Genomic DNA, 56350 nt, shown 5'->3' on the forward strand with positions numbered 1-56350 from the left:
AGGCCGTGCCGTTCGGTACCCCGGTCAGTGGCCCGTATGTGGCCAACACCGACGTCAACGACGTCAGCTGGGATGTCAGCGGCGTCTACAAGCTGACCGACAACGTGAATGCCTACGCCCGCGTGGCCAAGGGCTTCCGCGCGCCGTCGATCCAGGGCCGCCTGGCCTTCGCGCCCGGCCTGTCGCAGGCCGATTCGGAGAAGGTGATCTCGTATGAAGCCGGTATCAAGGCCGACCTGTTCGAGCGGCGCGCGCGCCTGGGCCTGAGCGTGTTCCGCTACAACGTTGACGGCCAGCAGCTGATCGCCGTGGGCGGCACCAACAACACCGCCACCCTGCTCAACGCCGACAAGACCATCGGCCAGGGCGTCGAGCTGGACCTGGAGGCCTACCTGGCCGACAACGTCCTGCTGACCTTCGGCAGCAGCTACAACGACACCGAGATCAAGGACAAGAACCTGGCGGTGGCGGTCTGTGGTGGTGGCTGCACTGTTACCGACCCGATCACCATGATCGGCGGCAAGCCCTATGCGCTGGTGAACGGCAATCCGCTGCCGCAGGCGCCGAAGTGGATCCACAACGCGACCCTGCGCGTGGGCTTCCCGCTCAGCGATGGCAGTGAGCTGTATGCCTACACCGACTGGGCCTACCGCAGCGCGGTGAACTTCTTCATCTACGAGTCGCCGGAGTTCCGCGGCCGTAGTTCGCTGGAAGGCGGCCTGCGCTTGGGCTACAACTGGGATTACGGCCAGTACGACGTGGCTGTGTTCGGCCGCAACCTGACCAACCAGACCCGCGTGGTCGGTGCGATCGACTTCAACAACCTGACCGGCTTCCTCAACGAGCCGCGTACCTGGGGCGTGGAGTTCACCGCGAAGTTCTGATGCGGTGACTGCGGTAATGCAATGAAGAAGGGCCGGCGCAATGCCGGCCCTTCTGCTGTATGGGGTCAGAGCCCTTTCCTGCGGAAAGGGATTCGACCCCGGAGCATCACTTACAGCGCGCTCTGCGGGCGCACCTTCAGCACCGCGTTCTCGGTGGCGCAGTCGCGGCTGGAATGCAGGCCGGCCTTGCGTGCGGCAGCGATCTCCTTGCGTGCCGCCAGCAGATCCTTGTTGAACGCGGCGTTGTCGTGCAGGCGGGCCACTGCGGCGGCGCCCATGAAGCGGCCTTCGAGGATGTCGCTCTGCCAGTGCACGTTGCACACCAGGCGGCTCTCGCCGTAGTTGCGGCCGCGCGCCTGGATGGCATCGGCGCGATCCGGTGCGATCTCCGACAGGATCAGAGCCCAGGCCCAGCCGATCGAGGTGTGGCCGGAGGGGTAGGAGCCGTTCTTGCGCAGGCCGTCCTCGTCCTTCGGCGAGCAGGTCGGCTCACCATTGACCATGAACGGGCGCGGGCGCTGGTAGTGATTCTTGGCAGCCCTGGTCGCCGCGCTGGCGTCGATCCGGCTGCGCTCCAGCAGTCGGTACAGCGCCGGAGTCTTCACCGCATCGACGTCGATGTCGGCGGCGCAGGAGAAGTGGTTGGCGCCTTCAGGGAAGCCGAGTTCCGCATCGACACCGGCCTGGGCGAAGCGCGGGCTGCCACGCAGCGCGCGGGCTTCACGGCTGACCTGTTCGTCCAGGGCGAGGGCGGCCGAACCGGCCACCGGCGGTGCCGGCACCAGGTCGAGGCTGGCCGGTACCGCGCTCTTGTCCAGATAGCCCACCGCCTTGGTGGTGATGTTGGCTTCGACGGCGGTCGGCTTGGCGGCGGTGGCGGCACAACCGGCCAGGGCCGCGATGACGGCAAGGCCGAGCAGCGGGCGGGCAGGGTGGGAAATCAGCGACATGGACAGGCTCCGGAAGAGAAAACAACGCGCCATGATCGCAGCCCGAATACGACACCGCAGTGGCCATCGGTCATACGGCCAGACCCGGCATGGTCATCGGAAGAATACGAAAAGCGTCATGGAGTGACGTCAGTCTCCTGAATCCGGGCGCAGCGCACGGACTTTCACGCGGCTGCGCCGCGAGCATCGGCACAACGGCACGCACCAGGAGCCGTCCAGTTCCAGTCGGGTCGGGGGGATCCGTTGACAGAGGGAGAGAAGCGATGCGCAGCACCGCAACAGGAAGTACCGTCCTGGCCCTGCTCCTCGGGCTTGCAGCAACGCCGGCGCAGGCCGCCGACGTGGTCGGCGTGGCCTTCGTGCATGGCACTGGCGCGCAGACCAACGCCACCCAGGACTACTGGCAGCCGGCGATCATCGACACCGTGCGCCAGGGCCTGCCGAACAGCAGCAACTATGTGGTCATCAACTGCGACTTCACCCAGTACATGTGGAAGCCGGAGGCCGCCGGCTGCCTGGCCAACCAGCTGACCCGCTTCATCGACAGCCGCGGCATCACCCAGCTGGTGGTGATTACCCATTCCAACGGCGGCAACGTGGTGCGCTGGATCCTGTCCAACCCAACCTACGACAGCCGCTACCCGAAGATCATCCGCACGGTGCGCAAGGTCACCGCGCTGGCACCGTCCTCGGCGGGCACGCCGCTGGCCGATGCGGTGCTCAACGGCAACACCTTCGAAACCTCGCTGGGCTGGCTGCTGGGCTACAAGAACGACGCGGTGCGCCAGCAGCAGGTGGCGAGCATGGCCACCTACAACGCGCAGAACCTGTACGGCACCGCAGGCCGTCCCGCCCTGCCCAAGCCGTTCCGCGCGGTGGTCGGCAGTGATGTGGAATCGGCGGTGTGGGACAGCAACAGCTATTGCGGCGGCTACGCCGCCAATGTCGGCCTGGAGTTCACCCAGAACTGGCTGTCGTCCTGCTCCGACGGCTTCCTGGAGTGCAGCAGCCAGAAGGCCGCCGGCACCACCTGGTTCACCGACAAGGCGCGTACCCAGGGCGCGGAACCGCTCAGCCACAACCAGAGCCGCCGCGAGTGCTTCGGCCTCGGCACCCTGCTGCGCAACGACCTGACCCAGTGAGGGAGACGACCATGACGATTCAATCCACCCTGCTGGCCGGCGCCGTCCTGGCAGTGCTGTCCCTTTCCGCAGCGCAGGCCGCGCAGCCGCTGCAGGCCGCCCGTGCAGGCGACCAGGTGCCTGCCGCCCTGGTGGCCGCGCCGCTGCCCGCCGATGAAAGCGAACACGCGCCGCTGTCCTTTGCCTGGGCGTTGGACCCGGCACAACGGCTGCAGGCGGCCACGCCGTATGCCTCGGTCAGCCGCAGCTACTGGCAGCAGGTCGATGGCGCGCAGCTGCAACGTGGCGTCGATCTACCGCTGACGGCTGCCGACGCGGTGATCCAACTGAGCCCGGCCGAAGGCGCGCGTGCAGTGCCGGCCAACACCCTGCAGCTGCGCGACCCGGCCGGCCGCAGCAGCGTGGCGCGCAGTGTCGATGCGCGCGCGCTGCAGGATGCCGGCATGCCGGTGGGTGATGGCAGCAGCATGCTGCGCACCGGCGCGACCAGTGCGGCCGGTGCTTACACCCTGCAGAGCGCGCAGGCGCAGGGCCGCTACGTGGTGCAGGTGCTGGAGCCGAACAGCCCGCTGCGGCTGGAAGTGCAGGCCAACCAGGCGCAGGTGCTGGCCGGTGGCAACGTGCAGCTGCAGGCACGCTTGCTGGAAGACGGTGCCACCACCGCGCAGATGGCCTCGCGCCGCGGCAGCCTGGGCGGTGAAGCCCTGCTGGTCGCACCCGATGGCCGCAGCTGGCCGCAGCGACTGCTGCGTACCACCGACGGCGCGCTGCGCGCGCAGGTGCGGATCCCCGCAGACGTCGGCACCGTGCAGGGGCTGTGGGAACTGCAGGTGTTCGCCCAGGCCGATGGCGTGCTGCGCGATGGCAAGGTGGCCTTCGCGGTAGCACGGCCGACCGCGCGCTTCAGTGGCCAGGCGGCACCGGACCCGGCCAGCCGCCAGGTGGCGCTGCCGCTGCAGGTGGCTGCAGCTGGCCGCTACGAGGCGCGTGGCACGCTGTATGCCACTGCCCGCGATGGCCAGCTGAAGCCGGTTGCACAGGCGCACGCGGCGGCGTGGTTCGATGGCCCGGGCGCAGGCCAGCTGGTGCTGCCGTTCGACCAGGCCGCATTGCCCGCTGGTTTTGGTGCGCCGTACGAGCTGCGCGACCTCCAGCTGCAGGACCAGAGCCGGATGGCACCGATCGAGTCGCGCGCGCTGGCGTTGAAGTTCTGAGGTTGCGTGCAGCGGGCCGGGTTCCGGCCCGCTGCACCGGTTTCTGTAGAGCCGAGCCTATGCTCGGCTGCCGTTCCCTGCGGCCAGGAGCAGCCGAGCATAGGCTCGGCTCTACAGTGGGATGGCGATTATCCCGCGTATGCGGTCAGCCGGCCTTCCTGCTCGCATACGGTGATCGCGCCGCCGAACACCGCCGACAGCGGTTCGTTGCGCAGCAGCTCGGCGCGGGTGCCATCGGCCAGCACACGGCCATCGCGCAGCAGCACCACCCGCTCGATCTCGGGAATGATCTCTTCGATGTGGTGGGTCACCAGCACCAGGGTGATGCCCTGCTGGGCCAGTACCCGCATGGTCGCCACCAGCTGTTCGCGGGCGACCAGGTCCAGCCCGGTGGAGGGTTCGTCCAGCAGCAGCGCCTGCGGCCGGTTGACCAGCGCGCGGGCGATCAGCACGCGGCGGGTCTCGCCGGCCGACAGCTCGGCGTACGCACGTTCACGCAGGGACAGCGCGCCGGTCATCGCCAGTGTCTCGCCGACGCGTGCACGCATGTCGGCGGTCACCTCGCGGAAGGCGGGCACCACGTAGCTGGCAAAGAAGCCGGACAGCACGGCCTGCTCCACGGTCAGCCCCGGCATGTCGGCCAGGTTGCTGCTGAGGTCGCCGGTGACGATGCCCAGCTGCGAGCGCAGCCGGTCCACCTGCCAGCGGTTCTGGCCCAGCACCTTCACTGCCACCGAGCCGTCGCCCTGCGCCAGCGGGTACAGCTCGCGGGTGATCAGTTTGATGAAGGTCGACTTGCCGCAGCCGTTGGGGCCGAGCAGGGCGGTGTGCTGGCCCTGTGCAATGCGCAGGCTGAGCCCGTGCAGCACCTTCACCTGGCCGCGCACCACGGTGGCGCGGTCCAGTTCGATCAACGGGGGCAGCTCCGCGATGGACGGGGCCGCAGTCATGGTGCTGGCGCGTGGATCAAGGCTCGACAACTCAGGTCCCCAACTGTGAACGGTGCCACGGATGGCGATGCGAAGCACCGCCGCAGGGATGCAGTTTGCAACGCAAGCGCCCATGATGTCTGCCATCCCCGCGTCGATCCGGAGCGCTGCCATGCCTGATGCCCTGATGTCCCTGTTGACCGGTGGTGTGCTCGGCCTGGGCGGGTGGGCGATGCTGGCGGTGCTGCTGGTCTTCACCCAGATCACCATCTTCTCGGTGACCCTGTACCTGCATCGCAGCCAGGCCCATCGCGGGGTCGACTTCCACCCGGCGCTGGCCCACGTGTTCCGCTTCTGGCTGTGGCTGACCACCTCGATGATCACCCGCGAGTGGGTGGCCATCCACCGCAAGCACCACGCCAAGGTGGAGACCGAGGACGATCCGCACAGTCCGGTCACCCGCGGCATCGGCAAGGTGTTCTGGCACGGTGTGGAGCTGTATCGCGAAGCGCGCGGCCAGCGCGCGGACATCGAGCAGTACGGGCGCGGCACCCCCGATGATGCGATCGAGCGCCGCCTGTATACCCCGCATGCCACGCTGGGGCCGGTACTGTTGTTCGCGATCAATACCGTGTTGTTTGGCCTGCCCGGCGTGGCCCTGTGGGCGATCCAGATGGCGTGGATCCCGTTCTGGGCGGCCGGCGTGGTCAATGGCCTGGGCCACTGGTGGGGGTACCGCAACTACGAATCGGCCGATACCTCCACGAACCTGACGCCGTGGGGGTTCTGGATCGGTGGCGAGGAGCTGCACAACAATCACCATGCCTTCCCCAGCTCGGCGCGCTTTGCGATGCGGCGCTGGGAATTCGACATCGGCTGGAGTGCGATCCGCCTGCTGCAGGCGCTGCGCCTGGCCAAGGTACTGCGGGTGGCGCCGGCCATGGACGTGCGCCCGAACATCGCCGTGCCCGATGCCGAAACCCTGAAGGCGCTGCTGTCGCACCGCTTCCAGGCGATGACCGATTACCAGCGCAACGTGTTCATGCCGGCCCTGCGCGAGGAAGCCGCTCACGCCGGTGCCAAGCTGCGCCGTCTGTTGCCGCGTCGTCTGCGCCGTGGCCTGGTCAATGATGGCCGCTGGTTGAAGCCGGACAGCCGCGCCCAGCTCAGCGCATGGGTGGAACAACGGCCGCGCATCCGCACGCTGGTCGAGTACCGCGGGCGATTGGCTGCGTTGCTGGAAGCCCGTGGCCACGACGCTGCCGAGCGCCTGCATCAGTTGCAGGCATGGTGCCGCGAGGCCGAGGAAAGCGGTATCGCGGCGTTGCAGGCCTACGCCGCCCGGTTGAAGGGCTACAGCCTGGTGGGCGCGTGAGGGCAGGGTACGGGCTTCTGCTGGCGGTGCTGTTGCCGGGCACGGCGCTGGCCCAGGTCACCGATACCGCCAGCTATCTGCAGCGGATGGACAGCGATGGCGACGGCCGGGTGAGTGAATCCGAGTACGTGCAGTGGATGCTGTATGCCTTCGACCGCATGGACCGCAATGGTGATGGCGTGCTGACGGCCGAGGAGCTGCCCGGTGGCAAGGGCAGGGCGATCAGCCGCGAGCGGCAGCGGCAGGTGATCGTGCAGCGCTTCCACACGCAGGATGCCAACGGTGATGGCGTCCTGGATGCCCGTGAACTGGCGGCGCCGCCACGCTGAGCGGGCGTAGAATCGGTTCATGCCTGAACTGCCCGAAGTAGAAACCACCCGCCGCGGCCTGGCGCCGCACCTGCAGGGTCGCCGCGTACACGGCGTGATCCTGCGCCGCGCCGATCTGCGCTGGCCGATTCCGCCGGAAGTGGCCGAGCTGCTGCCGGGGCAGCGCATCGAGGAGATCCGTCGCCGCGCCAAGTACCTGCTGCTGGATACCGCCATCGGCAGCGCGGTGCTGCACCTGGGCATGTCCGGCAGCCTCCGCGTGCTGCCTGGCGATACCCCGCTGCGCGCCCACGACCACGTCGACATCAGCCTGGACAACGGCCGCCTGCTGCGCTTCAACGACCCGCGCCGCTTCGGCAGCCTGCTGTGGCAGCCGGCCGGTGAGATCCATCCGCTGCTGCAGGGGCTGGGCCCGGAGCCACTGGATGATGCCTTCGACGGGGACTACCTGTTCGCCCGCAGCCGCGGCCGCAGCGCGCCGGTGAAGACCTTCCTGATGGACCAGGCGGTGGTGGTGGGCGTGGGCAACATCTACGCCGCCGAAAGCCTGTTCAGGGCTGGCATCAGTCCGCTGCGCGAAGCCGGGAAGATCTCGCGCGAGCGCTACCAGCGGCTGGCTGACGCGGTGAAGGAGATCCTCGGCTACGCCATCACCCGTGGTGGCACCACCCTGCGCGACTTCATCAGCCCCGATGGCGCGCCGGGCTACTTCGAGCAGGAACTGCTGGTGTACGGCCGCGATGGCCTGCCGTGCCCGAACTGCGGCCGCGCACTGAAGCACGCCACCATCGGCCAGCGCGCGAGCGTCTGGTGCAGCCACTGCCAGCGCTGAGCCGGGTGGCCAGCGGCAGCTGAACGGGCAGGGCGCGTCTCCGCTGCCCGTTAACGTTTGTCTGCCTATGATGGCCGACCTTCCCTCTGTGCCTGACGCGCCTGCATGCAACGACGCGACTTCATCCGCAATGCCTCCCTCGCCCTGGCTGCATTCGGCCTGCCGTCCCTGCCCGCGTGCGCGGCCAGCAAGAGCGGCCAGATGGGCCTGCGCCGCCTCGGCCAGCCGCAGCCGTTCGACTTCGCCACCCTCAAGGGCCAGGCGCGCGCGCTGGCACAGGCGCCCTACAAGAGCCACAAGCGGGTGCTGCCGGGCCGCCTGGAAGGCCTGGATTGGGACCAGTACCAGTCGATCGGTTACCGCCAGGACCATGCGCTGTGGGCCGACCAGCCGGGCAAGTTCCAGGCCAAGTTCTTCCATCTGGGCCTGTATTTCCATTCGCCGGTGCGCATGTTCGACGTGGTCGACGGCAAGGCGCAGGAGCTGGCCTATGACGGCGCAGCGTTCAACTACGGCAAGAGCGGCATCAAGGACGGCGAGCTGCCGGCCGACCTCGGTTTCGCCGGGTTCCGCCTGAACACGCGCAAGGACACCGACCGCGACTTCGCCGCCTTCCTCGGCGCCAGCTACTTCCGCGCCGTTGGCAAGGAGGGCCAGTACGGCCAGTCGGCGCGTGGCCTGGCGATCGACACCGGCATGGGCAAGCCGGAGGAATTCCCGGACTTCATCGCCTATTACCTGGAACAGCCGTCGGCCGATTCGGAGACGATCGTGGTCTACGGCCTGCTGGATTCGCCCAGCGTTGCCGGCGCCTATCGCTTCGCGATCACCAACGGCGACGTGCTGCTGATGGACATCGACAGCGCGCTCTACCCGCGCAAGGCAATCGAACGGTTGGGCATCGCCCCGTGCACCAGCATGTACCAGGTGGGCGAGAACGACCGCCGCATGGCATGGGACTGGCGCCCGGAGATCCACGACACCGACGGCCTGTCGCTGTGGACCGGTGCCGGCGAGTGGATCTGGCGGCCGCTGCTGAACCCGCGCAACCTGCGCTTCAACATGTTCGTGGACCGCAATCCGCGCGGTTTCGGCCTGCTGCAGCGCGACCGCAACTTCGACCACTACCAAGATGATGGCGTGTTCTACGAGAAGCGCCCGTGCCTGTGGGTGGAGCCGAAGGGCGAGTGGGGCGAAGGCTCGGTGCAGCTGGTGGAAATCCCCACCGTGGACGAGACCTTCGACAACATCGTGGCGTTCTGGAATCCCAAGGAAAAGCCGCAGCCGGGCCAGGAGCTGCTGGTCGGCTATCGCCTGTACTGGGGTGCCGAACCGCCGGCACGGCCGCCGCTGGCGCACTGCGTGGCCAGCCGCACCGGCCTGGGCGGCGTGGTCGGCAAGAAGCGCGAGTACTTCAGCTGGCGCTTCGCGGTGGACTTCGAAGGCGGCGAACTGGCCTCGCTGATCGACAAGGGCGAGGTCGAGGCGGTGGTGGAAGCCAGCCGTGGCCGCGTCGAGATCGTGTCGGCGCGCCCGCTGCGCGAGATCAACGGCTACCGCGCGATGTTCGACCTGGTGCCGCCGGAAGGCAGCACCGAGCAGATCGACATCCGCCTGTTCCTGCGCAGTGGCGGCAAGACCCTCACCGAGACCTGGCTGTACCAGTACACCCCGCCACCGGCCGGTGCGCCGGAGCGCACGCTGTACTGAACGGATGCGGCTCGGTGCCGGCCACACACCGGCACCGTTGTTTCAAGGCTTGCTGTCGGTGGCGTGCGACTGGGTCGGCACACCCACTTCCACCGTGCCCCGGCGGATCTTCATCCAGGTTTCGTCCTGCCAGCGCTCGTACTGCTTCGGGTCCCAGTACTTGGGGTCGTACAGACGGTCGGCCTTGATGGTGCGGGAGATTCCGCCGTCCATGTACACGATGTCGACGTTGTTGGACATCGAGCCGACGCGGCTGCCGGTCATCTCGCGGCGCCCCTTTCTGAGCACTTCGGCCATGCGTGGGCGCGCAACCTCGTCGCCATACTCGGCGCGCAGCGCGCTTACCTGCGCACGCGCCGCATCATGCTGCTCCAGCGGCAGCGTGGCCCAGTACTCGTTGCGCAGCTCGACGAACAACGGATAGCCACGTTCGGCGGCCACCTCCATCCAGGCATAGGCCATGACCGGATTGCGCGGCTGCTCTACCCCGTACCAGTACATCTCGCCGAGGTAGCCCTGGGCAGGCTTGTCCGCATAGCGCGCGGCCCGGCGGAAATGATCCATGGCCGCCTTGACGTCATTCCGATGCAGCGCGGCGACGCCCCATTGCCGGTACATAATGTCTGGGTGGCTGTCGAGGAAGCCGGCATTGATCAGTGTCGCGTCTTCTTCGGGAGAAGCGGGACGCTCCGCTGCCGGCGCGGGCAGGTGGGCAGACAGCAGGGCAAGCAAAAGCAGAGTGCGGCGCATGGCGGACTTCCTGTTCGACAGCTGGTCGGGCCAAGCCTAGGCAGCCCGTGGAAGCCTGTAAACCGCTGGAGGTCATGGCGCACCGGCGTGCCCGCTACAACGGCAGCGGGGCCTGCGCCGGATCGATCCGCCCTTCACCGCGGGTGATCTTCTTGAACTCGGCGCGGCTGACCGACACGTAGCGGTCGTTGCCGCCGATCTCCACCTGCGGGCCGTCCTGCACCGCGTGCCCATGCTCGTCCACGCGCACGGTCATCGTCGCCTTCTTGCCGCTGTGGCAGATGGTCTTGATCTCCTGCATCTCGTCGGCCCAGGCCAGCAGGTACTGGCTGCCTTCGAACAGTTCGCCGCGGAAGTCGGTGCGCAGGCCGTAGCACAGCACCGGAATGCGCAGCTGGTCGACCACCTCGCTGAGCTGCCAGACCTGGGCGCGGGTCAGGAACTGCGCCTCGTCCACCAGCACGCAGCCCATCGGCCCGTTCGTCGCCAGGTCCTGCTCGACCCAGCGTTGCAGGTCGGTGTCACGATCGAAGGCCATGCCCTCGGCGCGCAGGCCGATCCGCGAGGCGACCACGCCGGCGCCGGCACGATCGTCCAGGCGCGGGGTCAGGATCGCCACCCGCATGCCGCGCTCGCGGTAGTTGTGAGCGCTCTGCAGCAGGGTGGTGGTCTTGCCGGCGTTCATCGCCGAATAGTAGAAGTAGAGCTTGGCCATCGACGGATTGTACGCCGCAGCCCCGCTTCGCCGAAGCCGTTCAGCAACCCCACCGGCGGCCCGCTGTGGTCGTCACCCGGCCCCGCTACAATCCCCATCCCATGCACGGTCTCAATCCCCCCCAAGCCGCCGCCGTCCTGCACATCGAAGGTCCGTTGCTGGTGCTCGCCGGCGCGGGCAGCGGCAAGACGCGCGTGATCGTGGAAAAGATCGCCCACCTGATCGGCTGTGGCCGCTATCCGGCGCGCCGCATCGCGGCGATCACCTTCACCAACAAGTCGGCCAAGGAAATGCGCGAGCGTGTGGCCAAGCGCCTGCGCGAGCAGGATGCCGACGAGGTGACGATCTGCACCTTCCATGCGCTGGGCCTGAAGTTCCTGCAGATCGAACACGCCGCCGTGGGCCTGAAGCGTGGATTCTCGATCTTCGATGCCGACGATGCCGCTGCGCAGATCAAGGACCTGATGTACGGGGCCAAGCCCGACGACATCGAGGACATGAAGAACCTGGTGTCGCGCGCCAAGAACGCCGGCCTGTCGCCCGAGCAGGCGATGGCCGCCGCGCGCAGCAACCGCGAGAAGGAAGCGGCCAGTGTCTACGAGCGTTACCAGCTGCGCCTGACGGCGTTCAACGCGGTCGACTTCGATGACCTGATCCGTTTGCCGGTGCAGATCCTGGAGGAAAATCCGGAGATCGCCGTGGCCTGGCGCGAACGCATCGGCTACCTGCTGGTGGACGAATGCCAGGACACCAACGACGCGCAGTACCGGCTGCTCAAGCAGCTGGCCGGTGACAAGGGCAACTTCACCTGCGTGGGCGATGACGATCAGTCGATCTACGCCTGGCGCGGCGCCAACCCGGAAAACCTGCAGCAGATGGGGCGTGACTACCCTAAGCTGGAAATCATCAAGCTGGAGCAGAACTACCGCTGCTCCAACCGCGTGCTGCGCGCGGCCAACGCGCTGATCGCCAACAATCCGCATGAGCACCTGAAGAAGCTGTGGAGCGACCAAGCCGACGGCGAACGCATCCGCGTCTGGGAATGCCGCAACAGCGAACACGAAGCGGAAAAGGTTGCCGCCGAGATCGCCTTCGTGGCGCAGTCGCGCAACGTGCCGTGGAGTGATTTCTGCATCCTGTTCCGCGGCAACTTCCAGTCGCGCCCGCTGGAAAAGGCGATGCAGCTGCTGCGCATTCCCTACCATCTGACCGGCGGCACCATGTTCCTGGAACGCCAGGAAGTGAAGGACACGCTGGCATGGCTGCGGTTGCTGGTGAACCCGGACGACGACACCGCGTTCATGCGGGCGGTGCAGTCGCCCAAGCGCGACGTGGGTGCCGGTACGCTGGCCAGGCTGGCCGAGCTGGCGCAGGAAAAGGACATGCCGATGGCGCATGTGGCCGAGACCATCGGCGCCCTGCAGCAGTTGCCGCCGCGCGCGGCCAACAGCCTGGCGCGCTTCACCGACATCCTGCGCGACCTGCGGGCGCAGATGCGCCAGGTGACGTCCGGCGACATGATCCGCAAGGTGGCCAAGGAATCGGGCTTGCTCAGCGAGCTGCGCCAGCAGGCCAAGGAAGAGGCCAGCTACCAGCGACGGGCGAACAACATCGAGGAACTGGCGCAGTGGTTCGAGGGCGGCCCGCGCGGTGCCACCGCCGCCGACCTGGCCGGCCAGCTGGCGCTGCTGTCGCGCAGCGACAAGGACGAGGGCGGCAATCAGGTGCGCATGATGACCCTGCACGCCTCCAAGGGCCTGGAGTTCCCGTATGTGTTCATCGTTGGCTGCGAGGACGGCGTGCTGCCGCACCAGGTCAGCCTGGACGAAGGCAACCTGCAGGAAGAACGGCGCCTGCTGTACGTGGGCATCACCCGCGCCAAGATCCAGCTGTGGATGAGCTACAGCAAGCTGACGCGCAAGTTCGGCGAGCATGTGCGGCTGAAGCCGAGCCGGTTCTTCGAGGAGATTCCGGCCGAGGAGATCCAGCGCGATGGCGCGGACCCGGTGGCGGATGCGGCGCGGAAGAAGGAGCGCGCGACGGCGGGGTTGGCCGCGATCGAGGCGCTGTTCGATTGAGGATCGAAAAGCCACTAAAGTGGTATTCCAATCCGTCCGATTGACGCTTCTGGCCTTGAGCCTGCATCGGGTTAAGGCCTAGTGTGAGCGCACCCGAAGTGCGCGCCGTGTCTTTCATCGTGTCCAACGATATCCCTGCTGTTCTCACCCGTACCTTCCTCGGGCTGGGCCTGGTCCTGCTTGTTTCAGCGCTTCTGGCCTACGTTGGGGCCAGGCGCTTCCTCGATGCGGCGGTCATTGCCGATGGCAGGATCACCCATGTGGATGCCGTCAGCGTTGATCGCGGTGGTTCGCGCACTTCAGGGGTGAAGTTCCTGTACTGGGTGGACTTCACTACCAGCAGCGGGCAAGTGATGCGGTTCTTCGCAGGTCGTACCCGCCATCGTGCCTACATGACGGGCGATCATGTAGATGTGCTGTACCTGCCGGACCGCCCGGACAAGGCCCTGGTGCGTTCGCTCTCATCACCCTGGGGCCTGAGCGTCATACTGGGAGTGACCGGCGGCCCATTCTTGCTGGGGGTGGGAATTCTGCACCTGCCGCAGGCGGCGAGGGCATGGCGGCGCAGGCAGCTCCTTCGCCACGGGACACGGGTGCAAGCCAAGGTCCGGGCGATCAAGCGCGATCGCGGAGTATTTTCGGGGGGAAGGCATCCGTTCGTCATCGTCTGCGCCTGGCGCGATCCTGAAACCACTCGATGGCATGTCTTCCACAGTGCGTATCTCTGGGCCGATCCCCGTGCACAGGTGAGTGGGCGTGAACTGGATGTACATGTCATGCCGGGCAATCCGCGCTACTACCATGTCGATACCTCCTTCATCCGATCAGCGCCGGCACCTGCACGCTGATCGATCAACCCGGCCAGCACCCTGCCCACCCTCCTCAGATGTTTTTTGCTGTTTTTCTTTGCCGTGGGCCTGCTGATCCTTCTGGCCGCCGCCTGGCTGTTCGTGGACGTCCAGCGTTTCGCGCGCAAGGCCGTTTCCGTAACTGGAACGGTGGTGGCCGTCCAGGCAGAGGATGCCCGGTCGGAAATGGAGGGGATGCCCGCACGTGACATCACCCTGCATCGCCCGGTGGTGAGGTTCCAGACCGCACAGGGGCAGATGATTCAGTTCACCGCGTCCTCTGCTACCGGGGCACCACTGTACGTGGTCGGCGAACAGGTACAGGTGCTGTATCCCGGCGGCATGCCTTCCAAGGCTCGTATCCAGCACCCGGGATTGCGCTGGGGCGCACCGCTGCTGTTGGCGCTGATGGGCATGGGGTTCTGCCTGATCGCCGCATGCGTCCATCGCCTGTGCGTGCGCTACTGGCCGATCCTGTTCGGCCCGCGTGACGGGGCATGTGGCTAGGCTGAGCATCGTAGTGGCCCACTTGGCCTGAGCGTGCTGCACGGCGGGCGCTGGCGTTGCAAAATCGAGGTATTCCTTCCGGAGCCCACCCATGCAACCCATCGAAAGCGAACGCCTGCGGCTGCGCCGCCTGGAACCAGACCGGGATGCTGCGCCGATGCTGGCATTGCTCAATGATCCAGGCTTCGTGCGCTTCATCGGCGACCGCAACGTGCACAGCGAGGAACAGGCGCGGGAGTACATCGCGCTGCGCGTGCTGCACAGCTATGCGTTGAATGGCTTCGGCATGTATGCCATCGAGCGGTTGTCTGATGGTGCCTGGCTGGGCAACGCCGGGCTGGTGCGGCGGGATGGCCTGCCGGGGCCGGACATCGGCTATGCGGTGCTGTCGGAATTCGCCGGGCAGGGCTATGCCGGTGAGGCGGCGCGGGCGGTGTTCGCGCATGCGCGCGGAGCGCTGGGCCTGCACGATCTGTATGGCATCACCGATCTGGACAACGTCGTGTCCGGGAAGATCCTGCTGGGGCTGGGCATGCAGGTGCGTGGGGTGATCCAGTTGCCGGGCGTGGACAGCCCGAGCCGGTTGTATGCAACGCCCGGTGCGGCGCAGGTCTGACCCCTCATGTTGGTAGGTGCCGGCCGCTGGCCGGCACAGTAGCGGCTGAAGGTGGGTGCCGACCGTTGGTCGGCACTATTCAGATGCAGTGCCGACCAACGGTCGGCACCCACCCCCTCAACCGCGCAGTTCGGCCAGCTGTGCCTGCAGTTCGGCCACCGCCGCTTCCAGCTGGGCCACGCGCTCGGCCAGGCCCGGGTCGGCCGCATCGCTGCTGCCACCGCCGCTGCTGGCGTACTTCGCCGCCAGCGCCGCGCCGTCCACTTCGCCGCACAGCAGGTGCATGTAGCGGTCTTCGCGCTGGCCGATGGCGCGCGGCAGCACCACCAGCAGCGCGCGCTGCTGCAGGCGATCGATGGCGTGGCGGGCCTCGTCGGTGTCGGCGAAGCGGTGCAGGCGTTCGCTGCGCGTGATCAGCTCGCCCAGCGTCTGCGGCCCACGCAGCAGCAGCAGCGCCAGCAACACGGTCTGCTGCCGGGTCAGGTCCAGCGCGGCCTGCAGGCGGTGCTCATAGCGGTCCGCGCGCGAGGAGAAGTGCTGGCGGGCCAGGCCCAGCGCCTCCAGCTGGCGCAGCGCATGTTGCACGCTGCCGGCATCGACGTTCATCACCGGCTCGCGGGCGGTCTTCTGGTTGGCGGCCGATTGGGCGGCATTGACGGTCAGCGGATAGGTGTCCGGGGTGGTCGCCTCCTTCTCCACCAGGCAGCCCAGCAGGCGGGCCTGCACGGCGTCGAGCAGGGGGACGTCGGGGGTCTGGGTGGAATCGGTCATGGCGGCCTCCGGAAGGGCAACGGGTCAACCGCCAAGCATAGCCGTCCCGGGACCGCCTTTGCCGGTAAAATGCGCGGGTATATCTGATTGCCGGTGAATCCATGCGTCGTCCCGTTTCCCTGTCCCTGACCCTGCTCGCCACTGCGGCGCTGGGCCTGTCCGCCTGCAAGCGCGTGGATGCGCCTGCCGCTGAAGCCGCTGCGCCGGAGGCCCCGGCCGCCGCTGCCAAGGCCGACGGTGCGCTCGATGCCACTGCCAATGACAACCTCAATGCAGTGCTGTGGATGCAGCGCGCGCAGGAGTACAAGGCGATCACCGAGCAGACCTACCGCGCCGCCGCCGACCACCTGGACGCCGCGCTGAAGGAAGCCCACTGGGATGCGCTGGTGCCGGAAGAACGCGGCAACGAGGCCAAGGGCCTGAAGCCGGCCGTGGTGCTGGACGTGGACGAGACCGTGCTGGACAACTCGCCCTACCAGGCGCGCCTGGTGCGCGATGGCAAGGAGTACGACGAGCTGAGCTGGGACCAGTGGGTGGCCGAGAAGAAGGCCAAGGCCATTCCGGGCGTGGTCGATTTCGCCAAGGCCGCCAACGCCAAGGGCGTGACCCTGCTGTACATCTCCAACCGCGCCGTGCACCTGAAGGACGCGACCCTGGCCAACCTGCGCGAGCAGGGCCTGCCGGTGGCCGACGACAGCGTGTTCCTCGGCCTGGGCACCGTGGTCGAAGGCTGCGAGCAGGCCGGCAGCGAGAAGAACTGCCGCCGCCGCCTGGCCGGGCAGAAATACCGCGTGCTGATGCAGTTCGGCGACCAGCTGGGCGATTTCGTCGAAGTGACCGCCAACACCAACGACGGCCGTGACGCGCTGCTGCAGCAGTACCACGACTGGTTCGGCGAGCGCTGGTGGATGCTGCCGAACCCGACCTACGGCGGCTTCGAGCCGGCGCAGTTCAACAACGACTACAGCCAGTCGCGCCAGGCCCGCCACGACGCCAAGCGCGCTGCCCTGGACTACGCACCGTGAGCCGCGCGCCGCTGCCGCTGCGCGACGACGAGCGCCTGATCTTCGCGCTGGACGTGCCTGACCGCGTGCAGGCGCTTGAGTGGGTCGACCGCCTTGGCGACAGCGTGGCGTTCTACAAGATCGGCATGGAACTGCTCGCCTCCGGCGAGTACTTCCAGGTGCTGGACGAGCTGGCCCGCCGCGACAAGCGCGTGTTCGTCGACCTGAAGTTCTTCGACATCCCGGCCACCGCCGCGGCGGTGATCAAGCGCCTGTCGCAGTGGCCGGTCAGCTACGCCACCATCCATGGCTGGCACCCGGCGATGATGGAAGCCTGCGCCGCCGCCAACAGCAGCGACATGCGCCTGCTGGCGGTGACCGTGCTGACCTCGATGGGCCGCCCGGACCTGGCCCAGATGGGCATCGACCGTGAGCCGGTGGACGTGGTGGTCGAGCGCGCGCTGGCCGCGCAGGCGGCCGGCATCGATGGCGTGATCGCCTCGGGCCAGGAAGCCGGCCCGATCCGTGCCGCTACCGGCGCCGGGTTCTCGATCGTCTGCCCGGGCATCCGCCCCGGTGGCCCGGTCGGCGATGACCAGAAGCGTACCGTTGGCGTGGCCCAGGCCTTTGCCGATGGCGCCGATGCCATCGTGGTCGGTCGCCCGATCCGCCTGGCGGCCGATCCGCAGGCCGCGGCCCGGGCCATCCAGCAGGAAATCACGTCGGCGCTGGCTGCGCGCTGAGATTCCGCTGCGCAGGCTGCAGGCCCGAACGCCATCCCGACCCGCGCGGGATGGCGTTTTTGCATCCGTCCACCAGCGGTTGTGCCCGAATCGCCGCAAATCCTGCCGTAGATTTCATGGCCTCCATGCGAAGCGTCGGGGTCATCAATAAAATCAATGTCTTATACGGAACTACGTGAAGTGTTGCCTTAACTTGAGTGGCAGCGTAGGATCGCCGCCATCCGGTCCTCGGACCGGACATGTGCCACAACACTGTCCACCGGCCCCGCGCCGGCTTGAAGAGCCTGTGATCCCCGTGATCCCGGCTCTTTTTTTATTCTGATCAGTGACTTGCGCAAGCAACAGCGGAAACCGTGACGTCCCGGCTTGCCGCTGTCACGTCGCAGGCCGCAAGATGCGGACCGGTCCGGGGAGTCCGAGTGCATGAGCGTGGCAGTGCGAGGAAGGTCTGCGCGTGGATGGGGGCTGGCAGCCATGCTGCTGCTGGCGGTGGCCGCGTGCCGTGAACCGGCCAACGATCCGGCCAGGCCGGCGGCCGAACCGGTTGCGGCGGTGCAGGCGATGGCCCTGCGCCTGGCCGAAGACGATCTGGTCGGCTACGCGAAGCTGTCGGTACCGCCGAGCCAGTACCAGCGCCTGCAGCAGGCCTGGGCCGAGGGCCACAGCCAGTGGCCGCTGACCGAGCTGCCGCTGGGTGACCAGTTGCTGCCGATGCTGGCCGCACTGCGCACGCCCAATGCCAGCGCCGAACTGCAACGCAGCTTCGACCGCCAGCTGGCCGGCCAGGCCGGTGCCGTGCGCCAGGCCGCGCAGTCGATGGGCAACTTCGGTGTGCAGTACCTGCGCCATCAGAAGGGCTATACACCTGGCCAGCAGGCGCATTACATCGCCCTCGTCGAAACCCTCGCCAGCTGGGCGCAGGGCGCCCCGATCAGTGACCGCGCCCGCGCACGCAGCACCATCGCCGCGCTGGTCGGCGCAGCCGGCAAGGTCGGCTTCGACGATGAGGCCGGCATGCAGGCCGCGGGCATGGAAGGCAGCCTGCAGCAGCTGGCGCCGTTCATCCACACCCTCAAGGCCGTGCTGGGCAGCTACGGGCTGGGCGTGGACGATGCGCTGCGCAGCGTGCGCGGTGAGCTGCTCTCGGTGGAGGGTGACAATGCGCTGGTACGCCTGCACTACGACCTGGCTGGCCGCGAAATGACCCTGCAGCTGCCGCTGAGCCGTCGCGAGGGCCACTGGTACCTGACCCGCACCCTGGCCGACACCGACGCGTTGCTACGCAAGGCCGATGCGGCCCGCGCCGAGGCGGCCCCCGCCCCGGTTGAAGCCCCCGCCGAGGGTGGGGAAGCGGCAACGCCGCCGCCTAAGCCATAATGGCGCCGATGTCGAAACAGAACCCGCTGCCGTTCCCCGGCGAAGAATCCCAGTCGACGCCCGCCGATACGGTGCCGGCGTCCCCCTCGACCGGTACCGGCCCGAACCCGGTACCGCCGCCCGCGCACGCGCGTCCGGCTGGCCGCCGCCCGCTGTGGGCACGGTTGCTGGGCCGCCTGGTCGAGCCGTGGCTGTCGCTGAAGATCGAGCCGGAAGACCCGGGCCAGTACAACGATGGCCGCCCGGTCATGTACGTGCTGGAGGACTACGGCCTGTCCAACGCGCTGATCCTGGACAAGGCCTGCCGCCAGGCTGGGCTGCCGTCGCCGCTGGTGCCGCTGGCCGGTGACCCGACCGGCCGCAAGCGCGCCTACCTGGCGCTGTCGCGACGCAGCTCCAGCAATTCGCTGATCCCCGAACAGCGGGGTGCCAAGACCCATTCCGATTCGCTGGCCAAGGTGCTGCAGGCCCATCGCGTGCGCGATGACCTGGACGTGCATCTGGTGCCGGTGTCGATCTTCGTCGGCCGCGCGCCGGACAAGCAGAGCGGCTGGTTCGCGGTGCTGTTCTCGGAAAACTGGGCGCTGGTCGGCCGCTTCCGCCGCCTGCTGGCGGTGCTGCTCAACGGCCGCAGTACCATCGTCCGCTTCGCCCCGCCGATCTCGCTGCGCAGCACCGTGGACGAAGGCCTGGAGCCGGAGCGCACGGTACGCAAGTTGCAGCGCGTGCTGCGTACGCACTTCCGCCGCATCCGTGAATCGGTGATCGGTCCTGACCTGTCGACCCGGCGCCTGCTGGTGGACCAGGTGCTGGCGGCCGAACCGGTGCGCGAAGCGATCGCCTCGCAGGCCAAGCGCGACAACTCGAAGCCGGCCGACGCCTGGAAGAAGGCGCACGCCTACGCCTGGGAAATCGCCGCGGACTACTCCAGCCCGGTGGTGCGTTCGGCCAGCTTCATGCTCAGCCACGTGTGGAACCGCATCTATGCGGGCGTGCTGGTGCACCACCTGGACAAGTTCAAGGCCGCCGCACCGGGCCACGAAGTGGTCTACGTGCCCAGCCACCGCAGCCACATGGACTACCTGCTGCTGTCCTACCTGCTGTACGACCGTGGCATCGTGCCGCCGCACATCGTGGCCGGCATCAACCTGAACCTGCCGGTGGTCGGCACCCTGCTGCGCAAGGGCGGTGCGTTCTTCATCCGCCGCTCGATCCGTGGCAACGCGCTGTACTCGGCCGTGCTCAGTGAGTACGTCGCGCAGCTGGTGGCCGGTGGCTACTCGCTGGAGTACTTCGTCGAAGGCGGCCGCTCGCGTACCGGCCGCCTGCTGCAGCCCAAGGGCGGCATGATCTCGATGACGCTGCGTGCGTTCCTGCGCCAGCCGCGCAAGCCGGTGCTGTTCCAGCCCATCTACATCGGCTACGAGAAGCTGATGGAGGGCGGCAGCTACCTGGACGAACTGTCCGGCCGGCCGAAGGAAAAGGAATCGATCTGGTCGCTGCTGTGGGGTATCCCCAAGGTGCTCAAGCAGAACTACGGCCAGGTGGTGGTGAACTTCGGCGAACCGATCGCACTGAACGACGTGCTGGCCGAGAAGGCCCCGGAGTGGAAGGGCGAGGCGGTGTCCGAGGACGAGAAGCCGGCCTGGCTGTCGACCACGGTGGATACGCTGGCCGAGCGCATCCAGGTGCGCATCAACGGCGCCGCCGACGTCAACCCGATCAACCTGCTGGCGCTGGCCCTGCTGTCCACGCCGAAGCACGCGATGGGCGAGGCCGACCTGATCGCGCAGATCGAGCTGTGCAAGACGCTGCTGGTCGAGATGCCGTATTCGGACCGGGTGACGGTGACCCCGCATTCGCCGGAGCGGATCATCGCCCACGCCGAGGAAATCAACGTCCTCACCCGTATCAAGCATCCGCTGGGCGACGTGCTCAGCGTCAGCGGCGATACCGCGGTGCTGCTGAGCTACTTCCGCAACAACGTGCTGCACCTGTTCACCGCCTCGTCGTGGGTGGCCTGCTGCTTCCAGAACAACCGCCGCATGAGCCGCACCGGCCTGGTCCAGCTGGGCCGCACGGTGTACCCGTTCCTGCAGGCCGAGCTGTTCCTGCCGTGGAGCGAGGACGAGTTCGCCCAGCGCATCGACCAGACCATCGACGTGTTCGTGCGCGAGGGCCTGCTGCAGAACGTCAACGATGACGACGGTGGAATCCTGGCGCGCAACACCGGGCAGACCGACGAGGTGTTCCGCCTGCGTGCGATTGGCCATTCACTGCAGCAGGCATTCGAGCGCTACTACATCGCCATTTCGGTGCTGGTGAAGAACGGCCCGGGCGTGCTGGGTGCGGCTGAGCTGGAAAGCCTGTGCCAGCAGGCGGCGCAGCGTCTGAGCCTGCTCTATGCACCGGCCGCGCCGGAGTTCTTCGACCGCACCCTGTTCCGTGGCTTCATCCAGAAGCTGCGCGAGCTACGCCTGGTGTGGCCGGACGAGAACAGCAAGTTGCTGTTCGACGAGCGCCTGGATGCCTGGGCCAAGGACGCCAAGTTCATCCTCGGCCGCGAGCTGCGCCACACCATCGAACGGGTCAGCCCGGAAGCGGCACGCCCGGACGAGCCGGCGCCGCAGGATTGAAGGTAGCGCCGGGCATGGCATGCCCGGCGAACGGCATGCCAACCAAGGTCGGCATCTACCAGGGGCGAAGCAGTAGATCCACGCCATGCGTGGATGGGCCACCGCTCAGGCCGGTTCGTCGGGAATCTGCAGGCTTTCCAGCCTGGCGATGCAGTCTTTCAACTGCAGCTTGCGCCGCTTCAGGCGCTTGGCTTCCAGCTCGTCCTCGCCATTGGCGGCCATGCGGGTGATCTGCTCATCCAGCAGGCGATGCTCGGCGCGCAGGGCGGCGAGGTGCTCGACGATCTCGGCGGGGCTGTAGGTGTCCACAGCCTCCGAGCATACACAGCGTTGATGACTGCCGGGAGAGGGGAATCCCGACCCCCGGCCGTGGCCGCTCCGAGCCGTTAGAATGGAACCCATGAGTGCCGTGATTTCCCTTCCCGATCCCCTGCCGCGTTCCCAGCCGCGCGCCGCCCGCGATCCGCGCGTGGCCGAGCGCGAGCAGCACAAGCTGGCCAAGCGCCTGCGCCGCCAGGTCGGTGAGGCGATTGCCGACTTCGGCATGATCGAGGCCGGAGACAAGGTCATGGTCTGCCTGTCCGGCGGCAAGGACAGCTACACCCTGCTGGACGTGCTGCTGCAGCTGCAGAAGAAGGCGCCGGTGCCGTTCGAGCTGGTGGCGGTGAACCTGGACCAGAAGCAGCCGGACTTCCCCGAGCACGTGCTGCCGGAGTACCTGGCAGGGCTGGGCGTGCCGTACCACATCATCGAGCAGGACACCTATTCGGTGGTCAGCCGGGTCATTCCGGAAGGCAAGACGATGTGCTCGCTGTGCTCGCGGCTGCGTCGTGGTGCGCTGTACAACTACGCCGAAATCCATGGCTTCACCAAGATCGCGCTGGGCCACCACCGCGACGACATGGTGGCCACGTTCTTCATGAACCTGTTCCACCACGCCAAGCTGTCAGGCATGCCGCCGAAGCTGCGCAGCGATGATGGCAAGCATGTGGTGATCCGGCCGCTGGCCTACGTGCGCGAGAGTGACATCGTCGAGTACGCGCAGGCGCGCCAGTTCCCGATCATTCCCTGCAACCTGTGCGGCAGCCAGGAGAACCTGCAGCGCCGCCAGGTCGGCCTGATGCTGAAGCAATGGGAAAAGGACCACCCCGGCCGCATCGAGCAGATCGCGCGCGCCATGGGTGAAGTCCGGCCCTCGCAGCTGGCTGACACCACCCTGTTCGATTTCATGGCGCTGGGCCGTCGCGACGACGCGCCGCTGCCCGACGCCCATGCCTGGCTGGCCGGTTCCCCGGCCGACGCCGACGCAGATCCCGAGACGCCCGCCGTTTAAGGTCGGCCGCCCTTCCTCTTTGCCATCCGGAATTCCATGTTCTTTCGCAACCTGACGTTCTTCCGTTTCCCGACCACCACCGATTTTTCCGAAGTCGACACCCTGCTGCCGCACGCCCTGCTGAAGCCGGTCGGCGCGCTGGAAATGAACTCGCGCGGGTTCATCTCGCCGTTCGGCCGCGAGGAGAAGGAGCTGCTCTCCCACCGCATCGCCGAGCACCTGTGGCTGACCGTGGGCGGGGAGGACAAGATCCTGCCGGCGGCGGTGGTCAACGACCTGCTCGAGCGCAAGCTGGAGGAGATCGAGGAGAAGGAAGGCCGCCGCCCGGGTGGCCGCGAGCGCAAGCGCATGAAGGACGACCTGCTGCATGAACTGCTGCCGCGCGCCTTCGTGAAGTCCTCGCGCAACGACGCCTTCATCGACCTGCAGCACGGCTACGTGGCGGTGGATACCTCCAGCCGCAAGACCGGCGAATACTTCATGTCCGACATCCGCGGCCTGCTCGGCAGCTTCCCGGCGATGCCGCTGAACGCCGAAGTCGCGCCGCGCTCGATCCTGACCGGCTGGATCGCCGGCGAGCCGCTGCCGACCGGGCTGAGCCTGGGCGAAGAGTGCGAGATGAAGGACCCGGTGGAAGGTGGCGCGGTGGTCAAGTGCCAGCACCAGGAGCTGCGCTGCGACGAGATCGACAAGCACCTGGACGCCGGCAAGCAGGTGACCAAGCTGGCGCTGATCTTCGAGGACAACCTGTCCTTCGTGATCGGCGACGACCTGATCGTGCGCAAGCTGAAGTTCCTCGACGGTGCCCTGGACCAGCTGGAGCATGCCGACGAAGATGGCCGCCGCGCCGAGTTCGACGCCCGCTTCGCACTGCAGAGCGCCGAGATCCGCCGCCTGTTCCTGTTGCTGGAAGAAGCCTTCAAGCTCAGCAAGGCTGACTGAACAGGCAGTCCGACGGCCGCCGGTCATCCGGCGGCCCGAAGCAGCGCTATGCTGCGTGCATGAGCCGTCTGCTGCGCCGCCTGATCAGCCCGACCCCGCCCGCCACCGTACAGCGCGACACCGTTCGCCTGCGCCTGGAGGATGCCGAGATCGAGGTACTGCGCGTGCGTGATCCGCGTGCACGCCGCATCAAGCTGAGCGTGGACGAGCGCGGCGCGCGCCTGACCCTGCCGCCGCGGGCAAGCCTGGTGATGGGCGAACGCTTCCTGGAACAGCATCGCGACTGGCTGGCACTGCAGCTGCGCCAGTACCAGGGCCAGGGCCTGCCGGCACCGCTGCAGCCCGGCGAAGACGGCGTGCTGCCCCTGCGCGGCGAACTGCTGCCACTGCGCTGGCAGGAAGGCCGCTATGCGCGCCTGGAGATCGACGCGCACGGCGCCTGCGTGCAGTGGCCCACCCGTGGTGGTGACGCCACCCTGCGCCGTCTGCTGCGCGAGTTCTACGAAGCCCAGACCCGCGCCGACGTCGGTCGCTGGCTGCCGAAGTACCTGCCCACCCTGCCGCGCGCACCCAGCCGCCTGCGGCTGAAGGTGATGTCCTCGCAATGGGGCTCACTGGCCCCCGACGGCAGCATGGCACTGGACCTGGCCTTGGTGCTGGGCCGCTCGGAAGCGTTCGAATACGTGCTGGTGCATGAACTCTGCCACCTGATCCAGCCCAACCACTCGCCCGCGTTCTGGCACGAAGTGGAACAACGCTTCCCCGCCTGGCGCGAACAGCGCGACTACTTCCAGCTGGAAGGGCGACGCCTGAAGGCCATGCTTCGCCAGCTTCTGTAACTGTAGAGCCGAGCCCACACTCGGCTGCCGTTGAATGCAGCCGAGCGTGGGCTCGGCTCTACAGAAGCGCGCGCAGCGCGCGACCCGCTCCTGCTCTTCCTTCTTTCTTCCGTGGTGGGCACACCGGAAACTGTCGAAGGACGGGATGGATGGAATTGCGGGGGTGTCCGCGGCATGGATGCCGCGGCCAAGCCCCCAGGGACGGGTTTACGGCGTCCCCCGCAATTCCATCCATCCCGGCCAACCGCATGATCGTGCAGGCCCCACCCACCACGAGGGGCTCAGCCGTTGGCCGAAACCCTCACCCCGCCCGCAGCGCCGCCGCCGCCGCCCACCGCGCCGCCACCCGCGGCGCCGTAATGCACACCGCCTGATCCGTCACCGTCGTCACCGCGCGCTCCAGCAGCTGGATATCCGCCTCATGCTGGCGCGCCACATGCGGATCCTCGAAGAAAATCGCACGCTGGCAGCGCCCCTCCAGCACCCGGTCGGCAATCTGCGCATCACCGCCCATCGGGCCGCTCTGGTAGCGCGTCACCCACGGCGTATCACGTGGCCAGCCCCGGCTCCAGGCCAGTTCGTTCAAACGCTGGCCGGTGGTGCCCGTCGCCACCCGCTCACCGAACCGGGCCAGCACATCGAAGTGCTCGTCGGCGAAGGCCAGCATCGCCGGCTTCATCGCATCGTGCGCGATCAGCGCCAGCGTCTGGCCTTCGAACGCATGCAGGTCGTCGGCGCCGCCGTCTGCCGCCAGCCCGGCGTGGACGCGCTCCACTTCGACCCAGTCGCGTGCGGTGGCCACGGTCGAAATGAACGGCTTGCCGTGAATCACGCACTGGCGCTTCAGCGCCGTGGCTTCCGGAAATACCGAGGACGGATCGACCGGATCAATCAGATAGATCGCACCATCCAGTGTCCGATCCGGACCCATGCCAACGACTTCGGCGACCAGCTTCATCAGTCCACCCTCGCGACCGTAGGGATAACGGTGCAGGCCCGCGTACCCGGCCAGGAAGCCCTGTCGTTCGATCGCGTCATGGGTGCGACCGACCGCATGCAGCGACACGCCCAGCTCGCGCAGGCCGGCCTCGCTGCTGCGCAGCCAACGGAACAGCGCGGCGCGCGCGTCGTGGTGATGAAGACGGTTGGCAGCCAGGCCGATGCGCATCGAACGCTCCGCAGTTACGGGTGAAGGCGGCAGTGTATGTCGGCATTCCCCTATCTGGATGCTTTTACAACTTTCTTCATTGCCGTCGGTCCGCACGTCGATAGCGTGGCAGGCAGCGGTACCGCAGCGCGGCCGTTCCTTCCGCCCGCGAGATGAGGATGCCTACCGTGAATGTCGCCGGCTTCCCGGCAGCCATTGCTGTCATGGCCAGCCTGCTGCTGCCTGCCACGGCCTCCGCCACGGGCTGCAGGACACCGCTGCGCATCGCCTGGCCGTCCGACCGCGCACCTTTGTCGTCCAGCGAACAGGGCGAGGCCCGGGGGCTGGGCGCGGCGTACCTGAAGCTGCTGGGCGGGCAACGGCCACTGCAGCTGCTGCCCGTGCCGGCCGACAGCGTGGACCGGGACGAGCTGCCGGCCGGCACCCAGGCGCTGCTGGGATGGCCCCGCTCGCAACTGCCCGCTGGATGGGTGGTCAGTACGCCCTACCTGCAGCTGCCACAGGTGATCGTGCGCCGGGAAGACGCGTCGCCGGTGCTGGGCCTGGAAGATCTGCGTGGACGCACCGTGGCCAGCCCCAGCCGGATGCCGTTGCAGGGGCTGCTGGCCGAGCAGGCCGTGGGTGCACAGCTGCTGCCACCGGCAGCGCTGGACGATGCACTCCCGCTGCTGGGCACCGGATTGATCGATGCGGTAGTCGCCAACCTCGGCGACGTCGAGGCCGCATTGCGCCGCTACCAGGGCGATCCACTGCTGATCGCTGCGCCGGCCGGTTTCGACGATGCCCTGGTGCTGGCGACCACGCCCGCCTGCGCCGATGTCATCGTCGGCTTCGAGCAGGCGCTGTCGCAGCTGACCGATACCGAGCGCGACCAGATCCGCGCGGACTGGCTGCCGGACCGGCCGCGTAATTCCCCGTCATCGTCGCCCCTGCGCTGGCTGGTGCCGGCCTCGCTGATCCTGCTCGCCCTGGCGCTGGTACATGCCTTCGGCTACTGGCGGGTCCATCGCGAGAGCGTGCGCCGCCGAGAGGTGGAGCTGCGCCTGCAGGAGGTGACCGCGAACCTGCCGGCGGTGGTCTACCAGGCGCGTCGGTCGGCAGGCGGCCATTACAGCTTTCCGCAGATCGCCGGTGACGTGCAGGCCCTGTTCGGAATCAGCGTGGAGACCGCGCGGATCGATCATCAGCGGTTGTTGGCCGCGGTCCATCCGGATGACCGCAGCCAGGTGATGGCCTGTGTCGAGACGGCTGCATTGGCGCGTGGCCCGATCGACGTCACTTTCCGCACCCGTTCGCCACAAGGGTGGCGATGGGTGCGTTCGCATGGGCGGCCGTTGCCCTGCGACGACAGCGACGTCGAGTGGAGCGGCTATTGGATCGACGTCAGCGAGGTGCAGTCACGTACCCGCGCGCTGGCCGACGCGCGCCGCCAGGCCGAACAGGCAGCACAGGCCAAGGCGCACTTCCTGGCAACGATGAGCCACCAGATCCGCACCCCGATGAGCACGCTGCTGGACATGCTCGAACGGCTGGCGGGCAGCAGGCTGGAGGCACACCAGCAGCAGGTGCTGGCCACGGTCGATGATGCCGCGCGGATGTTGCGGCAGATCCTCGACGATGTCCTGCACAGCCAGCGTCTGCAGGGCGCACCACTGCAGCTGCTGCCCACTGACCTGGCGGCGCTGGTGCGCGCGGTGCAGCAACTGCTGATGCCGGTGGCCGCCAGCCGCGGCCTGCACCTGCAGGTGGTGCTGGATCCGGAGATGCAGCCGGGATCGCTGGCCGACGGCCTGCGCCTGCGCCAGATCCTGTTCAACCTGGCCGGCAACGCATTGAAGTTCACCCGGCACGGCCACGTGGAACTGCAGGTGCAGGTACTGCAGCAGCGTGACGGCGGCCAGCGGCTGCGCCTGCAGGTGAGCGACAGCGGCGTGGGCATCAGCGAGGAACGCCAGCAGGCGGTGTTCGCCGCCTATACCCAGGCGGAGCGCTCGACCACACGGCGCTTCGGCGGCAGTGGGCTGGGCCTGGCGATCTGCCGTGAGCTGGCGACCTCGATGGGCGCGGAGCTGCAGTTGCGCAGCTCACCCGGGAAAGGCACCACGGTCTGGCTGGATCTGGACCTGGATGCCTGCGAGGCACCCGTGGCTGCACCTTCGGCGGCGGTTGCGGACGCGTGTCCATTGCCGGCGTCGCGCGTGCTGGTGGCTGAAGACCATCCCACCAACCTGCATCTGCTGGAGCAACGCCTGTGTGCGCTCGGGTTGCAGGTCCACGCCTGTACCGACGGACGGTCGGCGCTTGAAGCATGGCAGGCGCAGCCGTTCGAGCTGGTGATTACCGACTGCCACATGCCGGGCATGGACGGCTTTGCACTGGCGCGGGCGATCCGCGCCGATGCCTGCCCGGCGCGTGCGCAGGTGCCCATCATCGCGCTCACGGCCAGCGTGATGGAAAGCACCCGCGAAGCCTGTCGTGTGGCTGGCATCGACCACTTCCTGGCCAAGCCGGTGGAGCCGCACGCGCTGCGGGCGCTGCTGGCGGTACTGCTGGTGCCGGACTCAGTGGGCCAGTAGCCGCACGATGCTGGCGGCGGCGTCGCGGCCCTCGGCCACGGCGGTCACCACCAGGTCGGCACCGCGCACTGCGTCACCACCGGCGAACAGGCGCGGATGCGCGGTCTGGAACGGCAGGCGGTCCTTGCCGCCGGCCACGATGCGGCCGTTGGACTGGCCTTCCACGCCATGCTCGGACAGCCATGCCGGCAAGGTCGGCGAGAAGCCGAAGGCGATGATCACCACGTCCGCTTCCAGCAGCGATTCGCTGCCCTCGATCGGCACCGCGTTCTGGCGGCCGTTGGCATCCGGTTCGCCCAGCCGGGTTTCCACCACGGTCACGCCGATCACTTCATCATCGGCACCGGCCTCGATTGACAGCGGCTGGCGGTTGAACAGGAAACGCACGCCCTCTTCGCGTGCATTGGCCACTTCGCGCGCGCTGCCGGGCATGTTGGCTTCGTCACGGCGGTAGGCGCAGGTGACCTTGGCCGCACCCAGCCGCACCGCGCTGCGCACGCAATCCATGCCGGTGTCGCCACCGCCGAGCACCACCACGCGCTTGCCGTTGAGATCGGGCAGGGCGATGGTGTCTTCCCAGCCGGCAATCGGCCGGCCCTTCGGATCATTACCACCGACGATGCGGCTGTTCTGCACCAGGAACGGCAGGGCCGGCAGCACGCCCTTCAGATCCTGACCATCGAGGCCGCCATCGGTGTAGCGGTAGGCGCCGGTACCGACGAACACCGCATCGTGGCTGTCCAGCAGCTGCTGCACGCTGACATCGCGGCCGATCTCCACGCCGAGGCGGAACTGCACGCCCATGCCCTCCAGCACTTCGCGACGGCGGTGGATCACGTCCTTGTCCAGCTTGAAGCTGGGAATGCCGAACTGCAGCAGGCCACCAATCTGTTCGTAGCGGTCGTAGACCACGGCGGTGATGCCAGCGCGTGCCAGGCGGTCGGCACAGGCCAGGCCGGCAGGACCCGCGCCGATCACCGCCACGCTGTGGCCGGTCGGCTGCACCGCGCCCAGATCCGGGCGCCAGCCGCTGGCCAGCGCGGTATCGACGATGTACTTCTCCACCGCGCCAATGGTCACCGCACCGAATTCCTCCAGCGTGCAGCTGCCTTCGCACAGCCGGTCCTGCGGGCACACCCGGCCGCACACTTCCGGCAGCGGGTTGGTGCTGTGGCACAGCGTGGCCGCCTCGTGAATGCGGTTTTCCTGCACCAGCTGCAGCCACTGCGGAATGGCGTTGTGCACCGGGCACTTCCAGCTGCAGTAAGGATTGCCGCAGTCCAGGCAGCGGCCGGCCTGGTACTGGGCATCTTCCTTGCCGAACTTGCCGTACAGCTCGCCCCAGTCTCCGGACGTGCGCAGTTCCACCGGGATGCGCTGCGGCATGGTGCGGGGCAGGTCGAGGAACTGGAAGGCGTGCTTGCGGCTCATGGCGGGCTCTGGAATGCGAGAGGGAACGTTGCCGGCCGGCGGCCGGCACTACCGGAAAACATCACGCGGCGCGTCGCAGGGTTTCAGTCAGCGACTCGATGCTGGCGGCCTTGGGTTTGACCAGCCAGAACTTGCCGATGTAATCGCGGAACTCGTCCAGGATCTGCTGCGCCCAGATGCTGCCGGTCAGCTCGCGGTGGCGGCCGATCAGGCGGTGCAGGTGCTGGCGGTAGTTCTCGAAGCCTTCGGCGGAGACGCGATGGATGTCGATCAGTTCGTGGTTGTAGCGATCGACGAAATCGCGGTCCACGTCCAGCACGTAGGCCAGGCCACCGGTGAAGCCGGCACCGAAGTTCAGGCCGACCTTGCCCAGCACCAGCACCACGCCGTCGGTCATGTACTCGCAGCAGTGATCACCGGCACCCTCGACCACCGCCAGCGCGCCGGAATTGCGCACCGCGAAGCGCTCGCCCGCGCGACCCGCGGCGAACAGCTCGCCACCGGTGGCGCCATACAGGCAGGTGTTGCCGATGATCGCGGTGCTGCGTGCCTCGAAGCGGGCGCCACGTGGCGGACGCACCACCAGGCGGCCACCGGCCATGCCCTTGCCGACGTAGTCGTTGGCTTCACCCTCCACTTCCAGGTGCAGGCCACCGACATTGAAGGCACCAAAACTCTGCCCGGCGCTGCCGCGGAAGCGCAGTTCCAGCGGTGCCTCGGCCATGCCCTGGTTGCCGTGCGCGCGCGCCACTGCACCGGCCAGGCGGGTGCCGATGCTGCGGTCGGTGTTGTGGATCAGGAAGCGGTGCTCGCCACCACGCTTGTGCTCGATGGCCGGCGCCAGCAGGCCATCCATCTGCGTGGCCAGGCTGTCCGGCGATTCGTACAGGCGCTGCGCGGCGCAGTGGCTGCCCTCGTAGCGGCTGTCGGCCAGCAGGCGTGACAGGTCCACGCGCACGCCGTCACGGGGTGCCGTTTCGATCTGCCGCAGCAGGTCGGTGCGGCCCACGATATCTTCCAGCGAACGCGCACCCAGGAACGACAGCCAACCGCGCACTTCCTCGGCCAACAGGCGGAAGAAGTTCTCCACGCGCTCGGGCTGGCCGGTGAAGTGGTTCTCGCGCAGGCGCTCGTCCTGGGTGGCCACGCCGGTGGCGCAGTTGTTGAGGTGGCAGATGCGCAGGTACTTGCAGCCCAGCACGATCATCGGCGCGGTGCCGAAGCCGAAGCTGTCCGCGCCCAGCAGCGCGGCCTTGACCACGTCCAGGCCGGTCTTCAGGCCGCCATCGGTCTGCAGCAGGGTACGCCCGCGCAGGTCGTTGGCCAGCAGCGCCTGGTGCGCTTCGGCCACGCCCAGCTCCCACGGTACACCTGCATAGCGGATCGAGCTGACCGGCGACGCACCGGTGCCGCCGTCATGGCCGGAGATGGTGATCAGGTCCGCACCGGCCTTGACCACGCCAGCGGCAATCGTACCCACACCGGCATGGCTGACCAGCTTTACCGACACCAGCGCGGTCGGGTTGACCTGCTTGAGGTCGTAGATCAGCTGGGCCAGGTCTTCGATCGAATAGATGTCGTGGTGCGGCGGCGGCGAGATCAGGCCGATGCCCGGCCGGGCGTAGCGCAGCCGCGCGATCAGTTCGTTGACCTTGTGGCCAGGCAGCTGGCCACCCTCGCCGGGCTTGGCGCCCTGCGCGACCTTGATCTGCAGCACCTCGGCGTTGACCAGGTATTCGGCGGTTACGCCGAAGCGGCCCGAGGCCACCTGCTTGATCTTGCTGCGCTTTGCGGTGCCATAGCGGGCGGGATCCTCACCGCCTTCGCCGGAATTGCTGCGGCCACCGAGGCGGTTCATGGCAATGGCCAGCGCCTCGTGCGCTTCCGGCGACAGTGCGCCTAGGCTGATCGCAGCAGTATCGAAGCGCGGGAACAGGGTACTGGCCGGGGCGACCTCGTCCAGCGGCACGGGCGTGGCCGCCGGAACCAGTTCCAGCAGGTCGCGCAGCGCCGATGGCGGCCGCGCATGCACGGCATCGCAGTACTGCTGCCACGCACGCGGGTCACCGCTGCGCGCCGCGCGCTGCAGGGTGGTCACCACATCCGGGTTGTACATGTGGTACTCGCCGCCGTGCACGTACTTAAGCAGGCCGCCAACATCCACGCCCTGCTGTGCGTCCCAGGCCTGCGCGCACAGCTCGCGCGCGTCGGCATCCAGGCGTGCGAAGCCGGCGCCGCCGATGCGCGAGGCGGTATCCGGGAAGCACAGGTCCACCACCTCCGGCTCCAGGCCGATGATCTCGAACAGCTGCGCGCCGCGGTAGCTGGCCACGGTACAGATGCCCATCTTCGAGATGATCTTCGACAGGCCCTTGTACACGCCCTTGCGGTAGCGGCGGCCGATCTGCGACTGCTCACCGCCCTTGCTCAGCTTGAGGATGCCGCGGCGACCGAGGTCGAACAGGGTCTGGTAGGCCAGGTATGGATACACCGCGGTGGCGCCGAAGCCGAGCAGGCAGGCCATGTGGTGCGGGTCGCGCGCGGTGCCGGTCTCGACGATCAGGTTCACGTCGCAGCGCAGGCCCAGGCGCGAGAGGTGGTGGTGGATGGCACTGGTGGCCAGCAGCGCATGCACCATCGGCCGCCCGGCCACCGGGTAGCGGTCGGACAGCAGCAGCATCACCATGCCATCGCGCGCGGCCTGTTCGGCTTCGCTGCAGATGCGCTCTATGCCCGCGCGCAGGCCCTCGTCTTCGCTGTAGGACAGGTCGAGCAGGCGATTGGCCTGCACGTACTGGTCCATCTTCAGCAGCTGGCGCAGCTTGCGCTGGCTGAGCACCGGCGAATTGAGGATGACGTGGTTCACCGTCTCCGGGCCGGCATGGAAGATGTTGGTCTCCTTGCCGAGCTGGGTGGACAGCGACATCGCGCAGTCTTCGCGCAGCGGGTCGATCGGCGGGTTGGTGACCTGCGCGAAGGCCTGGCGGAAATAGTCGTACAGCGGTCGGCTGCGCTGGCTCAGCACCGCCATTGGTGTGTCGTCGCCCATCGAGCCGGTGGCTTCCTGCTCGGTCTCGGCCAGCGGCCGCAGCACCTGCTCCACTTCCTCGCTGCTGAGCTGGTACAGCTTGTGGTAGCTGCGCAGGGTACCTTCGTCGAAGGGTTCTTCCACCAGCGAGGGGTCGATCAGTTCGGTCTGCAGGTAGGTCACGCCCTGCTGCAGCCACTGCTTGTACGGCGCGCGACCACGGTTGATGCGGTCGACCGCGTCGGAGTCGAGCAGGTCACCACGCTTGAGGTCGATGGCCACCATTTCGCCTGGGCCGAGCTTGCCCTTGCGCACCACGCGTTCGGTCGGCACTTCCCACACGCCGGCTTCGGAGGCGACCAGGAAGTGGCGGTCGGCGGTCAGCATCCAGCGCGCCGGGCGCAGGCCGTTGCGGTCGAGGGTGCACACGGCGTAGCGGCTGTCGCAGGCGACGATGCCAGCCGGGCCATCCCACGGCTCGCTGTTGAGGCCATGGAACTCGTAGAACGCAGCCAGGTCGGGGTCCTTGAATTCCAGCGACTGCGTGGCCGGCGGCACCAGGATGCGCAGCGCCTGGATCAGCTCCATGCCACCGGCGACCATCAGCTCCAGCATGTTGTCCAGGCTCTGCGAATCCGAACCGTGCATGGAGATCACTGGATCGAACTCGGCGATGTCGAAGCGCGGCGTCTTCCACACCTTGCTGCGCGCCTGCGCCCAGCGACGGTTGCCTTCGATGGTGTTGATCTCGCCGTTGTGGGCGAGCATGCGGAACGGGTGGGCCAGCGGCCAGCGCGGCAGCGTGTTGGTGGAGAAGCGCTGGTGGAACACGATGGCGCTGGAGGCCAGTTCGCGGCGTTGCAGGTCCGGGAAGAAGCGGCTGAGCTTGTCCGGCAGCACCATGCCCTTGTAGCTGATCGCATCCGGGGTGAGGGTGGTGACGTAGAAGTCGGCGTGTTCGCGCAGCAGCTGCTCGCTGCGGCGACGGGCCAGGAACAGGGCCAGTGCGAAGCCGGCATCATCCTGGCCGACGCCGGCGTCGACGAACACCTGTTCGATGCGCGGCAGCGTGTCGCGTGCCAGTTGGCCGCAGACGCTGTCGTCGGTAGGCACCTCGCGCCAGCCGGCGACCTTGCAGCCCACCGCTTCCACCTGCGCCTGCAGCTGCGCGCGGCAGGCCTGCGCAGCGTCGGCGTCGTGCGGCAGGAACACCAGGCCGGCGGCGAAGCGTGCGGAGACCGCGATGTCGGCTTCGCTGGCCAGCAGTTTCAGGAAGGCATCGGGGCGGCGCAGCAGCAGGCCACAGCCATCACCGGTCAGGCCATCGGCGGCGACACCGCCACGGTGGGTCATGCGCGAAAGCGCGGCGATGGCGGTATCAACCAACAGGCGCGATGGTTGATCGTCGAGCTGGGCGACCATGCCAAATCCACAGGCATCGCGCTCGGAGCGCGGGTCGTAAAGCCCTTGGCGGTTGCGGGGGGCCATCTCTACCTCGATGCGTATAGGGTTGGCGGCGACACTCGTCCCCGCTCATTCCCTGGAGCGCATCGTGAGGCCACCGGATGCCTCGACTAGATCACAGGTTGCTGCAACGCCGCAATACACGGTTGCAGGTGCAACAGAACGCGCCGGCAACCCAGTGCCGGCGCGGGGCGGGACTCAGCCGCAGCGCACGCCGCTGACGGCGCCCTTGTCGTCCACTTCGATGTTCAGGCGGTCGCCGAGAAACTCCATCGTGGCCACGTCGTTGGGCTTGAGCACGCGCACCTGGCTGGCGCCGGCATCTTCCTGCGCCTGCTTGCCCAGGGCGTCGGTGTAGGTCTGGCCGACCAGGCTCTGCACCTGGCTGGCGTCGCAGGTGCCGACCGGCGGTGCCTCGGTGGCCTTGCCGGCGTCGTCGGCCGGCGCCTTGGCTGCTTCGGCGGCCTGCTGGGCGTGGGCGGTGGCCGAATCCTGTTCATCCAGCGCCGGTGCCTGGCAGGCGGTCAGGGCCAGCACGGCCGGCAGCAACAGGGCGGAGAGCGAACGGGCGCGAATCGGGAACGACATCATGACTCCGGAAGGGGTTGTGAAGACCCGAGCATAGCGGCGAACCGGCCCTCACGTGTTTGTCTTGTGTTATCGACAGGATCGCGGCATGGCGACAGCGACACTACAGGCATGCCAACTCCCTCCACCCCCGAACGACAGGCCGCGCGCGCGGCCGGCCTGCGCTATGTCGACGACACCCAGCCGGGCATCAGCCGGCGCCGCGCCGGCAAGGGTTTCAGCTACCGCGATGCTGATGGCCACGCGATACGCGACGCCAACACCCTGCAGCGCATCCGTGCGCTGGCGGTTCCGCCCGCCTACACCGCCGTGTGGATCTGTGCCCACGCCAACGGCCACCTGCAGGCCACCGGCCGCGATGCGCGCGGGCGCAAGCAGTACCGCTACCACGCTGACTGGGCCAAAGAGCGGGATGCCGGCAAGTTCGACCGCATCATTGCGTTTGGCGAGGCGTTGCCCGCGCTGCGGCGGCGGTTGTCACGGGATCTCAAGCGACCTGGGTTTCCGCAGGAAAAGGTGCTGGCCATGGTGGTCGCGCTGTTGGCGGATACCCTGGTGCGGGTCGGCAATGAAACCTATGCACAACAGAACCGTTCGTTCGGACTGACCACACTGCGCAACCGCCATCTGGTACTGCTGCGCGGTGGCCGGGTGCGCATGCGCTTCCGCGGCAAGTCGGGGCAGCTGCAGGAGGTGACCGTGGGCGACCGCAGGCTGGGGCTGCTGGTGCGGCGCCTGCAGCAGCTGCCGGGGCAGGCGCTGTTCCAGTACCGCGATGACGACGGTGCGCTGCAGCCGGTGGATTCCGGCGCGGTGAACGATTACCTGCGCGAGGTGATGGGCGAGGACTTCACCGCCAAGGACTTCCGCACCTGGGGCGGCACCGTGGCGGCGGTGCAGGCGTTTGCCGCCACCGAGCTGCCGGAACCGGCCAGCCAGCGCGCGCTGGCGCAGGCGCAGCGCGCGGTGGTGTGCGAGGTGGCAGCGCTGCTGGGCAACACGCCTGCGGTGTGCCGCAAGGCCTACATCGACCCTTGCGTGTTTGCCGGCTGGGAGCGCGGTGAACTGGCGAAACTGGCCGGCCTGCGCGGGCCGCGCCAGTGGGAACAGGCTACCCTGCGCGTGCTGCGCAGGGCGCGCCGGCTCAGCCGCAGTAGATCGCGGTGATGTTGTTGGTGCGGCCCTTCTCGATGGTCAGGCGGTCGCCGCCTTCGCTGGCCGGCGGCACCCGCGGACCATCATGGCGCAGCACCCGCACGTGCAGGCTGTCGCTGTCCACGCGTGCGCGGGCCACGGTGGCGTCCGAAGCGGCCAGGCCGAGTGCGCCGCGCACCATGTCGCTGTGGCACTGGCCGGAAATCACGCCGTCGATCGGCTGCACCTGGGCCACCGGCGTGCTGCTGCAGGCGGCGAGGGCAAAGCAGACGGTGGCGGTGGCAATGGCATGTTTCATGGAGGCGTTCCTCGTGTGGTTGCGTGCAGCCTGCGACGGCACGCGTGGTGGCGGAATGAATACCGTGCACATCGTGGACACGGTGCGCTCACTGCTGCCAACAGCATAGGTGGAGACACTGCAGGAGCGGCGTGCGCCGCCCCCGGTAGTGCCGGCCGCTGGCCGGCAGCCCCTTTCCCTCCCGAGGAGACCTGCATGGCCAGTACCAAGAAAGCCCCCGTCCGCCGCAAAGCCTCGCCCAAGGTGCGCAAAGGCAGCACCGCAAGCAAGACTGTCGCCGCCCCCGATCGCCCGCGCGTGGTGAAGACCGCCACCCGCAAGGCGGCCGCCAGCGATCCACGCGCAGCGCGCGTCGCGGCCCGGCAGCGACGCCTGCAGGACCAGGAAAAGGCCAAGGACGTGCGCGCGGCAAAAAAAGCAACGAAGAAGACCGCGACCCAGGCCGGTGCGCGCCGGCAACCGGAGGCGATGCCGGCGCAGCAGCTGGCCAAGCCTGGGCATGAACACGAACTGGAGCTGGCCCCGCGTTTCCTTGCACCGGACTACGCCGGCAGCGGCAAGCTGCAGGGCATGCGCGCGATCATCACCGGTGGCGATTCTGGTATCGGCCATGCGGTGGCAGTACTGTTCGCCCGCGAAGGCGCCGATGTGGCGGTACTGCACCTGGACGAGGCCGAGGACGCGGACATCACCCGCCAGCACGTGGAGCGCGAAGGCGGCCGCTGCGTGGTGATCGCCGGTGATGTGCGTGATCCGCGCTTCTGCAACAAGGCGGTCAAGCAGGTGGCCAAGGCGTTCGGCGGCATCGACATCCTGGTCAACAACGCCGCGTTCCAGCTGCATTGCGAGCGGCTGGAAGACCTGGAAGACGCGCATCTGCAGGAAACCCTGCAGACCAACATCGGCGGTTACATCCAGATGGCGCGCGCGGTGCTACCGCACCTGGGCGAGGGTGCCAGCATCATCAACACCGGTTCGGAAACCGGTATTTTCGGCAGCAAGGCGCTGATTGACTATTCGGCCACCAAGGGCGCGATCCATGCGTTCACCATGGCACTGGCCAGCCAGCTGCTGCCACGTGGCATCCGGGTCAACTGCGTGGCGCCGGGGCCGGTGTGGACGCCGTTGAACCCGGCCGACAAGGCGGCGCAGGAAGTCGCTGAATTCGGCAAGGACAGTGACATGGGCCGGCCCGCACAGCCCGAAGAACTGTCGCCCGCCTATGTGTTCCTGGCTTCGCCGGTCTGTGCCAGTTACATCAGCGGAGTGATCCTGCCGGTGATGGGCGGGCCGCGGGGCTGAACCGCCGGGCTGTGCGGAGCCTCCTGAACGAGGCTTCGCGCGGCCGTGTGGCAGGTGTCAAAGGCCCGGCAGGCGCGCTGGAGTAGGCTGGACCCCCACGCCGATCACGTTCAAGGACCGACCATGCCCGAACTGGATATCAATGCAGCGGCCGATGAAGTCGCTGCCCTGTTGCGGCAGAACGACGCGCGCGGTGCTGCCGCCCGCCTGGACGCCCTGCACAACGGCCAGACCGCGGTGGTGCAGGAAGCGCTGGACCGCTACGTGTCGGCGCGCGCCGCCACCGAGCTTGAGGCGTTGCGGCGCAGCGGAGGTGTTGCCGCAGCAGATGCGGCCACGGTGAACCCGATGCTGGACCGTCTGGGCAACGCGGCGCGTCCACCACGGATGCCCGATGCGGCTGAGACCGCAGGCCTGAGCCAGGCCCAGCAGTACGACGTGTACGGCAGCATCGTGGCCCAGCGCGGCAACACCGCGGCGAATGACGCGATGGCAACGCAGGACCGCGTGGTGCTGGGACTGCGCGACGAGAACCGCACCACCGAGGCACGTGGGCGTGGCGTCTATGACGATCGCATCGTAGTGCTGTGGAAGGATGCGCAGGGCCATGGTCATGTGCGCGAGTTCAACCAGGCCACGACCGAGCCGACCGCCCAGTACGACGGTCATGCCAAGACTACGCCGCGCAGCCCGGGGTTCGGCGACGTGGCGCCGCGCACCAAGACCGAGGGTGAGGATGTCAACGGTGACCGGGTCAAGGACCTCGGGCGCCTGGGCGAAGGCACCACCGAGATGCGCGCGACCACCCATCCGCGCAACGGCCATCCCGATGAGTTCGCGCTGCGTCCCTCGCAGGACGCGATCACGGCGGGTGCCGGCCAGGTGGAGCGCGACAGCAACGGCGACGGCTGGTTCGATGCGCGCGATACCCAGGGCGTGCAGGACCTCAACGACACCTTCAAGATCCATCGCGGCAGCCGCTCCAACACCGATTCGGCCGGCTGCCAGACCATCGGCGGCGGCGAGTACGACGACTTCGTGTCGACGGTGCGCGGCACGCCTGGGCAGAACCGATGGCAGTACGTGCTGACCTCGGTTGCACCCGGCCAGCTGCGCGAGCTGGGGCAGGACGTGCCGCTCGCGGCCAACGACGACCCCCGTCAGCCGCAGCATCGCGATCATGCCCTGCAGCAGCAGATCAGCACGCGCCTGCAGGCCTTGGGCGGACGCTACGCCGAGCATGCCGACGACTACAGTCTGGTGATGCTGCGCGAAGCGAAGGCCGCGGGCATCACCCGGGTCGACCAGATCGTGGCCAGCAATCCCAGCGCCGGCCGCACGGCGGGCGAGACACTGTTCCTGGTCCAGGGCAGCCCGGGCGATCCTGCAGCGCTGCGCGCAGGGGTCAATGCGGCCGAGGTGCGCGAGACTGCAGTGGAATCCAGCCTGCGCCAGCTGCAGCAGCAATCGCGCGAACAGGCTGCATCCACCCCCGCGCCTGCACAACCGCAGGAAGCGCCGGCGATGGGAGGGCGTTGAGCGATGATCCGATCACACCTGATGCCGAGCGTTTCGTTGATGCTGCTGCTGGCATGCAGCGCCTGTGCGCCTGCCGGGGAGCGCGTCGCGCCGGCAGCGCCCACGACCCAACCCGTTCAACCAGCGCAGTTCCTGCCTTCTGATCGTGGATTGCCCGCATTGCCGGAAGCCTCTGGCAGCGCCTACCCCGGCGGCCGCTACGAAGCACTGCCGGAACCGGCCAGGCAGGTGCTGGCGAAGTTGAAGTGCAACGTGGAGGGCGCCAGCGACGTGCAGGTGCTTTCCATTCCCGCGCAGGGTGGCCAGCAGGATTTCATGGTCACTGATCGCAGCGGGCCGCGTTTCCGCTACTGGATACGGTCGTTCTCCGGCAGTGGCGGAACCACCGGGTATCTGGTGCAGCTGCAGGACTGTCCGGCAACCACCACGGGCATGCGCGCCTACATCGCACAGGGAGCGGCACCGCTGCAGGATGTCACCGCATCGTTGCTGGCGCAGGCCGAGCTGCCCGACGCGGCGGCGATGGCGGCCTATCAGAGCAAGGGCGCGGGCGATCTGTTCGCCTTCATCGGGCAGCTGGACAAGGTGCCGGTGCTGCGTTGGGCGGCCGAGGTCGATCCCGAACAGCCACTGGCCGCCGATGCGCGCAGCTTCGACCATGGCAATGCCATCCACGGCGGTTTCCTGCGCTGGAACCAGGATCACTTCGAGGTGGCCAGGACCGTTCCCGCAACGCTGTGGCCCTGCGATGACCGGCCGTTGCTGCCGTGCAAGGGCGATCCGTTCGTGATCGGGCGCTGAGGCCGTAGCTCATCCCCCTACCGTTCGTCGGCCCATGACTTCCGGGGGGTTGACTACAATTGTCGTCACGCAGAAAGTGACGACACGTGTAGTCAAGGGAGTGGTGTCATGCGTGGCAAGACGATCGGGGACCAGGAACTGGCCCTGCTGCAGTACATCGATGAACATGCGCCGGCCACGGTCGGCGAGGTCGCCAGTGGTTATGGCGAGGCCCGTGGACTCGCCCGTTCCACTGTGCTGACGATGATGGAGCGGCTGCGGGCGAAGGGGTATCTTCAGCGCCAGCAGCAGGACGGCGTCTACCGCTACCAGGCCACCCGTGGCCCGGAGAGCGTGCTGCAGGGTGCCGTGGCCCAGTTCGTCGACAACACCCTGCAGGGCTCGGTGTCGCCGTTCGTGGCCTACCTGTCGCAGCGCCAGCAGGTCAGCGACAACGAGCTGGCCGAGCTGGAAGCGCTGGTCGCCCAACTCCAATCGCGTCGCCACGAGGGCTGAGCCATGGACACCACGATGCTGATCCCGATGTTGGAACGGCTGGGCTGGACCAGCCTGCAGACCGTGCTGCTGGTGGCCCTGGTGTACGGCGTGTGCCGCGCGCTGCCGTCGCTGTCTGCGGCCACCCGCTGCCGCCTGTGGTGGCTGGTCTCGCTGCAGGCCGTGCTCGGCCTGTTCTGGAGCCAGCCGTTGCAGTTGGCCTGGCTGCCGGCCCCGCAGGCGGTGGCGATGACCGCCACCGACGTTGCCGCTGATCTGGTCTACCCGCTGGCGCCGGAAGCCTCGGCGCAGCTGCTGGCGACGATGCCGACGCCTGCAGCGGACGTGCCGGCGGTTGCGTGGTGGGCGGTCGCACTGGCAGCGCTGTGGCTGTCCGGCGTGTTGCTGATGGCCCTGCGCACCTTCGGTGAGTGGCGCCGCTGCCGGGCGCTGCTGGCCGCGGCCTATCCCTGCGAGGACGAAGCGCTGGTGCAGGCCCTGCAGTTGGCCTCCGACGCACACGGCGTGCGCCCTGCACCGCGGCTGTGGATGAGCACGCAGGTGGACGCACCGCAGCTGGTCGGGCCGTTCCGCCCGGTGCTGCTGCTGCCGGCCGGCGACAATGCCCTGCAGGGCGATGCGCTGGACCTGGCACTGACCCACGAACTGCAGCACCTGCAGCGGCGTGACCTGCAGTGGGGCCTGCTGCCCGCACTGGCCCAGCATCTGTTCTTCTTCCACCCGCTGCTGCGCCTGTCGGTGCGCGAATACGCACAGGCCCGCGAGGAAGCGGTGGATGCGGCCGTGGTCGGCCAGTACGGTGCCAGCCGCCAGGCTTATGGCCGCCTGCTGCTGCAGCTGGGCGTGGCACCGCAGCCGCACCTGGGCGTGGCCAGTGCCGCGCCGAACACCACCAGCCTCAAGCGCCGCCTGCTCTCGCTGCAGCCGCGCCGGGCCTGCCCGCGCATCCTGGCGATGGCGCTGACTGCCGTGGTGGTGGTGGTGGGCGTGGCGCCGATGCGACTGGTCGCAGCGCCGGTGCCGCCGGCACCGCCCGCGCCGCCGGCTGCGCCGAAGGCTGTGGTGCCGCCGCCGCCGAAGGCTCCGCCTGCACCCCCGTTGTCCGCGCGTGTGCCGGCCGTGCCGGTGGCGCCGGCGCCGCCCGCCGAACCGGCCAATGTGGAAGAACCGTCCGGTCCTGACGATGCCGACGTAGCCTACGTCGACGATGCCGCTGGCATGGATGAAGACCATGACGGCACGACGTCAACCACCACGTCCATCACCACCTACGGTCGCCTCGATCTGGGCAAGTCGCCCCGGGAGGCCTACGTGCTGGTCGATGGTGATTCGACCTTCGCCAACGGTGGCATCGACGACGTTACGGTGGCCCGCAGGCAGCTCGGCAAGGGCCCGGCGCTGTGGTTCCGCCAGGGCGACAAGCGCTATGTGGTGCGCGACCCGATGCTGATCCAGACCTTGCAGCGTGCCTACAGCGGCGCCGCAGACCTGGGTCGTCAGCAGAGCGAACTGGGCCGCCAGCAGAGTGCGCTGGGTCGCCAGCAGGGCGAACTCGGCAAGCAGATGGGTGAGATGGGGCGTCTGCAGGGCGAGGAGTCACGCCGCATCGCACTGGCCGCCGCCGAGGCAGCGCGCAGCGCGATGGCCGCCCACGACATCAACCGTGAGGCAGCTGCGGAAGCGGCGAATGTCGCACGCGGTGCAACCCGCGATATGGCCGTTGCGCGTGAGGCTGCGCGCGAGGCCGCCGCCGAGGCACGTCGTGCGATACAGGAAGCCCGCAGCGAGGCCGCGCAGTCCGGCCGCACCCGTGAGATGCAGCGTCTGGCCAGCCAGCAGTCTGAACTGGCCAGCCGCCAGGCGGCACTGGGCAGCCAGCAGGCCGCGCTGGGTGAGCGCCAGGCACGCGTGCATGCGCAGGCATCGCAGCAGGCACAGCAGGTGATCGCGCGCGCACTGGCCAGCGGCAAGGCCGAGCAACTCTGATCGGTAGTGCCGGCCGCAGGCCGGCAATGTGGGGTGCCGGCCAGCAGCCGGCACTACCCTGGGTCGATCAACCGCAGCTGGCTCGCTCGATGCGGTTCTGCGCATCCACCTGCACGGTCACGCGGTCCTGGCGGAAGTCCATGGTCACCGCCATGCCGGGCTTGACCACCCGTGCACCGCGCGCGCCGCTGTCAGCCACCAGCTTCTTGATCGTGGCTTCGTCGGCGGTCTTGCCGGTGAAGGCGTCCAGCGCCTCCGGCTTGCATTCGTGCGCGGTATCGGCCACGGGCGCCGGCGTCGGCGTCGGCGCGGGATCGTGGGAGGTGCTGCTGCCAGCGTGACTGCAGGCGGCCAAGGGCAGGATGGCGAGCAGGGCCAGGGGATTGAGGCGCATCGTCGGGCTCCAGGCATGGATGGTGGCGGCAGTGTCACCGCTGCCACCGTCAGGCCGCGTCAACGCTTACTGCCCGACCAATGCCAGCGTCTCGCGCTCGCGCTGTTCCTCGCGCACCAGCCGCTGCAGCAGCAGGGCCAGCGTCACCACGTCCTGGTGATTGTGGTCGGCGACCCGCCGCAGGTTCACCGCATCGCCGCCACGCAGGAAACGCAGCCATGCGCCCGGGGCTTCCGAGCCCGGCAGGTCGTCCTCGCGCACCACGCGCAGCAGCTGGCGTTCGATGGTGGACAGCTTGCAGTTCTCCCACGTGCCGCGATAGCGGCGGCGGGTGGGGTAGAGCAGGTCGACGTGATCCAGTGCGGTGATCGGGCAACGCTGGCGGGCCAGTCGATAGCGTGCCTTCAGCAGTGGCGCATCGTAGCTGCGGCCGTTGTAGCTGCAGAACACGGTGGACGGTTGCAGCCAGCCGGCGAAAGTGGCCAGCATCGCGTCCTCGGCGGCCATCGTGGCCATCAGCAGCTGGCGGATGCGCAGGCCTTCGCCACGCTGTGGGCACACATGCCAGTCCGCAGCGCCGATCATGAAGGCGCGGGTGCCGGTGCCGCCGGCCAGGCCGGTGGTTTCGGTATCGAAGAACAGCAGGTCGCGCGCGGCCACGTGCTCGCCGTCGCGACGGGCGAAATCCAGCGACAGCGGTTGTGCCGGGATCGTCTGCGGCTGCAGCGATTCGATCAGGAACAGGCCCGGTGCGATCTCTTCGCCGGGCAGCTGCCGATCCTGCGCGCTGGCACGCGCCGGCGTGGCACCGCCGCGCGTGCGCAGGCCGAGCAGGCGATGCAGGCTGCCCACCTCGGGCCGACGCAGCGCGGGCGGCGCCGTGGCAGGTGCCGCCGCGCCAGTGGGCTTGTGGCGGATCTCCTGCTCGACCCAGGCGAACACCGAACGCTCGGCTGCTGGCTGACGTGCATCGTTGGCGGCCACCGGGGCCGGCGTGGCGGGTGCTGGCTCGGGCGCGGGCGGCGTGCTCGCCTTCGGGTCGCCGGCCTGCCTGCGCAGCAGGCGCAGCTTGTCCAGGCTCAGGCTCACGGCGCCAGCAGCTCCATCGGCTCGCGCGGGGTCACCGCCACATCCGGTACGTGCTGGCACGCTTCGGCATCGAACAGGTCGAGCACGCGCAGTGCCAGCGCGCGCGGCGAGGTGTCATCCTCTTCCTGAGCAGCCAGCACCGGGCCGACACAGGCCGGGCAGCCGGCCTTGCAGTCGCAGCGCTGCACCAGTTCGCGCGCGCGCTGCACCAGTTCGGCCTGGCGCTGCCACAACGGCTCGCTGAGACCGACGCCACCGGGGAAGTTGTCGTACAGGTACACGGTGGGCACGAATTCCTGCAGCAGCTCCACCACACCGGGATCACCCTCGCTGCCACGCAGCTGGCCACGGCCGCTCTGGTCGGCGATCGCGAACCAGGAACCATCGCCGTTACCCACCGACTTCTGCAGGTCGCGCGCATCGGCCATCACCGCCACGGTGGCGACGATGTGCAGCGCATACGCCGCACCGAGGAAGCCGTCCAGCGCATCCTGCTTGCTGGCGAACGCGCGCAGCAGCAGCGCCTGCGGCAGCTGCCACCACACCGCGGTGGTGTGCAGTTCCTGGTCGGGCAGGTTGACCGGGCCGTAGCCGATATTCTCGTGCGTGTAGTAGCGGATCTTCTTGTAGCCGGCCACGCGGCGTACCACGTGCACTTCGCCATGGTGCGAATCGCCGCGGCCGGCCACGCCACCATCGAAGCGGTCCAGCACTTTGAGCTTGGTGAAGTCAATGCTGTCGGTGTAGTAGTCCACGTGGGTGCGGGTGACGTAGGCCTTGCGGCCGTCCCAGTCCAGCGTCTCCACCTGGTAGGGCGTGGACTGCACCATGTGGATGGCGCCTTCATACAAGGTAAGCGCAGCTGCGGAATAGTCGACCTCGGCGATGATCTGCTGGCGGCCATCGCTGCGGTCGACCACCACGAAGTTGCCGTCTGCCACGGCGCGCAGGCTGACCGCGTTGGCCGGATAGCTGTCGGCGATCCATTCCCAGCGCTCGCCTTCGCGATGGATGACTTCGGTTTCGGCCAGCGCTTCCAGGAACACTTCCGGATCGATCGGGCCGAAGCCGTCGCCGACCCGGAACGGCAGTTCGAACGCTGCGCAGCGGATATGGTCGAACAGGATCAGTGGCTGGTCCGGCGCGATGCGCGCGTGCTCGGGCGAGGCCTCGGCGAAGAAGTCCGGATGCCGCACCACGTACTGGTCCAGCGGCTGCGAACTGGCCACCATCACCCCCAGCGCGGGCTGCTGGCGACGACCGGCGCGGCCGAAGCGCTGCCAGGTGGCGGCCACGCTGCCGGGGTAGCCGTTGAGGATGACCACGTCCAGGCTGCCGATATCCACGCCCAGTTCCAGCGCCGAAGTGCTGACGATGCCGTCGATGTTGCCGGCACGCATCGCGCGCTCGGTCTCGCGGCGCTCGGTGGGCAGGTAGCCGCCACGGTAGGCGCGGATGCGCGGCGGCTTGCGCGGATCGTGGTCGAAAATGTCCTTCAGGTACTTGGTCAGCACTTCCACCATCAGGCGTGTCTGCGCGAACACCAGGGTCTTCAGCCCGGACTTGATCGCGATGCGCGCGATGCGGTTGCTCTGCGATCGCGCCGAGGCGCGCAGGCCCAGGTCCGGATTGATCACCGGCGGGTTCCACAGCAGCACCTGCTTGGGGCCGCTGGGCGCGCCGGATTCGGTGATGGCGGTAACCGGTGCCTCGATCAGCGCTTCGGAATGCGCCTGCGGGTTGCCGATGGTGGCCGAGCACAGGATGAACTGCGGTTGCACCCCGTAGAACGCGCAGATGCGCTTGAGCCGGCGCAGCACGTTGGTGACGTGGCTGCCGAACACGCCGCGGTAGGTGTGTACCTCGTCGATGACGATGTAGCGCAGGTTCTCGAAGAACTGTGCCCACTTGGTGTGATGCGGCAGGATGGCCTGGTGCAGCATGTCCGGGTTGGAGACCACGATGTCGCCGTGCAGGCGGATCGCCTGGCGCGCATCGCCCGGGGTGTCGCCATCGAAGGTGAAGGCCTTCACCCCCAGATCGCCAGCGCGGTTGAGTTCCAGCAGTTCGGCCACCTGGTCCTGGGCCAGGGCCTTGGTCGGGAACAGGTACAGCGCCTTGGCCTTGTCCTGCATGGCCGCGCTGACCACCGGCAGGGTGTAGCACAGCGACTTGCCGCTGGCGGTAGGGGTGACGATGGCCACGTGCTCGCCGCGCTGGCTGGCCTCCCAAGCCTCGGCCTGGTGGCTGTAGAGCTGATCGATGCCACGTGCCTTCAGCGCGGCGGCCAGGGCCGGCGGAACCGAATCGGGAATGGGGGCATAGCGGCCTTCGCGGCCCGGAATGGCAAAGCTGCCGGTGATGCGGTCCTGGTAGCGGCGCTGCAGGCGCGCACTGAGCAGGGCGCCGTCGCGCGCGGGCAGGCCGTCGCGGGTAGCGAGCTTCTGCTCGGCATCGGCGGTGCGCTTGGCGAGTTCGTAGGCCATGGAAGATGGAGCCAGTACGGATTGCGAGGGGTCACATGGCACCACATCCACGTCTCAGGATGTGAGACATCGCGCGCGAAGGGCGTGAACCGTTCAGTGCCACGGGTCCGGACGCTGCGCGATGTCCGCGTCAAGCGCCTCGTTGCGGCGGTGGAACTGCACCATGCAGATCACAAACCGCACCGCGTGCCAGCCCAACGCCAGCAATGCCGCCGCCCGCCAGCCAGACGCAAGCGGCCAGCCCAGCTCCAGGCGCTGCGACACCGGCATCCAGGCGGCGCCGAAGACCAGCACGCACAACAGCAGGCCCAGCCACGCCAGTTGCCAGAACCCTCCCGTGGGCGGATAGCGCCGTCGGTCGCTGGCCAGGCACCACGCCGTGCCAGCGCCCAGCACTGCGCCGTCACAGGCGCGCACATCCAGCAGCATCGAGCGCCCGCGGGAGAATGCCGCAGCGTGCTCCCAATTCTCTGGAAGCTGCACACGCCGGTCATTGCCCAGCAACCACACCCGTGATGTCTGGGCAGTACGCTGGTACGCGCGCAGGCGCCCGCGGACCTGCAGCACGCGCTGCGCTGTCGCAGGGCCGTTGCGGCGAGGGAAGCCCAGCCAGGCCGCAAGACCGGCGATGGCGAGCAACGGCATGGCGAGCAGGCCCGGGACGCCGGTGGCGGCCCACAGCGCCAGTGCGGCAATCAGCAGCGGGGACGGGCGCAGGCCGGGACCCCGTCGCATCGAGATTTCTTCGGGTGTCTCCAGGCGCTCGCCACAGACGCGGCTGGTGGCTGCATCGGGCCGTGCAGCAGCGATGGTGAAGCCATTGAGACGCACCACCATGGCCACGTGATCACCCAGTACCACGTCAGCTTCATTGTCTTCCGAGAGGTAGGGCCATGCCTGTCTTGGCACCAGCACGGGAATGCCACCCAGGAAGCCGTCACCGACCGGGAAGCTGTTCCGCCACGCCCCACCGGTGAAGGCGCCATGCAGCCGCTTTACCTGGTCGTCGTGGTCGCAGCCGGTCAACGCGCGCACCGGTGCCAGTGCCATGTGTTCGTCCGCGCCCAGCGTCCGCAGCGTGCTGCTCCGGCGCAGCGAGGCGATGCCGGCGCGGACACGCGATGTCCATTCGGCTGCGGTCGCGATGACCATCAGGCACACGACCGCCAGACCAACCAGTACTGCCGCGCGCGACATCAGCAGGCGACTGGCCGACGCGGCGGGCGTGTGGAGGGAGCTGTCATCAAGGAGGGCCTTACCGGGAAAATCGCAGGATGCCGTCCCCGCGCCCCGAGGGGAATGAAGTTCGTTGCAAACTTCGGCGCCCAGTCCGCGCAGCGATGATGCGTGACACACCCTGAATGCCCCCGCCGATGCCAACGAAATCTGAAGCCCGCATCCGTATCCTTGTTCACTGGACGCAACCAACAGGGCGGATGGCTGTGGCACGACGTGGAACGCAGGGAATACTGCTGGCCAGCCTGTTGCTGGCGGGCATCGCGCAGGCGCAGCAGGCAGCGCCGGTAGCGGTGTCCGATCCTGTGCCCGCTCCCCCTGCTGATGCCCCGGCAGCACCTACCGCACTGATCTCCACCACCCTGCCGCAGGACAATGTCACCACCCTGGGCGAAGTGCGTGCGCTCAAGCCCGACGACGAACCGCTGGACCTGTACCGCTTCAAGAATCCTGTGAAGTTCGGCGACAACCGCTTCAGCCGCGACTGGAGCGAACCGCCATCGCCGGAGCAGGTCAGCATGGGCGGTGGCTACATCATGATGGGCGTGGTCAAGGGGGTGATGGCGGCGGCCAAGGGGATCAACAAACTCACCGGCGGACCTGCGCAGATCCAGGCCGCCGTGGCGCGGCCACCGCCGGAGCTCAGTGCCGAACAGCAGCAGCGTGCGCTGCGGTTCTCCCAGAAGCAGGATGCCGGTGATGCACCGCCGGTGAAGTAGGCCGGTATATCCTGCCGGCTCCCCACCGGTAGGGCTGCCATGTTCCTGCGTTCGATCTGCCTGTTGGCCGCATTGCTGCCGGTCTCCGCCTTTGCGGATGGCATTGCCGATGATGGCGCCTGCCGCAATGGCGCGTTTCCCTCCGAACAGAGCCGGTTCGCCCTGGCACGGGTGATCGATGCGCCCCGTCTGTACCTGCTGGGTGACATGGACGGCTGCCCGGCGAAAGGCGAACCGGCCTGCCGCCAGCGCAGCTATGTGGTCAATGGCGATACCGTGGTGACCGGGCGTGATCTCGGCCACTACCGCTGCGCGTTCTTCCCGAACAAGGTGGGCGGCAGTGCCGGGTGGGTCGACCGCAGCAAGCTGCAGGCGTTGCCGGTGGTGGTGCCAGCGCTGCAGGATTGGGCGGGCGAGTGGAAGGATGGCGACAACGGCCTGAAGATCCGCGTGCAGGGCGGGCAACTGCATGTGGAGGGTGACGCCTATTGGCCCTCAGCCAACCCCACGCCGGAACAGCGTCCCTACGGGCCGAACATGGGCCAGGTGGAAGCGCGGGCGACGCCGCGTGGTGCTGATGTGGAATTCGTCGAGGACACCTGCAGGGTGCGAGTGCATTCGCTGGGTGAGGTACTGATCGTGGCCGACAACAGCGAATGCGGTGGCATGAACGTGCGTTTCAACGGTGTGTACCGGCGCGCGGGCAAGCGCTGACCCCGTGGAAAGGCGCCAACCAAGGTTGGCATCCATCAGGGCAACCGGCCAGTAGATCCACGCCATGCGTGGATGCTCTCCTCGGTCCAATCGATGCGGTCAGCGCCGTCGCTCCAGCCACCACAGCAGCGATGCGCACAACACGAACGCCAGCCACCACGGCCAGCGCGAGCCCGGCACGGGTTGCATCACCGACGCGTCTGCAGGCGTGCTGGCAGCCAACGCCTGCGTGGTCGCATCGATCATCGCCTGCCGATGCAGCGTCGGTGCATCCTTCGGGTCGAACACATAGCGCCAGACAACGCTGTCGCCATGCTGCAGGCGCTGCCAGCCTGCCTCACGGGGCCACCAGCCGGCGCAGCGCAGCGCCGATGTCGCGCCATCGACGATCAGGGGTACAGCGTCACCACGTTTGTTGAAGACCTGCAGCGGCGCTCGCACGCCACACAGCGCCTGCCGTTCGCCTGCCCAGCTGATCGGCTGCGGTGACCACAGCGCATCATCGCTGCTCTGTGCGCGCGCCAGCGTGGCCACCACGCTGCTCCAGAGTTCGCCATGGCGGTCATCGCGCCCGGCCAGCACCCAGCGCCAGCTGTCGGTCAGCGGCAGCAGGCCGATGCGGCCCCTGCCAACCGCGCGCCAGCCACCGATGGCATTGCCGGCACGATCGTGCAGCAGCGTGCTGCTGCCCGGCGCCTGCAGCGTCAGTGTCTCCAGCGCTGGCAGGGCGGCACCGTGCGAGCTGCGGTCGGCCTCTTCGCCGTAGCCGGTCGGCAACGTGCCAGCGGCGAGCGGGCCACGGCGTGCGGCGAGGATCGCGCTCTCGCCATCGCCGGGAAGTTCGAGGGTGCGGCTGCTGCCATCGCCCTGCACGGGCAGGCCCAGATCGCGGAGACGCTGGCGCGCACTGCCCGAAGGTGCGCCCGCGCTGCGGACCAGCACGCCCAGTCCATCGCGCAGCGCCTGGCGCACGGCGGCCAGCTGGCCCGCACTCAATGCTGCCAGGCTGCGTTCGTCCAGCAGCAGCAGATCGCTGCGCGTGAGTGATGCTGCATCGATAGACACCGCGCCATCGCCGACACTGAGTCCGGCCCCGGTATCCGCCTGCGCCTGCACACGGATGCCGGCATCGGCCGCCCAGCGGCGCAGGTACTTCAACTCTGGGCCTGGCGCACTGGCGCGTACCAAAAGGCGCGACGGTGCGGCCGGCAGGGTCTGCTGCGGCACCGGGACGCTGTCCAGCACATGGCCGTCGGCATCGAGCAGGCGCAGCTTGAACACGCTGCGGCCTTCGGCGCGGGCGATGCCGCTCAGCTGCACGCGGCCGTCGTCGGCAACGTCCGTGCGATCGACCACGCTGTCGGCCGGGTCGAGCAGTTCTGCTTTCGCCTTTGCCGCGCCACGCGCCTGGGCCAGTACTTCGAAGCGTGCACCGGGGGCCACATCGGCCGGTGGTTGCAGCGCGATCCAGCCGCGCGTCTCAGGTGCGGCCTGCCAACGTACATCCAGCGGCAGCACCGCGTCGCGGTCCCGTGCGGCCAGGCCCGCACCGACCAGCGTCAGCGTGGAGGCTGGATGCTGGCGCAGCGCGGTGGCCAGATCGGGAACGCGCTGTGCGCTGGGCACATCGGCAGCTTCGGGCAACAGCAACAGTGGGCCTTCGCTGGCTGGCAGTGCACCCGCCTTGTCGGCCTCGGCGCCGAGCACGACCAGGCCAGCGGCGGATCGCTGATGCGTCGGAGGTACCAGGCAGAAATACAGCAGCATGGCAGCGGCGATCTGCAGCGCGATGCCGATCCAGCGGCGGCCTGGGTGCGTTTTGCTTCCGCGTAGCTGGCGCACGCTGGCGATGACCACTACCACAGCAAGTGCCAGCGCAATCCACAGGTTCGGGCTGGAGGGGGTCATGGCTGCGCCTCCAGCGCATCGAGGTAGCGCTGGCCCATCGCATCGGCCGCACTGCGCCGCATCGCCTGCGGCAGCGGACGTTGCAGCGCCCGCCACAGCTGTGCGCGCAGGCGCAGGCGGCAGTCGTGGCAACCGGGCTCGATGCGCAGCTGCTCGATGGCGGCGGCCAGATCCAGTGCATCGGGCAGGTAGGCGGCGTTGCGTTGCTGCCAGGTCGCGAGCGCATCGAGATCCGGTGCGCCGTTGTCATCGCCGAGGCGTTGCCAGGCTTCAACAATGGCCGGATCCGGCGGCGTGCGCGCGGCCAACGGCAGTTCACGACTGGCCAGTCCGGCGCGATCACCGCTGAGGCGACGGCCTTCATCGATCGGTGGCAACTCCGGCCCGACCCGGGCCAGATAAATGCGTTCGGCCTGCTGTACCTGCTTGATGAAGCCCAGCGCCTTGTAGGCGAAGGGCAATGCCTGTTCCGGACGCCCCTGGCGCAGCTCGCCTTCGGCCGACCACATCTGGTCCAGCGCGGCCTTCAACGTGGCGCGGGTCTGCGGATCGAGCAGGGTCGCCGCTTCGGCGTGGTCATGGGTGTGGCCATACTCGGAGAGCACGTCGGTGTCGCTGCCGAATACCGGTGGCGTATCGGCATTGGCCGGCTTGCCGCCGTGATCATGGCCATGCGCATCGTGCGCGCCGGCATCGGCGCCATGGTCGTGGTCGTGATCGTGATCGTGATCGTCGGCGGCCGGCGTATCGCTGGTGGGCAGGTCGCTGGTCGGCGGTCGCTTCGGCGCACCCTCGCTTTCCTCGCCCAGGAACTGGCCGTAGCGCAGGCGCAGGATGCGCTGGTCGACACCGATCGCATCGCTGCGCTTCACGAAGTCCTCGGCGGCCAGGCCGCGTCGCTGCCGGATCAGGGCTTCGGCATCGATGATGATCTGCCGCTGGCTACGGAAGTACGCAGGCAGGGTCTTCTTGATGCGGCCCTCAAGCTCTGCACCAAGCGCGACTTCGGCGCTGGGCAGGCGCAGGATCACGCTGCTGCTGCGCCCGGTCTGCGGCGTGGGTGCATGGTTGTCGCGCACTTCCAACTGGGCGATCACATCGTTGCCGGGCTGCGCGCCCAGCGCAGCCAGATCCAGGGTATGGGTGAAACGTCGCGCGGTGGCTTCGCCGCTGCCGGCAAGCGTGATGCTGCGCTTCACGAAGGTGATGTTCTCCCCGCTGCCCTGGGTGGTGGTGATCGACAGCGTTGCCTGCGCCGCGACACCGTAATCGTCGCTGGCCTCGAAGCGCAGTGCCCACTGTCGTTGCCCCGGCGTGCCCAGCACCAGGCTGGCCGTGGGCTCCAGTACGCGCACGCTGGGTGCGCGGTCGGCCACCACATCCAGCCGATGCAGGCGGGTCTCTGCCAGTGCCGGTTCGCTCACCACGCGGTACAGCACCGGCGCGCGTGCCACATCCTGCGCCTGCCACTGTCCTTCGTGCTCGCTCAGCGGCAACCGGCGACCATCGTGGAACTGCAGCCATGCCTTGTCCGGTGCACGGTCGAAGCGCAGCGACCAGGACAGCCGGCTGTCGGCGGCGACCTTGGCGTCCAGCGCATTCTGGGTAAGCGTGGCCTGGCCGGTATAGGCCGGCGCGTCGATGCGCAGGCGGGTGGACTGCAGGTGCAGTGGGCCCGCGGCGGCCGTGCTGCCAGGTGCCGCCGTACGGGCTGGCGCGGAGAGGGGGCTGGAACGTGGCCAGCCGACTGCCAGTACAACGATGGCCAGGCCTGCGATCCAGCACAACGCCAATGCCCCACGCGGCCAGCGTGGACGCAGCTCCGGCATCGCGCGTTCCAGCGTGGCCAGCACATGCGCACGCTGGCGCTGCTGCAGCGGATTGAGTGTGGCGGCGTCGGCGAACAGCAGGTCGGCGCTGTCCTCGCTGGCACCGCTGCCATCGAGCTGGCGCTGCAGCCATTGCCGGTCCAGCTGGCGGGCACGTGCCGTGGCGAAGGCCGCGCAGGCGAGCAGACTGACCGTGCCAACCACGCAGGCGACATCGAAGCCCGCCAGGCGCAGCGCCAGTACCGTTGCGGCCAGCGCCCACGGCAGGCCCAGCAGAAGGGTGATGAGCGCACGGCGGCGGCGCGCACGTTGCCAGGCGTGTTGCAGGGCATTCATGCGCCCACCCTGCGCCGGGCGCTGCTGGCCATCCAGCGTTCCAGCGCGAACAGCAGCACGATGGCCAGCAGCAGCCAAGGCGTCGGCTCTCGCAGCGGCGGTATTGAAGCAGGCAATGCGGCCCGGTGCGGTGCGTGGTCACGTGCATCGCCCAGGCGCGGGGCTGTGGGCGGCTGCAGCGCCAGCAGCAGGGCACGTGGCAGGCGCGGATCTCGCAGCGCGGCGTTGCTGGCGGTATTCCAGTCGCCCGGCAGCGACAGCAGATAGCCGTGGCCGATGCGTTGCTGCCACAGCAGCGGTACGCCCTCGGCGTCGCGCAGCAGGACGCTGGCGCTGGCAGCAGGCTTGCCGGCGGTCACTACATGACCGCCGTCGCGCAGCCACGCCTGCCAGTTCGCCGGCAGTGCATCGCTGCGGCTCCACACGCCGATCTCGCCGCGTTCGGGCAGGGCATCCGCCGACAGCGGAGCGAGCGGTGCCTGCACGCCCCACGCGCGCTGCAGTGCGTTCAACCAGTGCTGGGCAGTGGCGGATGCCTCGCCGTGCACGCGCAGCTGCGGCAGTGCCGCTGCAGTCTGCGGCGGTGTGAACGGCATCGGCTGCGTGTGCCATTGCACATCGCGCGACAGCTGCAGGCGGGCGCCATCCAGGCCGGGCAGGGGATCGGGAACGTGCACGGTCAACGCGGTGCCCGCGGGCAGCTGCGCGTCCAGTTCGCGCAACAGGCTGGGCAGGGATGCGCTGGATGCCGGTGGTGCGTGATCGATGGCAGGGAAGCCGGGTGCCAGCCAGTGCCAGTTGCCATCCTTGGCCGTTCCACGCAGTGCCGTAGCATCCAGTTCCGGCGCTACCACGGTCCATGCAGCGGGGGGCGCCACCGGGCCGGTCAGCGCGGGCCGCGCCAGCAACAGCGCCAAGGCTACCAGTAGTAACAGCCGCACCAGCAGCAACGGCCAGTCATTGAAGCGGATGCGCTGGCGCGGCCGGATCTGTGCACGCAGCCAGCGCAGCGCGGCGAAATCCAGCGGCGTATACGGATGGCGCCGGGCCAGATGAATCAACAACGGCAACAGCCCTGCGGCGAGCGCGGCCAGGCCCAACGGGAACAGCAGGATCATGCACCGCCCCCACGCCCGAACAGCGCCTGCAGTGGTTGATCCAGCGGCTGGTCGAGCCAGCCGGTGGCACTGGCGATGCCGCTGGCCTGCAGGCGCGACTGCAACGCGCTGCGTGCGTCGGCGAAGCGCTGCAGGTAGTCAGCGCGGATCGCCGCACCATCGCCCAGCAGTTCCTCGCCGGTTTCCGGGTCGCGGAAGCGATGGCCGGCATCGAACGGGAAGTCGCGCTCGTCGGCGGTGAGGATCTGCAACAGTGCCACTTCGCGGCGTGCGCCGGCCAGCTGTTCCAGCAACACGATGCCGGCGTCGTCGAAGCCGTCGCCGATCGCCAGCAGCAGATCCCCCGGGCGAACGCGCTCCCACAGCGGCCGAAGGCGATCAGCAGCAGGCCAGGCGCCGCGCGCCTGCAGGGCATGCAGCTGCAGGTGCACGCGATCCCGCTGGCGTGCGCCGTTCGCCGCGGGCACAAGTTGCAGTCCATCGCCATTGATTGCCAGCAGGCCAAAGCGGTCGCCCTGTTGCAGGGCCAGTTCAACCGCGCAGGCGGCCACCCCGCGCATGTGGTCCAGGCGCGTGCGCCGCGGTGCCGCGCGATCCACCTGGTTGGCCGAAGCGGTGGCGTCGAGCAGCAGCCAGACCGTGATCGGGCTTTCGCGTTCGGATTCGCGCACGAAGAAGCGGTCCGAGCGGGCATACAGCTTCCAGTCGATCTGGCGCAGTTCGTCCCCGGGCTCGTAGGCTCGGTACTGGGCGAATTCGAGACCGGCACCGCGGCTGCGGCTGGCGTGCTGGCCAATGCCGCTCGCCCCGCTGGCCAGGCGCGGCCGCAACCGCAGCATGCGCAGGCGCGCACGCAGTTCCGGTGGCAACGTCAGCGGGGTACCGGCGTTCACGCGAGGATCAACCCGGGAACGGCACGGCCTGCAGCAGCGCAGCGACCACGTCGTCGGCACGCTTCTGCTCGGCCTCGGCGGCGAACGACAGCAGCAGGCGATGGCGCATCACCGGCGCGGCAAGCGCCTGCACATCCTCGCGGGTGGCGGCGAACCGGCCCTGCAGCAGTGCGCGTGCTTTCGCCGCCAGCACCAGCGATTGCCCGGCGCGCGGGCCGGCGCCCCACTTCACCCATTGGTTGATGGCCGCCGGTGCGCCGTCGCCGGGGCGGCTGGCGCGCACCAGGCGGGTGATCCAGGCCAGCACATCAGGGCTGACATGCACCTGGCGTACCGCAGCCTGCAGCGCGATCACCGCCTCGGCGTCCATCACCTTCGGTACCGCGTCGGTGGTGCCGCCGGTAGTCTGTTCCAGGATCTGCCGTTCTTCGTCTTCGCTGGGGTAATCCACCAGAACGTGCAGCAGAAAACGATCCAGCTGTGCTTCCGGCAGCGGGTAGGTGCCGGCCTGCTCGATCGGGTTCTGCGTGGCCAGCACGAAGAACGGCGCGGGCAATGCGTAGGTGGTGCCGGCGTAGCTGACCGTGCGTTCCTGCATGGCTTCCAGTAGTGCGGCCTGGGTCTTGGGCGGGGTACGGTTGAGCTCGTCGGCCAGTAGCAGGTTGGTGAAGATGGGGCCCTGCTGGAAGCGGAAATGGCGATGGCCCGTACCGTGGTCTTCCTCCAGCAGCTCGGTGCCGAGGATGTCGCTGGGCATCAGATCCGGGGTGAACTGCACGCGCCGGAACTGCAGCTCCAGTGCCTGGCCGAGCGAGCGCACCAGCAGGGTCTTGCCGAGCCCGGGCGCACCTTCCAGCAGGCAGTGGCCGCCGGCCAGCAGGCCGATCAGCAGCTGCTCGACCACGGTGTTCTGGCCCACCACGGCGCGTGCGAGCGCAGCGCGCAGATCGTGCAGGCGCGGCAGCAGGGAATCGAGGTCGGGGGAGGTCATGGGCGTGCAGGTCCTATCAATTGTTCAACGCGTACATCACGATGTTGACGCCGAAGCGGGTGTTGTCCTCGGCCAGGAAGCGCTTGTTGCGCCAGTCGTAGTCCCACTCGCAGCCATAGTCCTTGTTGCTGTAGAGCAGGCCCAGGCGGCCGTCGACCTCGATGCCCTTCAGGTAGTCGTGCACCAGGTCGTCGCCCCAGCCGTTGAGCTCGAAGCTGGTGGCGGGCGGGCCGTCGGGGAAACGGAAGAAACTGCGGTACAGCGGGTGGCTGTTGGGCAGTT

48 protein-coding genes (2 of these 48 only partly in view) are annotated in these 56350 nt (G+C 68.3%); 27 read left to right on the forward strand and 21 right to left on the reverse strand.

The window, feature by feature from the left end:
• On the forward strand, window positions 1-884 hold the 3' portion of the coding sequence (locus AC13FN_RS11935; protein WP_482984392.1) for a TonB-dependent receptor. 1387 nt of this gene lie to the left of the window's left edge; the window shows 884 of its 2271 coding nt (coding positions 1388-2271); its start codon lies beyond the left edge, outside the window; it ends in the stop codon at window positions 882-884.
• 110 nt (window positions 885-994) lie between these two features.
• Here AC13FN_RS11935 and AC13FN_RS11940 read toward each other — a convergent pair whose 3' ends face one another.
• A complete protein-coding gene (locus AC13FN_RS11940) occupies window positions 995-1834 on the reverse strand; it encodes an acid phosphatase (protein WP_482984391.1) in 840 nt (279 codons plus the stop codon).
• 263 nt (window positions 1835-2097) lie between these two features.
• On the opposite strand from AC13FN_RS11940, the gene AC13FN_RS11945 reads away from it, so the two are divergent.
• Both AC13FN_RS11945 and AC13FN_RS11950 read left to right on the forward strand, forming a co-directional pair.
• Window positions 2098-2976 (forward strand): lipase family protein, encoded by an 879-nt coding sequence (locus AC13FN_RS11945; RefSeq protein ID WP_010487357.1) that lies wholly within the window; start codon window positions 2098-2100, stop codon window positions 2974-2976.
• A gap of 11 nt (window positions 2977-2987) precedes the next feature.
• Window positions 2988-4190 carry a DUF4785 domain-containing protein gene (locus tag AC13FN_RS11950; protein ID WP_019338122.1) on the forward strand — a complete coding sequence of 401 codons (1203 nt, stop codon included), beginning with the start codon at window positions 2988-2990 and terminating at the stop codon, window positions 4188-4190.
• Window positions 4191-4318: 128 nt separating this feature from the next.
• On the opposite strand, the gene AC13FN_RS11955 is transcribed toward AC13FN_RS11950, so the two are convergent.
• Complete coding sequence (locus AC13FN_RS11955; protein ID WP_197579917.1) at window positions 4319-5140, reverse strand: ABC transporter ATP-binding protein; 822 nt, start codon at window positions 5138-5140, stop codon at window positions 4319-4321.
• A 151-nt stretch (window positions 5141-5291) separates the two neighbouring features.
• On the opposite strand from AC13FN_RS11955, the gene AC13FN_RS11960 reads away from it, so the two are divergent.
• The 4 genes from AC13FN_RS11960 (at window position 5292) to AC13FN_RS11975 (ending at window position 9365) form a co-directional block, all read left to right on the forward strand.
• The gene (locus AC13FN_RS11960) at window positions 5292-6494 is read left to right on the forward strand and encodes a DesA family fatty acid desaturase (protein WP_482984390.1); all 1203 of its coding nucleotides are present in this window, start codon (window positions 5292-5294) and stop codon (window positions 6492-6494) included.
• Window positions 6491-6823, forward strand: coding sequence for an EF-hand domain-containing protein (locus tag AC13FN_RS11965; protein WP_049436161.1), 333 nt, complete (start codon window positions 6491-6493; stop codon window positions 6821-6823). Before AC13FN_RS11960 ends, AC13FN_RS11965 begins: the two co-directional genes overlap by 4 nt.
• Before the next feature lie 19 nt (window positions 6824-6842).
• The gene (gene mutM, locus AC13FN_RS11970) at window positions 6843-7655 is read left to right on the forward strand and encodes a bifunctional DNA-formamidopyrimidine glycosylase/DNA-(apurinic or apyrimidinic site) lyase (RefSeq protein WP_054170641.1); all 813 of its coding nucleotides are present in this window, start codon (window positions 6843-6845) and stop codon (window positions 7653-7655) included.
• A 105-nt stretch (window positions 7656-7760) separates the two neighbouring features.
• A complete protein-coding gene (locus AC13FN_RS11975; RefSeq protein WP_049445726.1) occupies window positions 7761-9365 on the forward strand; it encodes an OpgD/OpgG family glucan biosynthesis protein in 1605 nt (534 codons plus the stop codon).
• Between the two features lie 42 nt (window positions 9366-9407).
• Here AC13FN_RS11975 and AC13FN_RS11980 read toward each other — a convergent pair whose 3' ends face one another.
• A complete protein-coding gene (locus AC13FN_RS11980) occupies window positions 9408-10115 on the reverse strand; it encodes a sel1 repeat family protein (protein WP_197644333.1) in 708 nt (235 codons plus the stop codon).
• A 94-nt stretch (window positions 10116-10209) separates the two neighbouring features.
• Window positions 10210-10830: a thymidine kinase gene (locus tag AC13FN_RS11985; RefSeq protein ID WP_010487338.1), complete on the reverse strand. Its 621-nt coding sequence runs from the start codon at window positions 10828-10830 to the stop codon at window positions 10210-10212.
• A 101-nt stretch (window positions 10831-10931) separates the two neighbouring features.
• On the opposite strand from AC13FN_RS11985, the gene AC13FN_RS11990 reads away from it, so the two are divergent.
• The 4 genes from AC13FN_RS11990 (at window position 10932) to AC13FN_RS12005 (ending at window position 14879) form a co-directional block, all read left to right on the forward strand.
• Window positions 10932-12908, forward strand: a complete 1977-nt coding sequence (locus AC13FN_RS11990) for a UvrD-helicase domain-containing protein (RefSeq protein WP_482984389.1) — start codon at window positions 10932-10934, stop codon at window positions 12906-12908.
• A gap of 107 nt (window positions 12909-13015) precedes the next feature.
• Window positions 13016-13756: a DUF3592 domain-containing protein gene (locus AC13FN_RS11995; protein ID WP_205405453.1), complete on the forward strand. Its 741-nt coding sequence runs from the start codon at window positions 13016-13018 to the stop codon at window positions 13754-13756.
• A gap of 195 nt (window positions 13757-13951) precedes the next feature.
• Window positions 13952-14263, forward strand: coding sequence for a DUF3592 domain-containing protein (locus AC13FN_RS12000; RefSeq protein WP_425507019.1), 312 nt, complete (start codon window positions 13952-13954; stop codon window positions 14261-14263).
• 91 nt (window positions 14264-14354) lie between these two features.
• Window positions 14355-14879, forward strand: coding sequence for a GNAT family N-acetyltransferase (locus tag AC13FN_RS12005; protein ID WP_482984388.1), 525 nt, complete (start codon window positions 14355-14357; stop codon window positions 14877-14879).
• A gap of 117 nt (window positions 14880-14996) precedes the next feature.
• On the opposite strand, the gene AC13FN_RS12010 is transcribed toward AC13FN_RS12005, so the two are convergent.
• Window positions 14997-15650: a YceH family protein gene (locus tag AC13FN_RS12010; RefSeq protein WP_482984387.1), complete on the reverse strand. Its 654-nt coding sequence runs from the start codon at window positions 15648-15650 to the stop codon at window positions 14997-14999.
• Between the two features lie 101 nt (window positions 15651-15751).
• Here AC13FN_RS12010 and AC13FN_RS12015 point away from each other — a divergent pair, with 101 nt between their 5' ends.
• The 4 genes from AC13FN_RS12015 (at window position 15752) to plsB (ending at window position 21410) form a co-directional block, all read left to right on the forward strand.
• Window positions 15752-16675 carry a 5'-nucleotidase, lipoprotein e(P4) family gene (locus AC13FN_RS12015; protein WP_005407497.1) on the forward strand — a complete coding sequence of 308 codons (924 nt, stop codon included), beginning with the start codon at window positions 15752-15754 and terminating at the stop codon, window positions 16673-16675.
• Window positions 16672-17397 (forward strand): orotidine-5'-phosphate decarboxylase, encoded by a 726-nt coding sequence (gene pyrF, locus AC13FN_RS12020; RefSeq protein ID WP_049453913.1) that lies wholly within the window; start codon window positions 16672-16674, stop codon window positions 17395-17397. The genes AC13FN_RS12015 and pyrF overlap by 4 nt, the downstream gene beginning before the upstream one ends.
• A 423-nt stretch (window positions 17398-17820) precedes the next feature.
• Window positions 17821-18774, forward strand: coding sequence for a hypothetical protein (locus AC13FN_RS12025; protein WP_197579504.1), 954 nt, complete (start codon window positions 17821-17823; stop codon window positions 18772-18774).
• Window positions 18774-21410 (forward strand): glycerol-3-phosphate 1-O-acyltransferase PlsB, encoded by a 2637-nt coding sequence (plsB, locus tag AC13FN_RS12030; protein ID WP_049436179.1) that lies wholly within the window; start codon window positions 18774-18776, stop codon window positions 21408-21410. The genes AC13FN_RS12025 and plsB overlap by 1 nt, the downstream gene beginning before the upstream one ends.
• A 105-nt stretch (window positions 21411-21515) precedes the next feature.
• Here the strand turns inward: plsB and AC13FN_RS12035 are convergent, their stop codons facing one another.
• Complete coding sequence (locus AC13FN_RS12035) at window positions 21516-21719, reverse strand: YdcH family protein (protein WP_005421068.1); 204 nt, start codon at window positions 21717-21719, stop codon at window positions 21516-21518.
• 91 nt (window positions 21720-21810) lie between these two features.
• Here AC13FN_RS12035 and ttcA point away from each other — a divergent pair, with 91 nt between their 5' ends.
• Genes ttcA through AC13FN_RS12050 form a run of 3 tightly spaced genes read left to right on the forward strand, consistent with a single transcriptional unit; the run spans window position 21811 to window position 24524 of the window.
• Window positions 21811-22743, forward strand: coding sequence for a tRNA 2-thiocytidine(32) synthetase TtcA (gene ttcA / locus AC13FN_RS12040; protein WP_180836268.1), 933 nt, complete (start codon window positions 21811-21813; stop codon window positions 22741-22743).
• Between the two features lie 36 nt (window positions 22744-22779).
• Window positions 22780-23685: a recombination-associated protein RdgC gene (locus AC13FN_RS12045; RefSeq protein WP_005411825.1), complete on the forward strand. Its 906-nt coding sequence runs from the start codon at window positions 22780-22782 to the stop codon at window positions 23683-23685.
• A 59-nt stretch (window positions 23686-23744) separates the two neighbouring features.
• A complete protein-coding gene (locus AC13FN_RS12050) occupies window positions 23745-24524 on the forward strand; it encodes a M48 family metallopeptidase (protein ID WP_032128692.1) in 780 nt (259 codons plus the stop codon).
• Between the two features lie 301 nt (window positions 24525-24825).
• Here AC13FN_RS12050 and AC13FN_RS12055 read toward each other — a convergent pair whose 3' ends face one another.
• A complete protein-coding gene (locus tag AC13FN_RS12055; RefSeq protein WP_010487313.1) occupies window positions 24826-25692 on the reverse strand; it encodes a methylglyoxal synthase in 867 nt (288 codons plus the stop codon).
• 167 nt (window positions 25693-25859) lie between these two features.
• On the opposite strand from AC13FN_RS12055, the gene AC13FN_RS12060 reads away from it, so the two are divergent.
• Window positions 25860-28268, forward strand: coding sequence for an ATP-binding protein (locus AC13FN_RS12060; RefSeq protein ID WP_054170665.1), 2409 nt, complete (start codon window positions 25860-25862; stop codon window positions 28266-28268).
• Here AC13FN_RS12060 and AC13FN_RS12065 read toward each other — a convergent pair.
• The 3 genes from AC13FN_RS12065 to AC13FN_RS12075 all read right to left on the reverse strand — a co-directional run bounded on the left by AC13FN_RS12065 (window position 28254) and on the right by AC13FN_RS12075 (window position 34779).
• Window positions 28254-29699, reverse strand: a complete 1446-nt coding sequence (locus AC13FN_RS12065; RefSeq protein WP_049480400.1) for an FAD-dependent oxidoreductase — start codon at window positions 29697-29699, stop codon at window positions 28254-28256. The genes AC13FN_RS12060 and AC13FN_RS12065 overlap by 15 nt on opposite strands.
• Before the next feature lie 61 nt (window positions 29700-29760).
• Window positions 29761-34215: a glutamate synthase large subunit gene (gene gltB / locus AC13FN_RS12070; protein ID WP_054170650.1), complete on the reverse strand. Its 4455-nt coding sequence runs from the start codon at window positions 34213-34215 to the stop codon at window positions 29761-29763.
• Window positions 34216-34389: 174 nt separating this feature from the next.
• A complete protein-coding gene (locus AC13FN_RS12075; protein ID WP_049436186.1) occupies window positions 34390-34779 on the reverse strand; it encodes an I78 family peptidase inhibitor in 390 nt (129 codons plus the stop codon).
• Window positions 34780-34890: 111 nt separating this feature from the next.
• Here AC13FN_RS12075 and AC13FN_RS12080 point away from each other — a divergent pair, with 111 nt between their 5' ends.
• Window positions 34891-35946 (forward strand): DNA topoisomerase IB, encoded by a 1056-nt coding sequence (locus tag AC13FN_RS12080; RefSeq protein ID WP_482984386.1) that lies wholly within the window; start codon window positions 34891-34893, stop codon window positions 35944-35946.
• Here AC13FN_RS12080 and AC13FN_RS12085 read toward each other — a convergent pair.
• Complete coding sequence (locus tag AC13FN_RS12085; RefSeq protein ID WP_401743061.1) at window positions 35924-36232, reverse strand: hypothetical protein; 309 nt, start codon at window positions 36230-36232, stop codon at window positions 35924-35926. The two genes, AC13FN_RS12080 and AC13FN_RS12085, sit on opposite strands and share 23 nt — an antisense overlap.
• A gap of 195 nt (window positions 36233-36427) precedes the next feature.
• On the opposite strand from AC13FN_RS12085, the gene AC13FN_RS12090 reads away from it, so the two are divergent.
• From AC13FN_RS12090 to AC13FN_RS12110, 5 genes are all read left to right on the forward strand, one after another.
• Window positions 36428-37534 (forward strand): SDR family oxidoreductase, encoded by a 1107-nt coding sequence (locus AC13FN_RS12090; RefSeq protein WP_482984385.1) that lies wholly within the window; start codon window positions 36428-36430, stop codon window positions 37532-37534.
• Between the two features lie 123 nt (window positions 37535-37657).
• Window positions 37658-39073: an XVIPCD domain-containing protein gene (locus AC13FN_RS12095; RefSeq protein WP_049436194.1), complete on the forward strand. Its 1416-nt coding sequence runs from the start codon at window positions 37658-37660 to the stop codon at window positions 39071-39073.
• A 3-nt stretch (window positions 39074-39076) separates the two neighbouring features.
• Window positions 39077-39874, forward strand: a complete 798-nt coding sequence (locus AC13FN_RS12100) for a hypothetical protein (protein ID WP_049436196.1) — start codon at window positions 39077-39079, stop codon at window positions 39872-39874.
• Between the two features lie 108 nt (window positions 39875-39982).
• On the forward strand, window positions 39983-40369 hold the full coding sequence (locus AC13FN_RS12105) for a BlaI/MecI/CopY family transcriptional regulator (protein ID WP_014035478.1): 387 nt from the start codon (window positions 39983-39985) through the stop codon (window positions 40367-40369).
• Between the two features lie 3 nt (window positions 40370-40372).
• A complete protein-coding gene (locus tag AC13FN_RS12110) occupies window positions 40373-42355 on the forward strand; it encodes a M56 family metallopeptidase (protein WP_049436197.1) in 1983 nt (660 codons plus the stop codon).
• Window positions 42356-42422: 67 nt separating this feature from the next.
• Here AC13FN_RS12110 and AC13FN_RS12115 read toward each other — a convergent pair whose 3' ends face one another.
• The 4 genes from AC13FN_RS12115 to AC13FN_RS12130 form a co-directional block, all read right to left on the reverse strand.
• Window positions 42423-42749 (reverse strand): I78 family peptidase inhibitor, encoded by a 327-nt coding sequence (locus AC13FN_RS12115; protein ID WP_049436198.1) that lies wholly within the window; start codon window positions 42747-42749, stop codon window positions 42423-42425.
• Between the two features lie 66 nt (window positions 42750-42815).
• A complete protein-coding gene (locus tag AC13FN_RS12120) occupies window positions 42816-43838 on the reverse strand; it encodes a ribonuclease H-like domain-containing protein (protein ID WP_482984384.1) in 1023 nt (340 codons plus the stop codon).
• Entirely contained in the window at window positions 43835-46324 is a 2490-nt protein-coding gene (locus AC13FN_RS12125) for a DEAD/DEAH box helicase (RefSeq protein ID WP_054170654.1), read from the reverse strand. The genes AC13FN_RS12120 and AC13FN_RS12125 overlap by 4 nt, the downstream gene beginning before the upstream one ends.
• A gap of 93 nt (window positions 46325-46417) precedes the next feature.
• On the reverse strand, window positions 46418-47476 hold the full coding sequence (locus AC13FN_RS12130) for a hypothetical protein (protein ID WP_281056014.1): 1059 nt from the start codon (window positions 47474-47476) through the stop codon (window positions 46418-46420).
• Window positions 47477-47760: 284 nt separating this feature from the next.
• Between AC13FN_RS12130 and AC13FN_RS12135 the strand changes: the two genes are divergently transcribed.
• Both AC13FN_RS12135 and AC13FN_RS12140 read left to right on the forward strand, forming a co-directional pair.
• Window positions 47761-48279 carry a hypothetical protein gene (locus AC13FN_RS12135; protein WP_482984383.1) on the forward strand — a complete coding sequence of 173 codons (519 nt, stop codon included), beginning with the start codon at window positions 47761-47763 and terminating at the stop codon, window positions 48277-48279.
• A gap of 39 nt (window positions 48280-48318) precedes the next feature.
• Complete coding sequence (locus AC13FN_RS12140) at window positions 48319-48993, forward strand: hypothetical protein (protein WP_049436208.1); 675 nt, start codon at window positions 48319-48321, stop codon at window positions 48991-48993.
• 99 nt (window positions 48994-49092) lie between these two features.
• On the opposite strand, the gene AC13FN_RS12145 is transcribed toward AC13FN_RS12140, so the two are convergent.
• The 6 genes in view from AC13FN_RS12145 to AC13FN_RS12170 are tightly spaced (at most 16 nt apart) and all read right to left on the reverse strand, a layout consistent with a single transcriptional unit that may run on beyond the window.
• Window positions 49093-50901 carry a hypothetical protein gene (locus tag AC13FN_RS12145; RefSeq protein WP_482984382.1) on the reverse strand — a complete coding sequence of 603 codons (1809 nt, stop codon included), beginning with the start codon at window positions 50899-50901 and terminating at the stop codon, window positions 49093-49095.
• The gene (locus AC13FN_RS12150) at window positions 50898-53066 is read right to left on the reverse strand and encodes a hypothetical protein (protein WP_482984381.1); all 2169 of its coding nucleotides are present in this window, start codon (window positions 53064-53066) and stop codon (window positions 50898-50900) included. Before AC13FN_RS12150 ends, AC13FN_RS12145 begins: the two co-directional genes overlap by 4 nt.
• Window positions 53063-54184 (reverse strand): BatA domain-containing protein, encoded by a 1122-nt coding sequence (locus AC13FN_RS12155; RefSeq protein ID WP_482984380.1) that lies wholly within the window; start codon window positions 54182-54184, stop codon window positions 53063-53065. Before AC13FN_RS12155 ends, AC13FN_RS12150 begins: the two co-directional genes overlap by 4 nt.
• Window positions 54181-55077, reverse strand: coding sequence for a DUF58 domain-containing protein (locus AC13FN_RS12160; RefSeq protein WP_054170662.1), 897 nt, complete (start codon window positions 55075-55077; stop codon window positions 54181-54183). Before AC13FN_RS12160 ends, AC13FN_RS12155 begins: the two co-directional genes overlap by 4 nt.
• 7 nt (window positions 55078-55084) lie before the next feature.
• Window positions 55085-56068, reverse strand: coding sequence for an AAA family ATPase (locus AC13FN_RS12165; RefSeq protein WP_043400821.1), 984 nt, complete (start codon window positions 56066-56068; stop codon window positions 55085-55087).
• A 16-nt stretch (window positions 56069-56084) separates the two neighbouring features.
• Window positions 56085-56350: the 3' end of a DUF4159 domain-containing protein gene (locus tag AC13FN_RS12170; protein WP_482984379.1), read on the reverse strand. It continues 442 nt past the right edge of the window; the window shows 266 of its 708 coding nt (coding positions 443-708); the start codon falls outside the window, past its right edge; it ends in the stop codon at window positions 56085-56087.

This window comes from Stenotrophomonas sp. 115C5 (assembly GCF_056861055.1).

What these genes read in the sequence shown, in the direction of transcription:
- AC13FN_RS11940 (WP_482984391.1), bottom strand. Translation starts at nt 1,834, where the DNA reads ATGTCGCTGATTTCCCACCCTGCCCGCCCGCTGCTCGGCCTTGCCGTC.
- AC13FN_RS11945 (WP_010487357.1), top strand. Translation starts at nt 2,098, where the DNA reads ATGCGCAGCACCGCAACAGGAAGTACCGTCCTGGCCCTGCTCCTCGGG.
- AC13FN_RS11950 (WP_019338122.1), top strand. Translation starts at nt 2,988, where the DNA reads ATGACGATTCAATCCACCCTGCTGGCCGGCGCCGTCCTGGCAGTGCTG.
- AC13FN_RS11955 (WP_197579917.1), bottom strand. Translation starts at nt 5,140, where the DNA reads ATGACTGCGGCCCCGTCCATCGCGGAGCTGCCCCCGTTGATCGAACTG.
- AC13FN_RS11960 (WP_482984390.1), top strand. Translation starts at nt 5,292, where the DNA reads ATGCCTGATGCCCTGATGTCCCTGTTGACCGGTGGTGTGCTCGGCCTG.
- mutM (WP_054170641.1), top strand. Translation starts at nt 6,843, where the DNA reads ATGCCTGAACTGCCCGAAGTAGAAACCACCCGCCGCGGCCTGGCGCCG.
- AC13FN_RS11975 (WP_049445726.1), top strand. Translation starts at nt 7,761, where the DNA reads ATGCAACGACGCGACTTCATCCGCAATGCCTCCCTCGCCCTGGCTGCA.
- AC13FN_RS11980 (WP_197644333.1), bottom strand. Translation starts at nt 10,115, where the DNA reads ATGCGCCGCACTCTGCTTTTGCTTGCCCTGCTGTCTGCCCACCTGCCC.
- AC13FN_RS11985 (WP_010487338.1), bottom strand. Translation starts at nt 10,830, where the DNA reads ATGGCCAAGCTCTACTTCTACTATTCGGCGATGAACGCCGGCAAGACC.
- AC13FN_RS11990 (WP_482984389.1), top strand. Translation starts at nt 10,932, where the DNA reads ATGCACGGTCTCAATCCCCCCCAAGCCGCCGCCGTCCTGCACATCGAA.
- AC13FN_RS12000 (WP_425507019.1), top strand. Translation starts at nt 13,952, where the DNA reads ATGCCCGCACGTGACATCACCCTGCATCGCCCGGTGGTGAGGTTCCAG.
- AC13FN_RS12005 (WP_482984388.1), top strand. Translation starts at nt 14,355, where the DNA reads ATGCAACCCATCGAAAGCGAACGCCTGCGGCTGCGCCGCCTGGAACCA.
- AC13FN_RS12010 (WP_482984387.1), bottom strand. Translation starts at nt 15,650, where the DNA reads ATGACCGATTCCACCCAGACCCCCGACGTCCCCCTGCTCGACGCCGTG.
- AC13FN_RS12015 (WP_005407497.1), top strand. Translation starts at nt 15,752, where the DNA reads ATGCGTCGTCCCGTTTCCCTGTCCCTGACCCTGCTCGCCACTGCGGCG.
- AC13FN_RS12025 (WP_197579504.1), top strand. Translation starts at nt 17,821, where the DNA reads ATGAGCGTGGCAGTGCGAGGAAGGTCTGCGCGTGGATGGGGGCTGGCA.
- plsB (WP_049436179.1), top strand. Translation starts at nt 18,774, where the DNA reads ATGGCGCCGATGTCGAAACAGAACCCGCTGCCGTTCCCCGGCGAAGAA.
- ttcA (WP_180836268.1), top strand. Translation starts at nt 21,811, where the DNA reads ATGAGTGCCGTGATTTCCCTTCCCGATCCCCTGCCGCGTTCCCAGCCG.
- AC13FN_RS12045 (WP_005411825.1), top strand. Translation starts at nt 22,780, where the DNA reads ATGTTCTTTCGCAACCTGACGTTCTTCCGTTTCCCGACCACCACCGAT.
- AC13FN_RS12050 (WP_032128692.1), top strand. Translation starts at nt 23,745, where the DNA reads ATGAGCCGTCTGCTGCGCCGCCTGATCAGCCCGACCCCGCCCGCCACC.
- AC13FN_RS12055 (WP_010487313.1), bottom strand. Translation starts at nt 25,692, where the DNA reads ATGCGCATCGGCCTGGCTGCCAACCGTCTTCATCACCACGACGCGCGC.
- AC13FN_RS12065 (WP_049480400.1), bottom strand. Translation starts at nt 29,699, where the DNA reads ATGAGCCGCAAGCACGCCTTCCAGTTCCTCGACCTGCCCCGCACCATG.
- gltB (WP_054170650.1), bottom strand. Translation starts at nt 34,215, where the DNA reads ATGGCCCCCCGCAACCGCCAAGGGCTTTACGACCCGCGCTCCGAGCGC.
- AC13FN_RS12075 (WP_049436186.1), bottom strand. Translation starts at nt 34,779, where the DNA reads ATGTCGTTCCCGATTCGCGCCCGTTCGCTCTCCGCCCTGTTGCTGCCG.
- AC13FN_RS12080 (WP_482984386.1), top strand. Translation starts at nt 34,891, where the DNA reads ATGCCAACTCCCTCCACCCCCGAACGACAGGCCGCGCGCGCGGCCGGC.
- AC13FN_RS12085 (WP_401743061.1), bottom strand. Translation starts at nt 36,232, where the DNA reads ATGAAACATGCCATTGCCACCGCCACCGTCTGCTTTGCCCTCGCCGCC.
- AC13FN_RS12090 (WP_482984385.1), top strand. Translation starts at nt 36,428, where the DNA reads ATGGCCAGTACCAAGAAAGCCCCCGTCCGCCGCAAAGCCTCGCCCAAG.
- AC13FN_RS12095 (WP_049436194.1), top strand. Translation starts at nt 37,658, where the DNA reads ATGCCCGAACTGGATATCAATGCAGCGGCCGATGAAGTCGCTGCCCTG.
- AC13FN_RS12100 (WP_049436196.1), top strand. Translation starts at nt 39,077, where the DNA reads ATGATCCGATCACACCTGATGCCGAGCGTTTCGTTGATGCTGCTGCTG.
- AC13FN_RS12105 (WP_014035478.1), top strand. Translation starts at nt 39,983, where the DNA reads ATGCGTGGCAAGACGATCGGGGACCAGGAACTGGCCCTGCTGCAGTAC.
- AC13FN_RS12110 (WP_049436197.1), top strand. Translation starts at nt 40,373, where the DNA reads ATGGACACCACGATGCTGATCCCGATGTTGGAACGGCTGGGCTGGACC.
- AC13FN_RS12115 (WP_049436198.1), bottom strand. Translation starts at nt 42,749, where the DNA reads ATGCGCCTCAATCCCCTGGCCCTGCTCGCCATCCTGCCCTTGGCCGCC.
- AC13FN_RS12125 (WP_054170654.1), bottom strand. Translation starts at nt 46,324, where the DNA reads ATGGCCTACGAACTCGCCAAGCGCACCGCCGATGCCGAGCAGAAGCTC.
- AC13FN_RS12130 (WP_281056014.1), bottom strand. Translation starts at nt 47,476, where the DNA reads ATGGTCATCGCGACCGCAGCCGAATGGACATCGCGTGTCCGCGCCGGC.
- AC13FN_RS12135 (WP_482984383.1), top strand. Translation starts at nt 47,761, where the DNA reads ATGGCTGTGGCACGACGTGGAACGCAGGGAATACTGCTGGCCAGCCTG.
- AC13FN_RS12140 (WP_049436208.1), top strand. Translation starts at nt 48,319, where the DNA reads ATGTTCCTGCGTTCGATCTGCCTGTTGGCCGCATTGCTGCCGGTCTCC.
- AC13FN_RS12145 (WP_482984382.1), bottom strand. Translation starts at nt 50,901, where the DNA reads ATGACCCCCTCCAGCCCGAACCTGTGGATTGCGCTGGCACTTGCTGTG.
- AC13FN_RS12150 (WP_482984381.1), bottom strand. Translation starts at nt 53,066, where the DNA reads ATGAATGCCCTGCAACACGCCTGGCAACGTGCGCGCCGCCGCCGTGCG.
- AC13FN_RS12155 (WP_482984380.1), bottom strand. Translation starts at nt 54,184, where the DNA reads ATGATCCTGCTGTTCCCGTTGGGCCTGGCCGCGCTCGCCGCAGGGCTG.
- AC13FN_RS12165 (WP_043400821.1), bottom strand. Translation starts at nt 56,068, where the DNA reads ATGACCTCCCCCGACCTCGATTCCCTGCTGCCGCGCCTGCACGATCTG.